42 protein-coding genes, 3 pseudogenes and 1 riboswitch are annotated in these 43,090 nt (G+C 73.2%); of the genes and pseudogenes, 18 read left to right on the top strand and 27 right to left on the bottom strand.

Features of this window, described 5'->3' with window-relative positions:
• Window positions 1-333 precede the first annotated feature (333 nt).
• Complete coding sequence (locus C1I95_RS06115) at window positions 334-1,002, top strand: dienelactone hydrolase family protein (RefSeq protein WP_111212818.1); 669 nt, start codon at window positions 334-336, stop codon at window positions 1,000-1,002.
• Window positions 1,003-1,040: 38 nt separating this feature from the next.
• On the opposite strand, the gene C1I95_RS06120 is transcribed toward C1I95_RS06115, so the two are convergent.
• The 3 genes from C1I95_RS06120 to C1I95_RS06130 all read right to left on the bottom strand — a co-directional run bounded on the left by C1I95_RS06120 (window position 1,041) and on the right by C1I95_RS06130 (window position 2,955).
• Window positions 1,041-1,829: a hypothetical protein gene (locus C1I95_RS06120; protein ID WP_111212819.1), complete on the bottom strand. Its 789-nt coding sequence runs from the start codon at window positions 1,827-1,829 to the stop codon at window positions 1,041-1,043.
• 182 nt (window positions 1,830-2,011) lie between these two features.
• A complete protein-coding gene (locus tag C1I95_RS06125; protein WP_111212781.1) occupies window positions 2,012-2,524 on the bottom strand; it encodes a hypothetical protein in 513 nt (170 codons plus the stop codon).
• Window positions 2,525-2,619: 95 nt separating this feature from the next.
• Window positions 2,620-2,955: a helix-turn-helix transcriptional regulator gene (locus tag C1I95_RS06130; protein WP_111212782.1), complete on the bottom strand. Its 336-nt coding sequence runs from the start codon at window positions 2,953-2,955 to the stop codon at window positions 2,620-2,622.
• Between the two features lie 203 nt (window positions 2,956-3,158).
• Here C1I95_RS06130 and C1I95_RS06135 point away from each other — a divergent pair, with 203 nt between their 5' ends.
• Window positions 3,159-3,857 carry a carbonic anhydrase gene (locus tag C1I95_RS06135; RefSeq protein ID WP_111212783.1) on the top strand — a complete coding sequence of 233 codons (699 nt, stop codon included), beginning with the start codon at window positions 3,159-3,161 and terminating at the stop codon, window positions 3,855-3,857.
• Between the two features lie 113 nt (window positions 3,858-3,970).
• On the opposite strand, the gene C1I95_RS06140 is transcribed toward C1I95_RS06135, so the two are convergent.
• The 3 genes from C1I95_RS06140 to C1I95_RS06150 form a co-directional block, all read right to left on the bottom strand.
• Entirely contained in the window at window positions 3,971-4,984 is a 1,014-nt protein-coding gene (locus C1I95_RS06140; protein WP_111212784.1) for a coiled-coil domain-containing protein, read from the bottom strand.
• A 4-nt stretch (window positions 4,985-4,988) separates the two neighbouring features.
• Window positions 4,989-5,119, bottom strand: a riboswitch (cyclic di-AMP (ydaO/yuaA leader).
• A gap of 175 nt (window positions 5,120-5,294) precedes the next feature.
• A complete protein-coding gene (locus tag C1I95_RS06145) occupies window positions 5,295-6,665 on the bottom strand; it encodes a YibE/F family protein (RefSeq protein WP_111212785.1) in 1,371 nt (456 codons plus the stop codon).
• 286 nt (window positions 6,666-6,951) lie between these two features.
• Entirely contained in the window at window positions 6,952-7,248 is a 297-nt protein-coding gene (locus C1I95_RS06150; protein ID WP_111212786.1) for a metal-sensitive transcriptional regulator, read from the bottom strand.
• 114 nt (window positions 7,249-7,362) lie between these two features.
• Here C1I95_RS06150 and C1I95_RS06155 point away from each other — a divergent pair, with 114 nt between their 5' ends.
• The 5 genes from C1I95_RS06155 to C1I95_RS06175 all read left to right on the top strand — a co-directional run bounded on the left by C1I95_RS06155 (window position 7,363) and on the right by C1I95_RS06175 (window position 11,807).
• A complete protein-coding gene (locus tag C1I95_RS06155; RefSeq protein ID WP_111212787.1) occupies window positions 7,363-7,572 on the top strand; it encodes a heavy-metal-associated domain-containing protein in 210 nt (69 codons plus the stop codon).
• 31 nt (window positions 7,573-7,603) lie between these two features.
• Window positions 7,604-8,614: a DUF8832 domain-containing protein gene (locus C1I95_RS06160; RefSeq protein WP_111212788.1), complete on the top strand. Its 1,011-nt coding sequence runs from the start codon at window positions 7,604-7,606 to the stop codon at window positions 8,612-8,614.
• Between the two features lie 11 nt (window positions 8,615-8,625).
• Window positions 8,626-10,875, top strand: a complete 2,250-nt coding sequence (locus tag C1I95_RS06165; RefSeq protein WP_111212789.1) for a heavy metal translocating P-type ATPase — start codon at window positions 8,626-8,628, stop codon at window positions 10,873-10,875.
• Between the two features lie 75 nt (window positions 10,876-10,950).
• Window positions 10,951-11,124 carry a CsbD family protein gene (locus C1I95_RS06170; protein ID WP_111212790.1) on the top strand — a complete coding sequence of 58 codons (174 nt, stop codon included), beginning with the start codon at window positions 10,951-10,953 and terminating at the stop codon, window positions 11,122-11,124.
• A gap of 119 nt (window positions 11,125-11,243) precedes the next feature.
• Window positions 11,244-11,807 (top strand): sigma-70 family RNA polymerase sigma factor, encoded by a 564-nt coding sequence (locus C1I95_RS06175; protein WP_111212791.1) that lies wholly within the window; start codon window positions 11,244-11,246, stop codon window positions 11,805-11,807.
• A gap of 99 nt (window positions 11,808-11,906) precedes the next feature.
• Here C1I95_RS06175 and C1I95_RS06180 read toward each other — a convergent pair whose 3' ends face one another.
• Window positions 11,907-12,668, bottom strand: coding sequence for a zf-HC2 domain-containing protein (locus C1I95_RS06180; RefSeq protein ID WP_111212792.1), 762 nt, complete (start codon window positions 12,666-12,668; stop codon window positions 11,907-11,909).
• 181 nt (window positions 12,669-12,849) lie between these two features.
• On the opposite strand from C1I95_RS06180, the gene C1I95_RS06185 reads away from it, so the two are divergent.
• Both C1I95_RS06185 and C1I95_RS06190 read left to right on the top strand, forming a co-directional pair.
• Window positions 12,850-14,067 carry a D-arabinono-1,4-lactone oxidase gene (locus tag C1I95_RS06185; RefSeq protein ID WP_111212793.1) on the top strand — a complete coding sequence of 406 codons (1,218 nt, stop codon included), beginning with the start codon at window positions 12,850-12,852 and terminating at the stop codon, window positions 14,065-14,067.
• Window positions 14,067-14,444, top strand: coding sequence for a sensory rhodopsin transducer (locus tag C1I95_RS06190; RefSeq protein ID WP_199523623.1), 378 nt, complete (start codon window positions 14,067-14,069; stop codon window positions 14,442-14,444). Before C1I95_RS06185 ends, C1I95_RS06190 begins: the two co-directional genes overlap by 1 nt.
• Window positions 14,445-14,513: 69 nt before the next feature.
• On the opposite strand, the gene C1I95_RS06195 is transcribed toward C1I95_RS06190, so the two are convergent.
• From C1I95_RS06195 to C1I95_RS06215, 5 genes are all read right to left on the bottom strand, one after another.
• Window positions 14,514-16,121, bottom strand: a complete 1,608-nt coding sequence (locus C1I95_RS06195) for a potassium/proton antiporter (protein ID WP_111212795.1) — start codon at window positions 16,119-16,121, stop codon at window positions 14,514-14,516.
• Between the two features lie 60 nt (window positions 16,122-16,181).
• Window positions 16,182-18,641, bottom strand: a complete 2,460-nt coding sequence (locus C1I95_RS06200; RefSeq protein WP_199523624.1) for a glycoside hydrolase family 65 protein — start codon at window positions 18,639-18,641, stop codon at window positions 16,182-16,184.
• A gap of 165 nt (window positions 18,642-18,806) precedes the next feature.
• Complete coding sequence (mgtE, locus tag C1I95_RS06205; RefSeq protein ID WP_111212796.1) at window positions 18,807-20,135, bottom strand: magnesium transporter; 1,329 nt, start codon at window positions 20,133-20,135, stop codon at window positions 18,807-18,809.
• A gap of 141 nt (window positions 20,136-20,276) precedes the next feature.
• On the bottom strand, window positions 20,277-20,651 hold the full coding sequence (crcB, locus tag C1I95_RS06210) for a fluoride efflux transporter CrcB (RefSeq protein WP_111212797.1): 375 nt from the start codon (window positions 20,649-20,651) through the stop codon (window positions 20,277-20,279).
• Window positions 20,648-21,145, bottom strand: coding sequence for a fluoride efflux transporter FluC (locus tag C1I95_RS06215; RefSeq protein ID WP_111212798.1), 498 nt, complete (start codon window positions 21,143-21,145; stop codon window positions 20,648-20,650). The genes crcB and C1I95_RS06215 overlap by 4 nt, the downstream gene beginning before the upstream one ends.
• A gap of 77 nt (window positions 21,146-21,222) precedes the next feature.
• Here C1I95_RS06215 and C1I95_RS06220 point away from each other — a divergent pair, with 77 nt between their 5' ends.
• The 3 genes from C1I95_RS06220 to C1I95_RS06230 all read left to right on the top strand — a co-directional run bounded on the left by C1I95_RS06220 (window position 21,223) and on the right by C1I95_RS06230 (window position 24,639).
• On the top strand, window positions 21,223-21,558 hold the full coding sequence (locus C1I95_RS06220) for a YnfA family protein (protein WP_111212821.1): 336 nt from the start codon (window positions 21,223-21,225) through the stop codon (window positions 21,556-21,558).
• Between the two features lie 37 nt (window positions 21,559-21,595).
• Window positions 21,596-22,606: a glycosyltransferase gene (locus tag C1I95_RS06225; protein WP_111212799.1), complete on the top strand. Its 1,011-nt coding sequence runs from the start codon at window positions 21,596-21,598 to the stop codon at window positions 22,604-22,606.
• Between the two features lie 104 nt (window positions 22,607-22,710).
• Window positions 22,711-24,639, top strand: a complete 1,929-nt coding sequence (locus tag C1I95_RS06230; RefSeq protein WP_111212800.1) for an ABC transporter ATP-binding protein — start codon at window positions 22,711-22,713, stop codon at window positions 24,637-24,639.
• Here the strand turns inward: C1I95_RS06230 and C1I95_RS06235 are convergent, their stop codons facing one another.
• From C1I95_RS06235 to C1I95_RS06250, 4 genes and pseudogenes are all read right to left on the bottom strand, one after another.
• On the bottom strand, window positions 24,640-26,106 hold the full coding sequence (locus C1I95_RS06235) for an aldehyde dehydrogenase family protein (RefSeq protein ID WP_111212801.1): 1,467 nt from the start codon (window positions 26,104-26,106) through the stop codon (window positions 24,640-24,642). It lies immediately after the preceding gene.
• A gap of 220 nt (window positions 26,107-26,326) precedes the next feature.
• Window positions 26,327-26,797 (bottom strand): aspartate 1-decarboxylase, encoded by a 471-nt coding sequence (gene panD / locus C1I95_RS06240; protein ID WP_111212802.1) that lies wholly within the window; start codon window positions 26,795-26,797, stop codon window positions 26,327-26,329.
• 32 nt (window positions 26,798-26,829) lie between these two features.
• Entirely contained in the window at window positions 26,830-27,690 is an 861-nt protein-coding gene (panC, locus tag C1I95_RS06245) for a pantoate--beta-alanine ligase (RefSeq protein WP_111212803.1), read from the bottom strand.
• A 92-nt stretch (window positions 27,691-27,782) separates the two neighbouring features.
• Window positions 27,783-28,730, bottom strand: a pseudogene (locus C1I95_RS06250) (Rossmann-like and DUF2520 domain-containing protein); the annotation flags it as partial.
• A gap of 139 nt (window positions 28,731-28,869) precedes the next feature.
• Here C1I95_RS06250 and C1I95_RS06255 point away from each other — a divergent pair.
• Together C1I95_RS06255 and C1I95_RS06260 are read left to right on the top strand one after the other, a co-directional pair.
• Window positions 28,870-29,910: pseudogene (locus C1I95_RS06255) on the top strand (SAM-dependent methyltransferase); the annotation flags it as partial.
• A 94-nt stretch (window positions 29,911-30,004) separates the two neighbouring features.
• Entirely contained in the window at window positions 30,005-31,186 is a 1,182-nt protein-coding gene (locus C1I95_RS06260; protein WP_199523626.1) for an NADH-quinone oxidoreductase subunit D, read from the top strand.
• Window positions 31,187-31,204: 18 nt separating this feature from the next.
• Here C1I95_RS06260 and C1I95_RS06265 read toward each other — a convergent pair whose 3' ends face one another.
• The 4 genes from C1I95_RS06265 to C1I95_RS06280 all read right to left on the bottom strand — a co-directional run bounded on the left by C1I95_RS06265 (window position 31,205) and on the right by C1I95_RS06280 (window position 35,843).
• Window positions 31,205-32,989 carry a hypothetical protein gene (locus C1I95_RS06265; RefSeq protein WP_111212806.1) on the bottom strand — a complete coding sequence of 595 codons (1,785 nt, stop codon included), beginning with the start codon at window positions 32,987-32,989 and terminating at the stop codon, window positions 31,205-31,207.
• A 166-nt stretch (window positions 32,990-33,155) separates the two neighbouring features.
• Window positions 33,156-34,157 (bottom strand): glycine betaine ABC transporter substrate-binding protein, encoded by a 1,002-nt coding sequence (locus C1I95_RS06270; RefSeq protein ID WP_111212807.1) that lies wholly within the window; start codon window positions 34,155-34,157, stop codon window positions 33,156-33,158.
• 227 nt (window positions 34,158-34,384) lie between these two features.
• Window positions 34,385-35,107, bottom strand: a complete 723-nt coding sequence (locus C1I95_RS06275) for an ABC transporter permease (RefSeq protein WP_111212823.1) — start codon at window positions 35,105-35,107, stop codon at window positions 34,385-34,387.
• Window positions 35,108-35,156: 49 nt separating this feature from the next.
• Window positions 35,157-35,843, bottom strand: a complete 687-nt coding sequence (locus C1I95_RS06280) for an ABC transporter permease (protein WP_111212808.1) — start codon at window positions 35,841-35,843, stop codon at window positions 35,157-35,159.
• 2 nt (window positions 35,844-35,845) lie between these two features.
• Between C1I95_RS06280 and C1I95_RS06285 the strand changes: the two genes are divergently transcribed.
• Entirely contained in the window at window positions 35,846-36,844 is a 999-nt protein-coding gene (locus tag C1I95_RS06285) for an ABC transporter ATP-binding protein (protein WP_111212809.1), read from the top strand.
• On the opposite strand, the gene C1I95_RS06290 is transcribed toward C1I95_RS06285, so the two are convergent.
• The 7 genes from C1I95_RS06290 to folP all read right to left on the bottom strand — a co-directional run bounded on the left by C1I95_RS06290 (window position 36,841) and on the right by folP (window position 41,586).
• Window positions 36,841-37,332: a hypothetical protein gene (locus C1I95_RS06290; RefSeq protein WP_111212810.1), complete on the bottom strand. Its 492-nt coding sequence runs from the start codon at window positions 37,330-37,332 to the stop codon at window positions 36,841-36,843. The genes C1I95_RS06285 and C1I95_RS06290 overlap by 4 nt on opposite strands.
• A 76-nt stretch (window positions 37,333-37,408) precedes the next feature.
• Complete coding sequence (locus tag C1I95_RS06295) at window positions 37,409-37,714, bottom strand: hypothetical protein (RefSeq protein WP_111212811.1); 306 nt, start codon at window positions 37,712-37,714, stop codon at window positions 37,409-37,411.
• A 66-nt stretch (window positions 37,715-37,780) separates the two neighbouring features.
• Complete coding sequence (locus tag C1I95_RS06300) at window positions 37,781-39,007, bottom strand: ABC transporter permease (RefSeq protein ID WP_111212812.1); 1,227 nt, start codon at window positions 39,005-39,007, stop codon at window positions 37,781-37,783.
• Window positions 39,008-39,217: 210 nt separating this feature from the next.
• The gene (locus tag C1I95_RS06305) at window positions 39,218-39,703 is read right to left on the bottom strand and encodes a DUF3180 domain-containing protein (RefSeq protein WP_111212824.1); all 486 of its coding nucleotides are present in this window, start codon (window positions 39,701-39,703) and stop codon (window positions 39,218-39,220) included.
• A gap of 52 nt (window positions 39,704-39,755) precedes the next feature.
• Entirely contained in the window at window positions 39,756-40,283 is a 528-nt protein-coding gene (gene folK / locus C1I95_RS06310; RefSeq protein ID WP_111212813.1) for a 2-amino-4-hydroxy-6-hydroxymethyldihydropteridine diphosphokinase, read from the bottom strand.
• The gene (gene folB, locus C1I95_RS06315; RefSeq protein WP_111212814.1) at window positions 40,280-40,645 is read right to left on the bottom strand and encodes a dihydroneopterin aldolase; all 366 of its coding nucleotides are present in this window, start codon (window positions 40,643-40,645) and stop codon (window positions 40,280-40,282) included. The genes folK and folB overlap by 4 nt, the downstream gene beginning before the upstream one ends.
• Complete coding sequence (folP, locus tag C1I95_RS06320; RefSeq protein WP_111212815.1) at window positions 40,642-41,586, bottom strand: dihydropteroate synthase; 945 nt, start codon at window positions 41,584-41,586, stop codon at window positions 40,642-40,644. Before folP ends, folB begins: the two co-directional genes overlap by 4 nt.
• Window positions 41,587-41,928: 342 nt before the next feature.
• Between folP and C1I95_RS06325 the strand changes: the two genes are divergently transcribed.
• The 3 genes and pseudogenes from C1I95_RS06325 to C1I95_RS06335 form a co-directional block, all read left to right on the top strand.
• Entirely contained in the window at window positions 41,929-42,246 is a 318-nt protein-coding gene (locus tag C1I95_RS06325; RefSeq protein WP_111212816.1) for a hypothetical protein, read from the top strand.
• Window positions 42,247-42,259: 13 nt separating this feature from the next.
• Complete coding sequence (locus C1I95_RS06330; RefSeq protein WP_111212817.1) at window positions 42,260-42,622, top strand: hypothetical protein; 363 nt, start codon at window positions 42,260-42,262, stop codon at window positions 42,620-42,622.
• 61 nt (window positions 42,623-42,683) lie between these two features.
• Window positions 42,684-43,090 (top strand): annotated as a pseudogene (locus C1I95_RS06335) (ATP-binding protein); the annotation flags it as partial.

The following is a 43,090-nucleotide window of genomic DNA, read 5'->3' on the forward strand; positions in this document are numbered from 1 at the left end:
GGGAGGGGCGGCCGGTGGCGTCGTGGGGAGTTCTCGCTCGCGGATCGCCGGCCGAACGCGCCTGGGCCGCCTCGTCCGCCCAGTCCCGGCCGCGCTTCATGTCCTGTTCCCGCCGTTCGCGCTCGGCGGCTTCCTGACGGTGCTCACGGTCGTGATGCGGCATGACGGTCCTCGCGATCTGGTCGCCGGCGCCGGTGACGCCGGTCCGTCTGCGGTCACCGGCTCGGCTACCCGACGCCCCCGCCGACAAACGCGCGGTGGGTGCGGGGCTGCGGCGTGGAGGCGGCCAGTCGGGGTACCCCGGCGGGTGAGGACGTACCCCGGGAGGGCGAGATGGACGTTCGCAGCAGTGCGGTGACGATCCCGGCGGGAAACGCCGACCTGCCGGCTGACCTGCTGGTGCCGGCCGAACCGGTCGGGGTGGTGCTGTTCGCGCACGGCAGCGGCAGTTCCCGGCACAGTCCCCGCAACGTGGCCGTCGCGCACGCGCTCAACGAGGGCGGTCTCGGCACCGTGCTGGTCGACCTGCTCACGCCCGACGAGGACGAGGTGGACTCGGTCACCGCGGAGCTGCGCTTCGACATCGGGCTGCTGGCCGGCCGGCTGGCCGGAATCGTGGACTGGCTGGCCGCCGAGCGGCCCGTCGGCGGGGCACCGATCGGTCTGTTCGGTGCCAGTACGGGTGCCGCCGCCGCCCTGGTCGCCGCGGCGCAACGACCGGACCTGGTGCACGCGGTGGTGTCCCGGGGTGGCCGCCCCGACCTCGCCGGTGCCGCCCTCGGGCAGGTACGCGCCCCCACCCTGCTGCTGGTCGGTGACCTCGACGAGGAGGTCATCGCCCTCAACCAGCAGGCGTTGGGTCAGCTGACCGCCCCGGCCGAGTTGCGGCTGATTCCCGGCGCGACCCATCTCTTCGAGGAGCCCGGCACCCTGGAGCAGGTCGCCGAGGCGGCGGCCGGCTGGTTCCACGACCACCTGCACCCCCAGCCCGCCCGGGCCTGAGTCGCCGACGGACCGGCCCGAGATGCCACAGGTCGTTATCAGAACGCGGCGACCGGCGCCCGGCCGACGACCGCGGTGGGAATCTCCCGGGTCTGCTCGGCGCCACCGAGCACGGTCAGCGGCAGCACCGAATCGGCCTCCTCGGCCGCCGGCAGGAGCGCGGAGACCGCCTCCTCCCGCAGGCTGCGCGCCGCCGCCGCGGCGAGTTCCGCGGTCCGCCAGGCCGCCTGCTCCCGCTCCCGTGCCGCCCGCTGAAGGTCGAAGAGGTGGTCGCGTACCGCCCGGCGCAGCATCAACTCCTGCTCGACCGGGTGCAGCCGGGGATCCCAGCCCCGGTGCGCGAAGACATCGCTGAGTTGCTCGACCGACAGATCCCGCCGCCAGTACGCGTCCAGCGCCGCCCGATGCAGCCAGCGCTCGCGGTCGGCGTACTCGGCCGGGGTGTGCGGGGTCTGCGGCAGCGGCATGCCGGTGGCGCCCGACAGCCGGCGGACATCCGCCTCCGCCGCCTCGTACGCCTGCCAGGACTGCTCGGCCTCGTCCTGTGTGGCGAGCCATTCGTCGCGTCGGCGGCGGGCCGTCGCCTCGGCCCGGCCGGCGGCCACCGTCACCTCCTCGGCCCAGCGGTCCTGGTCCCGCTGTTCCTCGGTGTGCTCCGACCGGCTGGGCAGCGCGGCCTCGCGGATCCGGGCGCCCGCGTCGAAGCGGAGGTGTCGGGGGCGTAGCAGCAGGCCGGTGACGGCGAGCGTGACCACGCCCAGCAGGCTCAGCCAGATCGCGGCGGCCCGGGGTACGTCGAGCAGGACGGGGGAGAGTGCGGTTCGCATCATCAACACCTCGCGGTCGGAAGAGGGTCGTCGACTGTGGTGGACGGGAATCGGCAGGGGCGGAAGGGCTCGCCAGGTAAACGCGCGGCCGGACGGCTGAGCGATGGGTCAACCGCGAACGCGGCGAGCGGCCGTTCCGGGCCGGGTGCGGTGACCCCGGTGGGCTCTCGGCCCGCCCTCGGTCAGGCGCTGGGCGGGCCGCGCCGGGTCGGTTCGCCGTGGCCGGCGGTGGGACGCGGGGCGGCGACGTGGTGCGCCAGGATGGCGGCGGACGGGCCGGGCCCGGCGTCAAGGTGCTGGGCCGGCGGCCCAGCCTGAGCGAGCGCCGGCACCGGCCAGGCCGGTAGCTCGTCGGCCGCTCGAACGGCCTCGGCGGCCGGGTGCGCCACGACCGTCGCGGCGACCGGTCGGGTAGCGGCGACCTGCCAGGCCGGAAGCTCGGCGGCGAGGGGCCGGGTGGCGAGGTTGTCGGCGATCGGCCGGGCCGGAAGCTCGGCGGCGAAGGGCCGGGCGGCGGGTTCGGCGGCGACCGGCCGGGTGCCGAGATCGGCGGCGGGTCGGTCCGGCGGACCGGAGGCGGCGGCACCGCCGAGGCCGACGGCGAGCACCAGTGTCGCCAGCGCCAGGCGGGTCAGCTCCCGCAGTGCGCGCAGCGTCGCCGGCCACATCGGACGGGCGAAGGCGACGGAGGGCACGGCTCCAACCTATCGCCGTCAGCGGATGATCGCACCGCGACGACGGTACGCGGATCGTGAAGCGCGCCACCCTGTCCGCTGTGGACCGACGTTCGCTAGGGCTTTGCGGGGCCGCCCACCGGCTCCTTGGTGAACAGGGCCAGCAGGTCACCGACCTGACGGTCGGCCTCTGCCGGATGGCGGAACCGGCCGGCCGGGTTGAGGGTGTACTCGTTGCGCCGGCCGACCCGGGTGCGGTGCAGATAGCCACCCGCCTCCAGGTCGGCGACGATGGCCTGGGCGGCCCGTTCGGTCACGCCCACCTCGCTGGCCACATCGCGCAGCCGGGCGGTGGGGTTGCGGGCGATGGCGAGCAGCACATGCGCGTGGTTGGTAAGGAACGTCCAGTTCCGGGTGCTTTCCCGCTCGCCTGTGGTCGCCATGCTCGCCATCGTATGACCTGCCCTTCGGGTTCTCCGGGCCGCGCGGTGGCATTTGCGCGCCCGCCCGCTCGTACGCAAGCGTCGAGGGATACATGAAATGCATATCACGTATAGCTTGACGTATCTTGCGCTGCGTGTGACGGTGATGGCAGCCCGCGACCGGTGCCGGCCGGGATGACCAGGCATTCCACCGACAAACGAGGGGCAGCCCGATGAGTCGACCCGGACCGCTCGGCGCGCAGCCAGGGCCGGAACGCGAGTACCTCACGGCGGATCTTCCCGGTGCCCCGCAGCGGGCGCTGGCCGAGTTGATCGCCGGTAACCGGAGGTTCGTCACCGGGGCGCTCCGGCACCCGCACCAGGACGCCGGCCGCCGGGCCGCCGTCGCGGCGGAACAGCACCCGTTCGCGGTGATCGTGGGCTGCTCCGACTCCCGACTGGCCGCCGAGATCATCTTCGATCGTGGGCTGGGTGACCTCTTCGTGGTCCGCACCGCCGGGCACACCGTCGGGCCCGAGGTGCTGGGCAGCGTGGAGTACGCGGTGGCGGTGCTGCGTACGCCGCTGGTGGTGGTGCTCGGGCACGACTCGTGCGGCGCCGTGCAGGCGGCCCGCGACGCGGTGGCCACCGGCACCGTCCCGCCGGGTCACCTGAGTGCCGTGGTGGACGCCGTGGTGCCCAGCCTCCGTCGAGCGCAGGACGCGGGGGTCGACGAACTGGACCGGATCGTGGACATCCACATCGCGCAGACCGTCGAGGCGATGCTGGCCTCCTCCGAGGCGCTCGCCGCCGAGGTGGCGGCCGGGCGGTGCGCGGTGGTGGGCATGTCGTACCGGCTGGCCGCCGGTGAGGTGCGGGCGGTGGCCGCGGAACCGGCCGAGCTGGCCGGCGCGGTGGCACCCGCCGCCTGACGAACACCACCGCTGCGGTCACCGCGCCGGCCGCACCGCCGGCGCACCTCGATGACGGCGAGGGCCGTCCCGCCGGGTGGCGGAACGGCCCTCGGTGCGTCGCGCGGTGGCGCTCAGAGCATCGACACGTGTACGTGGTCCGTGTGGTTCGACGGGCCGCTGTAGGAACTCCAGCCCGTTGCCGGGAACCAGATCTGCCGGTTCCAGATCACGTAGTAGACGCCCAGCCGGTCGGCGTTGCGGACCAGGAACGCGGCCAGGTTGTTGCCGTAGATCCGCATGTCGTTGTTGTACCAGGGGCGGAACCCGCTGTTCTGCAACGACCAGTCACAGGCCCGGCCCTTGGGGTGCTCCCACTTGTCGCCCGGTCGGTAACAGCCGACGAACCGGTTGAAGCCGGCCCGCTTGACCTCCTTGTACATGTGCAAGGTGCGCGCCGTGATGCAGCCTGACGTGGTCGGGTCGTTCTGGTTGCACGACTCGGACTTCCAGCCGCCGTCCGCCGCCCGGTTCGGCCCGACCCGGGCGACCGGGGAGGTGGCCGACACCAGGCCGCCGGTGAGGCCGGTGCCGCCGACCAGCCGGAGCGACTTCTCCGCGTCGCTCTTCTTGCGGGCCATGTCGTTGGTCAGCTTCTGCTGCTCGCGTACCTCGGCGTCGAGCGCCAGCTTTGCCTGCTGGGCGCGGTGCTTGATCGCGTTGACCTCGCCGAGCTTCTTGTCGTTGAACAGGTTCAGCTCGTCCAGCGCGGAGGCGCGGTCGATGAACGAGTCGGGGGCGTTGCTCTGTAGCAGCAGGGCGATCGCGCCGACCCGGCCGCTCCGGTACGACTGCGTCGCGATCTCGGCGACCTGGGGGGAGAGCGCGTCCAGGTCGGCCTGGGCGCGGCCGACCTCGACGGCGAGTTCGAGTTGCCGCTTCTTGGACTTCTCCAGCTTGTTCTTGGCCTTGGAGTAGTCCCGGTTGGTCGCCTCGATCAACTCGTTGAGCATCGGCGGGTCGTCGTCGTGCCCCGCGGGCTTGGGGGGCGTCGGCGCGGCCGTCGCCGGCAGGGGGCCGGCGAACACGGCGAACGCGGCGAACACGGCCACCACGGGTGTCAGCCAGCGGCGTAGGGGTGCCGTCACTGTCTTCCCTTCCATCGACCGCCGACCGGGTTAGCTGACGGGTTCGGGACGGAAGTGGCCCCTACCGCTGTCGCGGATTCACCCCACGTACCTGGGTCCCCGGCTCGCCTGACGGCGATTGGGCGGTGGCACCGCAGGCGCCGCTGCGCGCCTTCGGCGGTGACCGGCAGTGAGGTTACCCGACAGCCGATGTGGCCCTCTACGCCTCGAACCCGTCTAGATACGTCATTTCGTAATCGCGGTGGGTGACCAGCGACACGCATGCCGGCCGCGTCGGCCGCATCGGCCGCGCCGGTCACGCTGAGGAGTGTCACCATGTCGTGTCCGTGCTCCTGTCCGGTTCGGGCCACCCCGACGGGGCGGCGGGGGACGTGTTACGGGTGCGCGGTGTGCTCAGTGCGCGAAGCGCCTCGGCCCGGTCCGTCGCCGGCCGGGAAACCGTGGCGGCGGTCTGCCCGTCGCCGTCGGGCGTGCGGCGCTCGTCACCGTCGGGCGACGGGCGTCGACCGGCGGTGGTCACCACCACGGCCAGGGCGGTGGTCAGCGGTACGGCGGCGATCAGCCCGAGCGTGGCCACCACGCTCCGGACGATCTCCTGGGCGAGGAACTCGCTGGTCACGATCTGCCCCAGCGCCCGAGAGTCGGCGGTGAGCAGGAGCAGCAATGGCAGCGACGCACCGGCGTACGCCAGGACGATGGTGTTGACCACCGAGGCGATGTGCGCCCGGCCGACCCGGGTCGCCGAGCGGTACAGCTCCCGGCGGGAGAAGTTCGGGTTGGCATGGCCCAGTTCGGTGACGGCGGCGGCCTGGGTGACCGTGACGTCGTCGAGCACCCCCAGCGAGCCGATGATGATGCCGGCCAGCAGCAGGCCGTGCAGGTCGACGTCGGCCCGGAACATGGACAGCGTGGTGGCGTCCTCGCTGCCGAAGCCGGTCAGATGGGTGGCCGACGTCGCGGCCAGGCCGAGCAGCCCGGTGAGCACCAGGGCGCCGAGCGTGCCGAGCACCGCCACCGACGTCTGCGCGGAAACGCCGTGCGTCAGATACAGCACCACGAACATGATCAACGCCGAGCCGACGATAGCCACCACCAGTGGCGGCTGGCCCGCGCTGATGCCGGGCAGCACGAAGGTGAGCAGGATGGCGAAGCTGGCCGCCAGGCCGGCCAGGGCGGCCAGTCCGCGCAGCCGCCCGAAGGCGACGATGGCGGCGGCGAACAGCACCGCGAGCCACACCAGCGACATGCCGCGCTGGTGCTCGGCGATGTTGTAGCTGCTGATCGACGGATCCTCGGGGTCGATCAGCGAGACCAGGATGATGTCGTCACCGGTGCTGACCCGGGGTGCTCCGGGCCCGGCCGGTATCGGCGTCTGCACCTCCTGGCCCGCGTCCGGGCCGTCCTGCACCCGTACGGTGACCGTGCCGCACGGCCCCTGTGCCGTCGTCGGGGTGCCCTCGGGCACCACCGGGTTGGGCGGGCAGGCTTCGGTCACCACCCGGGTGACCGTGCCGTGGTAGCGGGGCGTGTCGTCGGCGGCCTCGGGGCGCGGCGCGTCCCGGGGCCAGAGCACGATGGCGGCGACCAGGGTGACGAGGATGAGGGGGACCACCGTCACGATGAGGATCCGCCGCACCCCGGGCGGGGTGGGCGGAGCGGAACGGGTGTGGTCGGCGCCCATTCAATGTCTCCCAACGATTCCAGGGCGAAGTACGTGCCAGCGCGCGAGTCGGTTCAGCGCCGCCGTACGACGGTCGCGATCGACAGCGCGGTTCGACTGAACGTGGCGGGGTGGCTGCGTACCGTGAGCCCTGGGTTGACTCTCGACGGCCGCCGGAGAGCGGCGGGGTCATACGCCCGACGGCGGGTGCGGGCCGGGAGGCACGGATTTCGGCTGGCCATCGTTTGCGAATCGTAGCCAGCCCGACATCAAAACGCAGTTCGCGAGCGCGTGTCGGCGGTTCGCGTCAGCCGCGCTTCATCAGGCGGCCGACGGCGGCCATCATCTCGCTGGCCATCTCGTCGGCGCGGCCCTCTGCGGCACCTTCGTGCATGCAGTGCCGGGCGTGCCCGTCGAGCAGCCCGAGGGCGACCTTGTCCAGCGCGGCCTGGATGGCGGAGATCTGGGTGAGCACGTCGATGCAGTAGCGATCGTCGTCGACCATCTTCTCGATGCCGCGCACCTGACCCTCGACGCGGCGCAGCCGGGCGAGCAGCTGGTCCTTGCTGGCGGTGTAGCCGCGGATCGGCGCAGGTGTGGTCATGCCACGAGAATAACCTACCCCTGGGGGGTATGGTACGGTCGCCAGAGGGATACCCCCGGTGGGTATTCCGGAGCGTGCTCGGCCCCCCGGGGCGGGCGTGGAGAGGAGAGTTCCATGGTCACCACGACCTACCAGGTGCAGGGCATGACCTGCGGGCACTGCGTCAGTGCGGTCAGCGCCGAGGTCGGTGCGATCCCGGGCGTCAACGAGGTCCAGGTCGACCTGGCCGCCGGCCGGGTCACCGTCAACAGCGACCAGCCGCTGGACGACGCCGCGGTGCGCGCGGCCGTCGACGAAGCCGGATACGAGCTGGCCGGCGCCTGACGGCGACGGGCGGGGAAGCCGAGGTGCCACGATGAACACAGTGACGAAGCTGAGCGGCTTCGCGCTCGGTCTCGCGGTGGTGTTCGGGACGGCGTACGGGGTCGGTCAGGTGACCGGTCCCGTCGCCCCGGTCGTCGCCACCGGCCACGACGGCGACAGCCACGGCGACAACGGCTCCGCCGCGCCCGAGCACGACGACGCGTCAGGACACGACGACGGGGCGGCCGGGCACGGCAACGCCTCAGGGCCGGACGCCGGGGCGGCCGGGCACCTGCCCGGTGGGCTGCTCGTCGCCGACCGCGGCTACACCCTGCTGCCGGTCCGGGCGCCGGAGGGCGAGTTCGCCTTCCGGATCATCGGACCCGACGGCGATCCGGTGACCCGGTACGACGTGGCCCACGACAAGAAGATGCACCTGATCGTGGCTCGGCGCGACCTTTCCGGGTTCCGGCACGTGCACCCGGAGTTGGCCGCCGACGGCACCTGGCGGGTCGCCTCGCCGCTGGGCGGTCCCGGCGTGTGGCGGGCGTTCGCCGACTTCACCCCGACCGGCGCCGAGCCACTGACGCTCGGCGTCGACGTGACCGTCCCCGGCGAGCTGACCGAGCGGCCGCTGCCCGCCCCGGCGAGCAGCACCACGGTCGACGGCTACACGGTCACCCTCGACGGCACGCCGCAGCCCGGTGGTACCGCGACGCTGGCGCTGACCGTCAGCCGCGACGGGGTACCGGTCACCGACCTGGAGCCGTACCTGGGTGCGTACGGACACCTGGTCGCGCTGCGGCAGGGCGACCTCGCGTACCTGCACGTGCACCCGGAGGGCGTACCGGGCGACGGGCGGACCGCGCCCGGCCCCCAGGTGACCTTCGCGGCCGAGTTCCCCTCGGCTGGCGCGTACCGGCTCTACCTCGACTTCCAACACGGCGGGGTGGTGCGCACCGCCGAGTTCACGGTGCACGTCGGCGACCCGGGGAGCGTGCCGGTGCCACCTGGGACCGCACCCGACGACGGGCACGGCGTACCCGGACACGAGCACAACTGACGGGATCAGCAATGACCACGAGCAGACCCCTGCCGACGGCAGCCAATGTGATCGAGCTGGCCATCGGTGGCATGACCTGCGCCTCCTGCGCCGCCCGGATCGAGAAGAAGCTGAACCGGATGGACGGGGTGCAGGCCACCGTCAACTACGCCACCGAGAAGGCGACCGTCTCGTACGGCGACCCGGTCACTCCGGACGACCTGATCGCCACGGTGGAGAAGACCGGCTACCACGCCACCCTGCCACCGCCGCCCACCATGGCGGCACCGGCAGCCGCCGAGCCGGTGGACGAGCTGCGCGCCCTGCGTACCCGGTTGTGGGTCTCGGTGGTGCTGAGCGTGCCGGTGATCGCGCTGGCCATGGTGCCGGCGTGGCAGTTCACCTACTGGCAGTGGCTGTCGCTGGCCCTGGCCGCCCCGGTCGTGGTCTACGGCGGGCTGCCGTTCCACCGGGCCGCGCTGGTCAACCTGCGGCACGGCGCCGCGACCATGGACACCCTGGTCTCGGTGGGCACGCTGGCCGCCTTCGGCTGGTCGCTGTGGGCCCTGTTCCTCGGCAGCGCCGGTACGCCGGGAATGACCCACCCGTTCAGCTTCGACATCGGTCGTAGCGACGGCGCGGGCAACATCTACCTGGAGGCGGCGGCCGGGGTGACCACGTTCATCCTCGCCGGCCGGTACTTCGAGGCGCGATCGAAGCGGACCGCCGGAGCGGCGCTGCGGGCCCTGCTGGAGCTGGGCGCCAAGGACGTCTCGGTGCTGCGCGGCGGGGTGGAGACCCGGATCCCGGTCGACCAGCTCGCCGTGGGGGACCGGTTCGTGGTGCGGCCCGGCGAGAAGATCGCCACCGACGGGACGGTGCACGAGGGCTCCTCGGCGGTCGACGCCAGCATGGTGACCGGCGAGTCGGTGCCGGTCGAGGTCGGCGTGGGCGACAGCGTGGTCGGCGGCTGCGTCAACGCCGGCGGCCGGCTGGTGGTCACCGCCACCCGGGTCGGTGCCGACACCCAGCTGGCCCAGATGGCCCGGCTGGTCGAGCAGGCGCAGACCGGCAAGGCTGCCGCGCAGCGGCTCGCCGACCGCATCTCGGGGGTCTTCGTACCGATCGTGATCGCACTGGCCGCCGGCACGCTGGGCTGGTGGCTGGGCAGCGGGGCCGGACCGGCCGCCGCGTTCACCGCGGCGGTGGCGGTCCTGATCATCGCCTGCCCGTGCGCGCTCGGCCTGGCCACGCCGACCGCGCTGCTGGTCGGCACCGGGCGGGGTGCCCAGCTCGGCGTACTGATCAAGGGGCCGGAGGCGCTGGAGTCCACCCGGCGGGTGGACACCGTCGTGCTGGACAAGACCGGCACGGTGACCACCGGCCGGATGACCCTGCTCGACGTGACACCCGCTGCCGGCGAGCAACGCGCCGAGGTGCTCCGGCTGGCCGCCGCCCTGGAGTCCGGCTCCGAGCACCCGGTGGCCCGGGCGGTGGTGACCGGTGCCGCCGAGGTGGGCGACCTGCCGCCGGTCACCGGCTTCGCCAACGTCGAGGGGCTGGGCGTGACCGGCACGGTGGACGGTCGTCAGGTGCTGTTGGGCCGGCCCCGGCTGCTGCGCGAGCGGGATCTGGTCGTACCGGACGACCTCGCGCGGGCGGCGACCGACGCGGAGGCCGCCGGACGGACGGCCGTGCTGGTCGGTTGGGACGGTCGGGCCCGGGGGATGCTCGCCGTGGCCGACCAGGTCAAGCCGACCAGCCGCGAGGCGGTACGGCGGCTGCGGGCGCTCGGCCTGACCCCGGTGCTGCTCACCGGCGACAACACCACCGTCGCCCGGTCGGTGGCCGCCGAGGTCGGCATCGACGAGGTGATCGCGGAGGTGCTGCCCGCGGAGAAGGTCGACGTGGTCGCCCGGTTGCAGGCCGAGGGCCGAGCGGTGGCGATGGTCGGCGACGGGGTCAACGACGCCGCCGCGCTCGCCCAGGCCGACCTCGGCCTGGCCATGGGCACCGGCACGGACGTGGCGATCGAGGCGTCCGACCTGACCCTGGTGCGGGACGACCTGCTGGCCGCGGTGGACGCCATCCGGCTCGCCCGCAGCACGCTGGGCACCATCAAGGGCAACCTGTTCTGGGCCTTCGCCTACAACGTGGCGGCCCTGCCGCTGGCCGCCGCCGGACTGCTCAACCCGATGATCGCCGGTGCGGCGATGGCCTTCTCCTCGGTCTTCGTGGTGGCCAACAGCCTCCGGTTGCGCAGCTTCCGCCCGCTTGCCTGAGCTGGGATGGTTCGCCGCCGGCCAGTTGGGTACTGATCGACGTACGAAGCTGAGCCGAAACCCCGGGAGGCTGACATGGGCGTCGAGGACAAGCTCAACAACACCGCCGAGAACACCAGCGGAAAGGTGAAGGAGGGCGTCGGCCGGGCCACCGACAACGAACGGTTGGAGGCCGAGGGACGCGCCGACCAGACGCGTGCCAACGTCAAGCAGGCCGGCGAGAAGATCAAGGACGCGTTCCGGAGCTGATCAGAGTACGCGCGGATCGCCGGGCCGGCCGACGTCGACCCGGCGATCGCTTCGTGTGGTGCCGGCCGGCGGTTCCCGGCATCCGGGAACCAATCCGTGGGCCCGTCCGACCAACAGCTGTGACCGACGACATAACCGGGTACGCGTTCGCCGCGGGCCGGGGCGACCACGCCGCCGCCGCGGCGTTCGTCCGGGCGACACAGCACGACGTACGGCGGTTCCTGGCGCACCTGCCCGGGGTGCGGGAGGTCGACGACCTGGTCCAGGAGACGTATCTGCGGGCCTGGCGTGCCCTGCCGTCGTTCGCCGGCCGGTCCACGGCGCGGACCTGGCTGCTTGCCATCGCCCGCCGGGTCGCGGTCGACCAGGTGCGGGCCGCCACGTCCCGCCCCCGCACGGCGAACCTCGCCGACTGGCAGGCGGCTGCGGAGGCGACGCCGGCCGGGGTGCGTGCCGGGGTGGACGAGCAGGTGGTGCTCCACGGGCTGCTCGACGGCCTCGCCCCCGACCGTCGGGAGGCGTTCGTGTCCACCCAACTGCTCGGCCTGTCGTACGCCGAGGCCGCACAGGTCTGCGACGTCCCGGTCGGCACCATCCGGTCCCGGGTGGCCCGGGCCCGCGAGGACCTGGTCGCGGCGATGCAGTCCGTGACGTCCAACCGCCGTCGCGGCGGCACCGCCTGACGCCCAGCCGCACCGTCAGCCCGCGCCCGTCAGGCGGCGTCCGTCAGGCGGCGTCCGTCAGGCGGCGTCCGTCAGGCGGTGCCCGTCAGCCTGCGCCCGTCAGGCGGCGCGGCGGTGGTCCCGGCCGTGTCGGGCCTGAGCGGAGTGGGGCGGCAGCAGGCGCAGCGGGGCCGGCTTGTCGACCTCGTCTAGGCGCAGCCGCCAACGGGACCGCTCCGGCCGCTGCCGGTCGCTCGGGTCACCGGGTTGCCGCATGCTCCGGGCCAGCAGCACGGTGATCAGATAACCGACCACCAGGAACCCGTGGCTGACCAGGCGTTCCACGGCGACCTGGGAGGCGACGAGGTCGTTGACCGAGAGCAGCACGAGGGTCACCACGAAGGCGCTGAGCATCGGCAGCAGCCCTGAGGGCGCGGTCCGGCGCAGCGCGACGAAGAGGAACCCGGCGCCGACCGCGACGTTCCAGGCGGCCGACTCGTGCCACAGGTGCTGGCCGGAGGCGTGCAGGTGCTGGGCCACCTCGGCGCGCCCGATCTGCGCCAGCCCGAGCACCAGCTGCACCGCGCCGAGCAGGCCCAGCGCGGCGCGCAGCCCGGTGACCGCGGCGGCACGTCCGGTGAACAGCGTGCGCCAGCGCCGGGGGCGCGGTGGCGGTGCGGCGGCGAGGATCGCATCGGTCAGATCCGGCAGCGCGGTCACCACCTGGGTACGCGCACGCCGGGTCACCATCGCCGCCGTGTCCAGCCAGCTACGACAGCCGGCGCAGGTTTCCAGGTGCACCGCGACCGTGCCCTGCTCCTCCGGGGTCGCCTCACCGTCCAACTGCGCCGACAGAATCTCCCGCCACTGCTCGCACCCCATGTACAGATAGTCGCTCCGTGGTCCGGCGTGGTTCCCGCGAGGTAGCTGCCGGCGGGTACCCAGGTCAGCAGCCGCCCCGGGCTGCCCAGGCGTGCAGGCCCGGAGTACGTGGTTGCCGTTTACGACTACCCCGCTCGGCCTGGGGTAAGCGCCCGGTTCGTCATGGGAAGGGAGGCTGCGGGTGACCCGTCCGTTCGTGAACTGGTCCGGCAGCGTCTCCTTCACGCCCGGCGACTACGCCGAGCCCGCCGGCGAGGACGAGGTGCGCGACCTGGTGCTGCGGGCCCGCGAGTCGGGCAGCACCCTGCGGCCGGTGGGCTCGGGCCACTCGTCGAGCCCACTGGTACGTACCGACGGGACCCTGGTCAGCCTGGACCGGATGGCCGGGGTGATCGGCCAGGACGGGGAGCGGGCCACCGCCTGGGGCGGCAGCCGGCTGAAGGCGCTCGGCGAGGGCCTCTACGACGCCGGGCTGGCGATGGAGAATCTCGGCGACGTGGACTACCAGTCGATCGCGGGTGCCACCGCCACCGGCACGCACGGCACCGGCATCGGCTTCGGCAACCTGTCCACCCAGGTGACCGGGGTGCGGCTGGTCGCCGGCACCGGCGAGGTGCTGGACATCTCGGCGACCGACAACGCCGAGCTGCTGCCCGCCGCTCGGCTCTCCCTCGGCGCGCTGGGCGTGGTCACCCAGCTCACCCTCGACGTGCAGCCCCGCTTCGAGCTGCGCCGCCGCGCCTGGTGCGCACCGGTCGAGTGGACCCTGGATCATCTGGCCGAGTTGCAGCACACCAACCGCAACATGGACTTCTACTGGTACCCGCGCAGCGACCTGACCCAGGTCCGCACCATGAACAGGGTGGACGACCGGCCGGAGGACCGGATGTGGGCGGCCCGCCGGGTGCTGGCGGCCGGCCCGTGGCGTGAGCCCAAAGAAGTCGAGGTCGGGCCGACCCACCGGACCATCCCGCAGCACCGGGAGCTGCGCTTCGAGGAGATCGAGTACATGCTCCCGTCGGAGGCGTTTCCGGCCTGCTTCGCCGAGGTCCGGCGGCGAATCCTGAGCCGGCACCGCCGCGTAGTGGGTTGGCGGGTGCTGGTGCGGACCATCGCCGCGGACGACATCTGGCTCAGCAACGCGTACGGCCGGCCCACCGCCACCATTGCCTGCCTGCAGAACACCTCGCTGCCGTACGAGGACTACTTCCGCGACATGGAAGCCGTCTTCCGGCAGTACGGCGGCCGGCCGCACTGGGGCAAGAAGCACTGGCTGACCGCCCGCGAGCTACGCCCCCTCTACCCCCGGTGGGACGACTTCCAGACGGCCCGTCGCCGCCTCGATCCGGGCGGGGTGTTCCTCACTCCCGACCTGGCCCGGCTGTTGGAGGAGGCGTGATGGCGCAGCTCGGGGCGCGGGTGTGGGTGGTGCCCGGTGGGCACATCCCGTTCGGCGGCAGCGGGCCGGAACCGGAGTTCACCGGCTTCGAGCAGCTGTGCGTGCTCAACACCGGCGATTCCGAGGCGGAGCTGGCACTGTTCTTCTACTACGCGGACACCGAACCGGTCGGGCCGTACCCCCTTGTCGTCGGTGCCCGCCGGATCCGGCACGTACGGGTCAACGACCTGATCGACCCGGAGGCGGTACGCCTCGACCGCCCGTACGGTTGCGTGCTGCGCTCCCCGGTCCCGGTGGTGGTGCAGTTCCTGCGGCAGGACACCCGCATCCCGGGCACGGTGGCACTGACCGGCACGATGGCCCACCCCGCCGACTAGGTTGCCCGCCCGGCACGTCGGGTACCCCCGGCCATGCGGATCTCGCGAATCCCTGGCGATGGCCGGCGGTCAGCGGGTGGTGCCGATCAGGACGGAGGCCGCTCGTCCGTCCGCCGCCGGTGAGGTGGGCGCCGCAGGCACGGTCACGGTGGCGGGCAAGAGCTTGACCTCGGCCGCGCCGTCCGGGTCCCCGGTCTCGCCGTGCCAGTGGGCGAGCCGGCCTGCCCGGGCGACGGCACGCAGGCGGCGTTCCGTCCGGTCCCGGACGTGTGAGGTGGTGACCACCAGCAGTTGGTCGCCCTGCCGCAGCCGGGTGTCCGGATCCGGCACGAAGGCGGTGCCGTTGCGTACCACCAGAGTGATCGCGGCCGGTGGTGGCAGTCGCAGCTCGCGGAGGTACACGCCGTGCATCCGCGAGCCGGGTTCGACGCTCAGGTGCAGCAGGTCCGCGTCGATGGCGTCCAGCGGCGCGGCCTCGACCTGGAGGTCCGGGCCGAGCCCGGCCGTGCTGAGCCGGAGCCGCTGCGCCAGCCACGGCAGCACCGGAGCCTGGAGCAGGGTGAACACGACGACCAGCACGAAGACGATGTTGAACAGCTGCTCGCTGCCACCGACCCCGGCGACCACCGGAATGGTCGCCAGCACGATCGGTACCGCACCGCGCAGCCCGGCCCAGGACAGCAGCACCTGCTCCCGCACCGGGATGTTGAACGGCAGCAGGGTGAGCAGCACCGACAGCGGCCGGGCGAGCAGCAGCAGCACCGAGCCGACGGCCAGGGCGGGCAGGATCGCGCTGGGCAGCTCGCCGGGTTCGGCCAGCAGGCCGAGCATGACGAACAGGCCGATCTGGGCGATCCAGCCGAACCCTTCGGCCACCGACACGGTGGCCCGCCGGTGGGCCAGCCGGCCGTTGCCCAGGATCAGCGCGGCGAGATAGGCGGCGAGGAAGCCACTGGCGTGGGCGAGCCCGGCGACGGCGAAGGCGAGGATGCCACAGGCGAAGGTGGCGATCGGGTACAGGCCGGAGGCGGGCAGGGTGAGCCGACGCAGGAACCACACCCCGGCGGTGCCGACCGCGAGGCCGACCGCGCCACCGACGCCGAGCTCGTAGATCAGCTGCGCGAGCAGCTCCAGCGGGCTGGTCGCGGTCAGGCCGGCGGCGCTGAACGCGAGCACCAGGATGACCGTGGGTGCGTCGTTGAGCCCCGACTCGGCCTCCACCAACCCGGCCAGCCGCCTGGGCAGCGGCAGCGTCCGCAGCACCGAGAAGACCGCCGCCGCGTCGGTGGACGACACCACGGCACCCAGCAGCAGTGCCAGCTGCCAGGAGACGTCGAGCAGCAGCCGCGCACCGAGGGCGGTGACCCCGACGCTGATCAGCACCCCGACGGTGGCGAGCGCCGTCGCCGGGGCCAGCACCGGCCGGATGTCGGCGAACCGGGTGGTCAGGCCGCCCTCGACCAGGATCACCGCGAGCGCCGCCGTACCGAGCGTCTGGGCCAGCGCGGCATCGTCGAAGCGCAGCCCGAGCCCGCTCTCGCCGAGCAGCAGCCCGACCCCGAGGTACGCCAGCAGCATCGGCACCCCGGCCCGGGAGGCGACTCGTGCCGCGGTGACGCTGACCAGCACCGTCGCGGCCACGGCGAGCATCAGCAGGTCGACCTGCTCCAGGGTCACCGTGGTACCCGTTCCGCGCAACGTCGGGCCATGCTTCCCGCCCCCTCCCGCGAGCTGCGGCTACTCCCCGGCTTCGGGGTGACTGCCCTCTGTGAACGGTAGGCCCAGACCGACGGTGACGGTGGTGCCGGCCGCCAGCTCGACCGGTCGGTCCCGGATCAGCACCGTGACAGGTGGATCCGCTCCCGGCGGCGTGGCGAGCCGGACGTGGTGGTGGTCGATCCGCAGCTCGATCAGCCGGTTGCGGTACCGGATCACGCAGTCCAGGTGGTCGAGGCTGTCGGGCAGCAACGGGTTGAGCCGCAGCACGTCGCCGCGTACCTCCAGCCCGGTGTAGCAGCGCTGGAGAATGTCCAGTGTGCCCGCGGTGGCGCCGAGGTGGATGCCCTCCCGGGTGCTGCTGTGTGCCGGATCGGCCAGGTCGGTGCCGAGCGCGGCGAGCAGCATCTCCCAGGACCGGCGGCGGTCCGTGCGGGCCAGCACCCAGGCGTGAGCGATCCGGCTGAGCGTCGAACCGTGGGTGGTACGGCACAGGTAGTAGTCGACGATGTCGGGGATCCGGGCCGGGTCGAAGGGGTAGCCGAGCTGGCGCACCAGCGCGGTCAGCTCCTCCGCGCTGAACAGGTACAGCAGCATCAGCACGTCGGCCTGCTTGGAGATCCGGTACCGGTTCGGGTCGTCGCCCTCGGCCTGTAGCAGCGAGCCCAGCAGGCGCAGGTCGCCGTACCGCCGTCGGTACCGGTCCCAGTCCAGCTCCGCGAGTTCCCCGTACCCCTCGAACTGGGCGGGGATGCCGTCCGCGACGAACGCCAGCCGCAGCCGCCGGGCGATGTGCGCCCACCGGCGGCGTTCCTCGTCATCGACGATGATCGTCCGCCACCCCACCGCCCCGGGGTGCCGGCTGACGATCGCGTACGCCTCGGCCGCCCGGCCGAGCGCCCAGGCGACCATGAGGTTGACGTACGCGCAGTTGTCCAGCCCCTGGCCCGGCCGCCCCGGATAGCCGTCGTGGTACTCGTCGGGCCCGGTCACCCCACGGATGTCGTACCGGTCGTCGGCCGGGTCGTAGGTGGCCGCCGCCGCCCAGAACCGGGCCGTCCCGACCAGCAGCTCAAGGCCGGACGCGGCCAGGAACGACAGGTCACCGGTGGTCTCCCAGTACCGCCAGGCGGAGTAGGCGATGGCGAGGTTGGCGTGCGGCTGCCGGCCCGTGTAGTCCACCACCCACTCGCCGTTGACCGGGTTGATGGAACGCGACGGGCTCTCGTCCCGCCCGCTGGTGCCGCTCTGCCAGGGGAACAGCGCACCGGAACCGCCCTCGCTGGCCGCCTGTCGTCGCGCGGCGGTCAGCCGGCGGTGCCGGTACTCCAGCAGGGCCCGGGTCAGCTCGGGAAACCGCAGGTTGAGGTACGGGTAGACGAACAACTCGTCCCAGAAGATGTGCCCGTGGTAGCCCTCCCCGTGCAGCCCGCGCGCCGGCACCCCCGCGTCGAGGTCGCCCGCGTACGGCGAGAGGGTCTGCAACAGGTGGAAGGTGTGCACACGTACGGGCAACTGCCAGGCGTGCCGCTCACCCACGTCCAACCGGAACCGGTTCCAGAGGTCCCGCCACGCGGCGGTGTGCTCGGCGAGCAGTTGCGTGAACGATCCGGCCCGGTGCACCTCCTCCACGGCCGCGACGAGTGGCTCGTCCACGGCGCGGTCCCGGGACGAGAACACCGCGGCCGTCTTCGCCACCACCACCGGTTCCCCGGCGTGCAGGTCGAGCGCCAGCACCTGGCCGATGTCCTCGGCCTCGCCCACCTGCCGGCGGCTGGCCGGGCCGCCGCCGGTGACGGTCGTCCGGGCGGTCACCGCCACCAGCTGGTGTGCACCGGTCGTCGCCGCCGTCAACCAGACGACGTCGGTACCGTCCATACCGCAGGTGACCCCGGTCAGGTGCCGGCCGCAGGTGCCCGGCTCGGTGACCGTGTTCGCGTTCCGTACGCTGCCGTCGACACCGGAGCGGATCTCGACGCGGCCGGACCAGTTCTCCGCGATGAGGGTGGTCTCCAGCGCGGCGACGTGGGGTGCCGCCATGGACACCAGACGTCGTTGCCGGATCCGGGTGCGCCGCTGGTCCGGGTCGAGCACCAGCAGCTCGCGCAGGTACAGTCCGCGCCGCAGGTCCAGCGCCCGGTGTTCGTGCAGGCGTCGGCAGCGCCCGGGGGCGTACCACTCACCGGCGGCGGGGCGGAAGGTCAGCGGCAGCCAGTTCGGCAGGTTGACGATGCTCTCCTCGCCGCCGTCCGGGCCGGGCCGCCGGTTGTGGAACCCGGCCAGGTAGGTGCCGGGGTAGTGGACGCCGTCGGCGGACGCCTCGGGGGCGGCGCCCCGGGCCGCGAGGTACCCGTTGCCCAGGGTCAGCATGGTCTCCCGGGTGCCTTCGCCCGCCGGGTCGTCATCGGTGTACGACAGCACCCACGACGCCGGCAGCCCGCCGGTGCACAATTCGCAGCCGGGGTCCGGCTCACCCCGCACCGGGCCTCCTCACCGGGCTCAGCGCAGTTTCAGCGGCCGAGGCCCGGTCGGCGGCGGCTGCGGCGTGGCCAGGGTCATCGCGGGTCTCCTCGGCTGGCGCGGCGTAGGCACGAGTGCGGGCCGCGGTCTACCCACCAGAACGAGCGGCAAACCCGGAGGATCGGATCACAGCGACAGGACGGCGTGCGCGACGGCGAAATAGATCATCAGCCCGGTGGCGTCGACCAGGGTGGTCACCATCGGCGCCGAGACCACGGCGGGGTCGATGCGCAGCCGCTTTGCCAGCAACGGCATGGTGGCGCCGACGGTGGCGGCCCAGGCGCAGATCATCACCAGGGACAGCCCGACGACGAGGGCGATCTCACCGCCGACCACGACCGCGCCGACGACCAGACCGACCACCGCCAGCAGCGTCCCGAGCAGCAGGCCGACCCGGGACTCCCGCCAGATGACCGCCGGCAGGTCCGAGCCGCGCAGCTCGCCCAGCGCGATGGCGCGTACGGCGGAGGTGGTGGCCTGCGCCCCGGCGTTGCCGCCGGTGCCCACGAGCAGGGGGATGAACAGGGCCAGCGCGGTCACCTGCGACAGGGTGGCCTCGAAGACCTGGAGGACGTTCACGGTGAGCACCGAGGCGACGATGAGCAGCAGCAGCCAGGGAGCGCGGGAACGGGCCAGCCGCCACACGCTTACCGCCATGTAGTGACCCGGCCACGGCGCCGTGCCCGCCTGGCGGGCCACGTCCTCGGTGTCCGCGGCCTCGATGATCTCCACGGCGTCGTCGATGGTGAGCAGGCCGACGAGGCGGTCCTCGCTGTCGACCACGGGCAGCGCGAGGGTGTTGGTCTCCCGCATCAGGCGGGCGGCGTCCTCGGCCGGGTCGGTGGCCCGCACCCGGGGCACGCCGGCGTCGACCAGTTCGGCCACCGGCGCGTCGGCGGGACTCAGCACCAGCTCCCGCAGCTCCACCACACCGACCAGGCAGCGGCCCGGGTCGACCACCGGCAGCACGTACACCGTCTCGGCGTCGGCGCCCTTGCGGCGTACCACGTCGAGGGCCTCGGCGGCGGTGACCTGCCGGGGCAACGCGACCGTCTCCGGGGTCATGATCTGGCCGACCGATCCCGGCGGGTAACCCAGCAGCTCGGCGGTCATCTGCCGTTCGTGCGGCGACAGCCCGGCCAGGACGCGCTTGGCGACCTTGGCCGGGGTCTCGGTCAACATCCGCGCCCGGTCGTCCGGGTCCATCCCCTCGACCAGGTCGTGGAATGCCTGGTCGCGCAGCCCCAGCAGGATGCGCTGCTGGTCGACCGGCGCCAGTTCCTCGAACACGGTGAGCGCGCGGTCCTTGTCGAGCAGCCGGAACGGCACTCCGGCGGCCACCCGGTCGAGCCGGGCGAGCGCGTCGGCGATCTCGTGGGGCGGACGGGTGTCCAGCCACCGGCGGATCAGGTCGAGGTCGTTGCGGTCGACGAGCTGCTGCAACGTCGCGGTCATCCGATCACCTCCGGGGCGGCGCCGTCCTGACGGGGACCCCGGTCCGGGTGGTCGGCAGCGCCGGGCAGCGGGTACGGACACCCACTGGCCTGCGGGATGATCCGCAATCTACCCGGGCGGGCGCGCCGGACTCCGCCCGCGTCAGTTCCAGATGGCTTGCGCCACCATGACGCCGGCGAACGCGGCACCCAGCCCGGCGGCGACGCTGGCCGCCACGTTGAGCAGGGCGCCGAGCCGGAAACCCTGCTCGAACAGCCGGACCGTCTCGTAGCCGAAGGTCGAGTAGGTGGTCAACGCCCCGCACAGGCCGGTGCCGAGCAGCGTGACCAGCGAACCCGGCACCGCACCGGCGGTGGCACCGCCGACCAGGACGCCGAGCAGGAGACAGCCAGCGACGTTGACCACGAAGGTGCCCCACGGGAAGGCGGAGTCGTGGCGGGCCTGCACCGCCCGGTCCACCAGATAGCGCAACGGCGCGCCGACCGCAGCGCCGAGCGCGACGAGGAGGACGCTCATGTCAGCTCGCTCCCGCGCCGGCCCGGGTGCGGCTCGCGCCCGGTGGCCAGGCGGGTCAGGGCCATCCCGACCCAGACTGCGGCCAGGGCGGTGAGCAGGGTGCCGGCGAGGTAGAGCAACCCGGTCCGGACGGCACCGACGGCGACCGCCTGCTGCACCTGCACGGCGTACGTGGAGAAGGTGGTGTAGCCGCCGAGCAGGCCGGTGCCGAGGAACGGTCGGACCAGCCGGTGTGCCCGCCACACCTCGGTGACCAGCACCATCAGCACGCCGATCAGCAGGCAACCGGAGACGTTGACGGTGAAGATGGCCCACGGGAACCCCCGGGGCGGGTACGGCCAGGCCACGGTCAGCCCGTGCCGGGCCAGCCCGCCGACGACCCCACCGGCGGCCACCGCGGCGAGCAGGCTGGCGGTGCCCTGCCGCAGTTCGGTGCGCTGACCCGGAACTTGGAGATCGACATCCGGGTCGATGGGCGGTCGGTCAGGCTGCACGGGTCACCTCCTACCGGTGGTCGAGGATAGCGCCGCCGCCTGGCCGATCCTCGGTAACCGGCAGTAGGGTGCGGCGGGTGACCGTGCTGCGTTCCGTGCTGCTGTTCGTCCTGGCCGCGATAGCCGAGATCGGCGGGGCCTGGCTGGTGTGGCAGGGCTGGCGCGAGCATCGGGGGCTGTGGTTCATCGCCGCGGGGGTGCTCGCCCTGGGCGCGTACGGCTTCGTCGCCACCTTCCAGCCCGACCCGAACTTCGGCCGCGTCCTGGCCGCGTACGGCGGGGTGTTCGTCGCCGGTTCGTTGGCCTGGGGCATGGTGGTCGACGGCTTCCGCCCGGACCGGTGGGACCTCACCGGCGCGGCGCTCTGTCTGCTCGGCGTGGCCGTCATCATGTATGCCCCGCGCGGCGCCTGACCGACGCACCACCTGAGCCGGGCGTACGGTGGCGGCCATGCGCGTGCTCTTCGCCAGCCTGGCGTCGGTCGGTCACACCTACCCGATGATCCCGCTGGCGGTCGCCGTCCGCGAGGCCGGGCACGAGGTGCACTTCGCCGCCGGGGAGGCGGTGCACGCCCCGCTGGCCGCGAACGGGCTGCGTCCGTTCCGTCCCGCCGACGCGTTCTACGAGATGTACGCCGAGGATCTGGCACCGGAGCTGGCCCGGTTGGCACCCGACCTGGTGGTGTCGGGCTGGGGGGTGCCGGGAGCCGCGATCGCCGCCGCCCGGGCCGGCATCCCCGGCATCTGGCACGGCTTCGGCCGGATGATCCCGGACGGCATCGGCCTGGAGCTGCCGACCACGGTCGCCGAGGCGGCCGGGCGGCCACACCTCGACATCTGCCCGCCCTCCCTGCAGGACAAGGGCTTCGTCGCCGCCGCGGAGCGGATCGAGTTGCGTCCCGTCCCCTACTCCGAGTCGGCGCCGCTGCCCGGCTGGGACAGCCACCGCCGGCCGCTGCCGCTTATCTACCTGACGCTCGGCACCGCGTTCGGCACCCGGGAGCTGCTTGCCACCGTCATCGACGGACTGGCCAGGCTGGCCGCCCGCGTCGTGGTCGCCGCCGGTCGGGTGCCGGTGGAGCAGTTCGGCGAGCTGCCGGGCACCGTCACCGTGCGGCGCTGGGTCGCGCAGGCGGAGTTGCTGCCGCAGGTCGACGTGGTGGTGCACCACGGGGGCAGCGGCACCACGCTCGGTGCGCTCGCCGCCGGCGTACCGCAGCTGATCCTGCCGCAGGGGGCCGACCAGTTCGCCAACGCCGAGGCGGTCAGTGCCGTGGGCGCGGGGTTGCGCCTAACGCCCGGCGAGGTGAGCGCCGAGGCCGTCGCGGCGTACGTCGGGCGGCTGCTGCCGCACCGGTCCGGCTACCGTGACGCCGCGCGTGCGCTCGCCGTAGAGATCGCCCGGATGCCGTCGCCGGAGCAGGTCGCCCGCCGGCTGCCGGAGTACGCCCGCGGGCACTGACGCCCCTCGGTGCCGGCTGGGCGGTTCGGCGCGCCGAAAGGGCTGGACCACCGTTGCGTCGACAGTGACCATAAGTAGCTGTCCGGCTGCGAGGAGGTACTTCCATGGCCGCTGTTCCGACCCGACGCCGTACCGGACCGCAGCGCACCGGGCCGGCGACGCCCGCCGAGTCGGTGCTGCCGGAACTGCGGGCGATGTGGTGGGAGACGGGGGTACGGGCGCGGGCGGAAGCGGGACTGTTCGCCGTCTTCGCCGAGCTGCCCCGGTTGGTCTGGGCGGCCCTGCGGATCAGTTGGGGAGCCGACCGGCTGCGTACCTCGGTGGTGGCGGTGGCGACGGTCGGTGCCGGGGTGATGGCCGCGTTCGGGCTGCTCGCCACGCAGCGGGTGCTGGTGGAGTTGTTCGCCGGTGGGCCGACCGGGGACAAGGTGGCCGCCGCGTTGCCGGCGCTCGCGGTGCTGGCCGGCGCGACCGCGGTGCGGGCCGGGATGGGCATCGCCACCGGGTACGCGCTGAACGGGCTGACGCCGAGGGTGAGCCGGGAGGTCGAGCGGGGCCTGTTCGAGGTGACCACGGCGGTGCGGTTGGAGGCGTTCGACGCGGACGCGTTCGCCGACGACATGGAACGCGCCTCCCGGGGCACGGACTCGGCCATCGACCTGGTGCAGGCGTCGATGAACCTGCTCGCCGGGCTGGTGGGGGTGATCGCGGTGGCGGTCGCCGTGGTGGTGATCCACCCGTTGTTGCTGCTGGCGTTGCTGTTCGCGACGGTGCCGAACGCGTGGGCGTCGCTGCGGGCGGGGCATCTGCGCTACCAGACCTACATCGCCGGCTCGGTACGGCGGCGCCGGATGTGGCTGCTGCACCGGCTGATGGCCGAGCGGGACTCGGCACCGGAGCTGCGCTCGTACGGGCTGCGCCGCTTCCTGCTCGACCAGTACGACCGCGTGATGGGGGTGGAGACCGACATCCAGCTCGCCCTGGCCCGCCGGGTCACCACGACCACCACGGTCGGGTCGGTGATCGGGGGCGTCGCCACCGCCGTGGTCTACGTCCTGCTCGGCCTGCTGCTGATCGAGGGACACATCCCGCTCGCCGCCGCGGCGACCTGCGTGATCGCGGTGCAGGCGGCGCAGCGCTCGCTGTCCGTCGTCACCTTCCAGGTCGACCGCGTCTACACCGAGGGTCAGCACTTCCGCGACTACACCGGGTTCATGACCCGTGCCGCCGCCTACCTGCCCGGGCCGGCCAATCCCGCGACCCCCGACCGGCTGCGGGTACTGACGGTCGACGACGTGAGCCTGCGCTATCCCGAACGGGACGACCCGGCGGTGGACCGCGTCACGCTGACCATCGAGGCGGGACAGACGGTCGCCTTCGTCGGCGAGAACGGCTCGGGCAAGACCAGCCTCGCCGCGATGATCGCCACCCTGCGTACGCCCACCGAGGGTGCCATCCGCTGGAACGGCCGGCCGCTGCCCGACTGGGACCGCGACGGGCTGCGGAACCGCATCGCCGTGGTAACCCAGGAGTACCACAAGTGGCCGTTCACCGCGGCCACGAACATCGCCATCGGCGACATCGACACCGAGGCCCGGCAGGACCGGATCGAGGCCGCCGCTGCCCGCGCCGTCGCCGATGACATGATCCGCGAGCTGCCCCACGGGTACGAGACGCTGCTCGACCGCACGTTCGCCAACGGGCAGGACCTCTCCGGCGGGCAGTGGCAGCGCATCACCGCCGCCCGTGGGTTCCTCCGCGACGCGGAACTGCTGGTCATGGACGAGCCGTCCTCCGCGCTCGACCCGCGCGCCGAGGACGCGCTGTTCCAAGCCATCCGCGACCGGCAGGGCCGCCGCACCACGATCCTGATCACCCACCGGCTGGCCAACGTCCGGCACGCCGACCGGATCGTCGTGCTGGACGGCGGCGAGGTGGTCGAGGTCGGGCGGCACGACGAGCTGCTGGCCCGGCAGGGCCGGTACGCGCGGATGTGGGCCGAGCAGGAGGCGGCCCGGTCCTGGCGGCTCTGATCAGGTGGCGATCCAGACGTTCTTCGGTCGCAGGAACTCCCGTACGCCGGCCTCGCCGCCGATCCGTCCCCAGCCGCTCTGCCGTACCCCGCCGAAGGGGGCCGACGGCAGGACGCCGGGCACCCCGTTGACCCAGACGCTGCCGGCGGCGACCGCCCGGCTCACCCGGTGCGCGGTGCGCAGGTCGGTGGTGTGCAGGTACGCCCCGAGGCCGTAGCGGGTGCCGTTGGCCAGCCGGACGGCCTCCTCCTCGGTGTCGAAGGAGGTGAAGGCCAGCACCGGCCCGAAGATCTCCTCCTGGGCGAGTTCGCTGGCCGGGTCGACCTCGGCGAAGACCGTCGGGGCGACGAAGTAGCCGTCGCCGAGGTCGCCGTCGAGCCGCTCGCCGCCGGTCACCAGCCGGCCGTGGCCCTGCTCGCGGGCCCGTTCGACCACGCCCAGGATCCGCTGGCAGGCGTTCTCGCTGACCACCGGGCCCATCATCGTGCGCTCGTCGGCGGGGTCACCGAGCCGCACCCGGGCCAGCCGTGCGGCCACGGTACGCAGCACCTCGTCGTAGACCGACGAGTGCGCCAGCACCCGGGTGCCGTTGGCGCAACCCTGCCCGCTCAACGCGATCACGCCGCTCATCGCCAGTCGCGCCGCCATCCGGACGTCGGCGTCGCCGAAGATGATGTGGGCGGACTTGCCGCCCAGTTCGAGGCCGACCGGGACGAGCCGGTCCGCGGCGGCGGCGAGGATCTTCCGGGCGGTCGCCCCGCCGCCGGTGAGGTGCACCTTGTCCACGCCCGGGTGCCGCACGAGCGCCTCGCCGCCGGCCGCCGCCCCCGGCACCACGTTGACCACGCCGGGCGGGAAACCCGCCTCCAGGGCCAGCTCGCCGAGGCGCAACGCGGTGAACGGCGCCAGCTCCGACGGCTTGAGCACGACCGTGTTGCCGGCCGCGAGCGCCGGGGCGAGCATCTGCGCGACGGAGACCAGTGGGCCGTTCCAGGGGATGATCAGGGCGACCACGCCGTACGGTTCGTCGAGGGTGTAGTCGAGGGCCCGTATCGGCCACGTCGGGACGACCTCACCGCCGATCTTGTCCGCCCAGCCGGCGTTGTAGCGCAGGTGGTCGACCGCGACGCTCGGCATCACCGAGGCGAACTGCCGTGGGCAGCCGTTCTCCAGCGTCTGTAGCCCGGCCAGGTCGGTGGCGTGCCGCTCGACCAGCTCGGCCAGGCGCAGCAGCAGGTCACGCCGTACGTTGCCGGCGGTGGCCCGCCAGCCGTCGAGGGCCGCGCCGGCGGCGCGGACCGCCGCGTCCATCTCGGCGGCGCCGGCGAGCGGCACGGCCGCGGTGGCTCGTCCGTCGGCGGCGTAGACGTGCTGGTGCACGCCGCCGGTGGTGGTGGCTGTGCGGGTGGCCCCGATGAGGGCGCCGGTGTCCGGGATCAGCTCTGTCGGGGCGGCGGTGACGGGCACGTTGGGACACCTCTTCCGGCTCGGCACGCCAGCTCCCGGCGGGCGGTCAGCGGAGTATGTTGGGTCGGATCCTAGTGTAGTTTGTTGTGTTAGGCAGCCCCATCCGGACGGTCGGGTGGCGGCTAAGCGCCCCGGATCGATGACGGAGGAGGTCGGTCGTGGCAGGACAGCTGTCGTACTTCGAGTTCGGAGTCCCGGACGTGGCGGTGGCCAGCCACTTCTACGCCGAGTTGTTCGGCTGGAAGGTGCAGGCGCAGGAACACGGTGGGTCGATCGACACCGGGGAGGCGGGGCCGGGGGTGCCGGCGGTGCCGGGAGCGGCGGTGGACGGGTCGGTGCCCAGGTCGACAACCTTGTTGTCGGCGTCGACGTGCACCACCCGTGGGCGGTACGTGCGGGCCTCGGCGTCGTCCATCTGGCCGTACGAGATCAGGATGACCAGGTCACCCGGGTGCACCAGGTGGGCGGCGGCACCGTTGATGCCGATCACGCCGCTGCCCCGCCGGCCCGGGATCACGTACGTCTCGAGCCGGGCCCCGTTGGTGATGTCCACGATCGCCACCTGCTCGCCCGGCAGCAGGTCAGCGGCGTCGAGCAGGTCCTCGTCGACGGTCACCGAGCCGACGTAGTGCAGGTCCGCCTGGGTCACCGTGGCCCGGTGGATCTTGGACTTGAGCATGGTGCGGTACATCGGGACGCCTCTCACGCGAAAAGTGTCTGAGGTCAGGAGGCCGGGTCGAGCCGGACCGGGGCGTTGTCGATCAGCCGGGTGGCACCCACCCAGGCGGCGACCAGCAGCCGGGCCGGGCCGCGGACCGGCCCGGGCTCCAGTTCGGGATCGGTGAGCACGAGGTAGTCGAGCCGAGCGTCGGCCGCGTCGGCGCCGAAGGCGGCATGCGCGGCGGTCAGCACCGCCCCGGCGTCGCGGCCGACGTCGGCGGCCTCGGCACCGGCGCGCAGCGCCCGGGACAGGCTCAGCGCCGTCTGCCGCTCGGCCGACGAGAGGTAGCGGTTGCGGCTGGACAGCGCCAGCCCGTCCGGTTCCCGGACGGTCGGCACCCCGACCACCTCCACCGGCACGTCCAGGTCCCGGCACATCCGCCGGATCAGGGTCAACTGCTGGTAGTCCTTCTCGCCGAAGAAGGCCAGATCGGGCCGGGTGAGCTGGAGCAGTTTCAGCACCACGGTGAGCACGCCGTGGAAGAACCCCGGCCGGCTGAGCCCCTCCAGGTCCTCGCCGAGCGGGCCCGGGTTGACCCGTACCGCCGGCTCACCACCCGGGTACATCGCCGCCACCGAGGGCGCGAAGACCAGGTCGGCGCCGGCCCGCCGGCACACCGCCAGGTCGGCATCGAGGGTACGCGGATAGCGGTCGAAGTCCTCGTTGGGCCCGAATTGCAGCGGGTTCACGAAGATCGTGACGATCACGTGGTCGGCCCGCTCGCGGGCGGCCCGCAGCAGCGTCTCGTGTCCCTCGTGCAGGGCGCCCATGGTCATCACCACCCCCACCGTTCCGGTGAGAGTGGCCCGGGCCCGGGCCAACTCGGCGCGGGTGTGCACCAGCACCGGACCTGCCTCGTTCATGCCGCCACCTCGCTTCGCTCGGCACCGGCCTGAGCGTTGTCCGCACTGCGCCGATGATCCGCTCGCTGCCGCTCGCTCACGCCCACCAGCTCGGTGTGGTCCCGACCGAGGACGCCGAGCAGCGGCTCGGCGTCGACCGGGCGCAGCCGACCGGCGGCCACCGCCCGGTCCGCGGTGCGCCGGGCCAGTGCCAGGTATGGGGCGACCGACTCGGGCGCGGTCGCGGCCAGCCGGGTCAGGTGCCGCTCGACGGTGCCCGCGTCGCCCCGGGACACCGGGCCGGTCAGCGCGTCGTCACCGAGGCGCAACGCGTTCTCCAGGGCGGCGTGCAGCAGCGGGCCGAGCACCTTCTCGGGCTGCCCCACGCCCGCGTCGCGCAGCCGGTCGGCCGCCTCGTTGACCAGGGTCACCAGGTGGTTGGCGCCGTGCGCCAGCGCCGCGTGGTACAGCGGCCGGTCGGCTTCCCCGATCCACTCCGGCACCCCGCCGAGGTCCGCCACCAGCCGGGCGGCCAGCGGACGCAACTCGGCCGGTGCGGTCACGCCGTACGAGATGCCGGGCAACCGGCCGAGGTCGTCGGGCGTACCGGTGAAGGTCATCGCGGGGTGCAGCGCCAGCGGACGCGCGCCGGCCGCGGTGGCCGGCGCCAGCACCGCCAGGCCGTGCGCCCCGGAGGTGTGCGCGATCACCTGGCCGGGGCGCAGCGCACCGTCGGCGGCCAGGCCGGCGACCACCCCGGCGAGCGCATCGTCCGGTACGGCGATCAGCAGCAGGTCGGTGGCCGCCCGGGCGACCGCTGCGGCCGGGCGGCGGGAGACGGTGGGTAGCAGTAGCGCCAGCCGGGCCCGGGACGCACCGGAAGACCCGGTGGCGGCGACCACACGGTGGCCGGCGGCGACCAGCGCGGCGCCCAGGGTGGCACCGACCCGCCCGGTGCCGATGATGCCGACAGTGTGCACGGAAGGGGTGGCGACCTGGGCAGACGGCACGGTCGCGGGCCGCCGGCGAGCGCCCGGGTGCGGGCGCAGCGGTGCGCTCATGTCACGATCCAGTCCTCGAGATGGGTACCGGTCGAGGCAAGTATGCGTCGCCGACATGGATCCGAAACAAGGATGTGTGAAATCGTTCACCGCTCGCGCGAGCACCCCGCAGTGGCACCCCGGAAACGAGGATGACCTGATGAATCTGCCCTGGCGGGACGCGATGGAGCAGGCTCTCTACGGGCCCGGCGGCTTCTTCGTCGCGGGCACCGGGCCGGCAGCGAACTTCCGCACCAGCGTGCACGCCTCTCCGGTCTTCGCTCGGTCCCTGCTCCGCCTCGTCACGCAGGTCGACGCGGCCCTCGACTTCCCCGACCCGTTCGAGGTGGTGGACGTGGGGGCCGGGCGCGGGGAACTCCTTCGCGCGCTCTCCGCGGGGGCCACTCTTGGGGTTTCCGGGGAGCCCACCTGGTCAGGGTCGGCCCCTGCGTCGGAGACCGCGTCGGTTCCGCTGGCCCGGCGGGTACGGTTCACCGCCGTCGAGCTCGCCCCACGCCCCGAGGACCTGCCCGAACAGATCACCTGGGCCGACAAGATCCCCACCGGCATCACCGGGCTGCTGATCGCCACCGAATGGCTCGACAACGTCCCCCTCGACCTGGCCGTCCACACCCCCGAAGGCTGGCGCTACCTGCTGGTGGAGCCGACGTCGGGCGAGGAGACGACAGGTGGCCCGGTCAGCGAAGCGGACGCCAACTGGCTGAACACCTGGTGGCCGCTGCCGGCCGTCGGTGCCCCCAGGACAGAGCGAGCGGAAATCGGGCGGACGCGAGACGAGGCGTGGGCCGATGCGGTGGGGCACGTCGACCGGGGGCTGGCGTTGGCCGTGGACTACGGGCATCTGCGCGGGGACCGGCCGGTCGACGGGTCGCTGACCGGGTACCGGGGCGGGCGGCAGGTGCCGCCGGTGCCGGACGGCTCATCTGATGTCACCGCGCACGTCGCGATGGACTCGGTCGCCTCCGCCGGTGAGCGGGTCGGCCGGTGCGCGTACCTCCTGGGGTCGCAGCGGGAGGGGCTGCGGGCGCTCGGGGCCGACGGCGGGCGACCACCGCTGAGCCTGGCCGCCCGCGACCCGGCCGGGTACGTGCGGGCGCTCGCCGAGGCGTCGGCGGCGGCCGAACTGACCGACCCGGCCGGGCTGGGTGGGCACTGGTGGCTGTGGCAGCCGGTCGGCGTGCGCGGATGGTACGAACCGCGACCCACGGGCGCCGCCCTTTCGGACAGCCGGGACCAGCGGGCGTCCAGCGCCCGGATGCCGGGTTCATGGCACGATGGCGGGCATGACCACGGGCGACCTGCGTGAGCTGACCGTCGGTACCGGCGCCGGGCTGGTGGCGGGCACCGGCGGGGAGCAGCTCGGCACGGACATGGTGCTCAACATCGGTCCGCAGCATCCCTCCACACATGGCGTGCTGCGGCTCAAGCTCGTCCTCGACGGCGAGCGGGTGATCGCCGCCGAACCGGTCGTCGGCTACATGCACCGGGGCGCGGAAAAGCTGTTCGAGGTACGCGACTACCGACAGATCATCGTGCTGGCCAACCGGCACGACTGGCTCTCGGCGTTCGCCAACGAGCTGGGCGTGGTGCTCGCCGTGGAACGGCTGATGGGCATGGAGGTGCCGGAACGGGCCACCTGGCTGCGGATGGCCCTGGCCGAGCTGAACCGGGTGCTGAACCACCTGATGTTCCTCGGCTCGTACCCGCTGGAGATCGGCGCGATCACCCCGATGTTCTACGCCTTCCGGGAGCGGGAGACGCTGCAGGCGGTGATGGAGGAGGTCTCCGGCGGGCGGATCCACTACATGTTCAACCGGGTCGGCGGGTTGAAGGAGGAGATCCCGTCGGGATGGACCGGCCGGGCCCGCGCCGCGATCGGCGAGGTACGCCGCCGGATGCCCGACCTGGACAACCTGATCCGGCGCAACGAGATCTTCCTCGCCCGTACGGTCGGCGTGGGCGTGCTCTCCGCCGCCGACGCCGCCGCGTTCGGCGCCTCCGGCCCCGTCGCCCGAGCCTCCGGTCTGGACCTGGACCTGCGCCGGGACGAGCCGTACCTGGCCTACGACCAGCTCGACGTACCGGTGGTCACCCGTACGACCGGCGACTGCCACGCCCGCTTCGAGGTGCTGCTCGACCAGGTGTACGCCTCACTCGACCTGGCCGAGCAGTGTCTGGACCGGGTCGACCGGCTCACCGGGCCGATCAACACTCGACTGCCGAAGGTGCTCAAGGCACCCGAGGGGCACACCTACGCCTGGACGGAGAACCCGCTCGGCATCAACGGGTACTACCTGGTGTCCCGGGGCGAGAAGACGCCGTGGCGGCTCAAGCTGCGCACCGCGTCGTACGCGAACGTGCAGGCGCTGGCCACTCTGCTGCCCGGCTGCCTGGTGCCGGACCTGATCGCCATCCTCGGCTCGATGTTCTTCGTGGTCGGCGACATCGACAAGTGACCCGGTGAGTCCGGGCGATCAGCGCCAGCGGTTGGTGCCGTCGTGGGCCGGGTGGCCGTAGCCGGGCTCCTCGGCGTGGTGCCGCCGGCCGTACGGCTCCTGATCGGGACGCTGCCCGCGGGCCGGCTCCGGCTGGTACCCGCGACCCGGCTCGGGCTGGTAATAACGCTGGCGGGGCGGCCGCCACTCCTCCGGCACCGGAACCCCACCGGCCGGCAGCGCGGGGCGGTCCTCCGGCTCGCCCCAGCCGTCCCGCCACGCCTCATCGCGATCGGCCTCGCGCCGCGACTCGTCACGTCGTGGCTCGCCGCGCCGCACGCTGGCCCAGCGGTCCTCCACCCGGTACTCGGTGCCGGCGTGGTCCGCGTGCACCTCGGCACGGCGCTCGCCGACCCGAAGCTCGCGTCCCCGGTCGTCGTCGCGTACGGCGGCCCACCGGTCACCGGCACGCAGCTGCGCCCAGTACTGCCCGGTGTCGTCCGGCCGGGACGACCGGCCGGGCGGGGACTGTTCGGCGGGGGCCTCCCACTGCTGTCCCCCGCCGTCCCAGCCCCGCTCGTCGCGGGACCCACCCCAGTCGCGATCGTCCCCGCGTACCGAGCGGTCGTCGCGGTGGGCGGAGCGGTCGTCGCGGTGGGCGGCACGGTCGTCGCGGTGGGCGGCACGGTCGTCGCGCTGTGTGGACCAGTCCTCGCGCTGCGCGGACCACGGGCGCTCGTCCCGGGAATCCGACCAGGACCGTTCCTCGTCCCGAGCCGGGCCGGACCAGGGGCGTTCCTCCTCCCGGGCCGGGCCGGACCAGGAGCGGCCGTCGTCCCGGCGGGAGCGCTCGTCCGCGTCGGACCACGACCGGTCGTCGCGGTCCGCGCCATGATGACTCCGCGCGGGCTCCTCCTGCTGCGACGACCACGGGGTGGCGTAACCGCCGTACCGGGTGCCGGACTCGCCCACCCCGCCGTCCACAACGGTGTGTCGGGTGGTGACGTGCACGGTCTCGGTATGCCGCACGACGCCGAGCGGACGCGGTGCCGGATCACCGGAACGGCTGCCGGGCTCGGGGCGGGCGGCCGAGCCGTAAACCCCGGCGGAGCCGGTGGCCGGGCGGTCACCGGCATAGCCTGCGGCGGGGCGTTCAACGCCGTAACCGGCGGATCCGGACGCCGGACGGTCACCGGCGTGTCCGGCCGCGGGTCGGTCACCTTCGTACCCGCCGGCCGGGCGGTCGTCGTTTCCCCCGGCCGGGCGGTCGTCGTACCCCCCGGCCGGGCGGTCGTCGTACCCGCCAGCTGGGCCGGCGCCGTGGCCGGCGGCCTGGGCCGTGCCGTACACCCCGGCCTGGCCGGCGGGCCGCTCGGCGTAGCGCGCCGGTGCCTCCGGTTCCGGCGCCGGCACCCGGGCACGCCCCGGGCCCGGCGGCTCCTCACCGCCGGCCGGGCCGCCACCGGCGTCGACCTGGCGGCGCAGGCCGGCCAGCGCCGTCTGGACCCGCTGGGCCTCGTCGAGTGCCTGGTTTCCCCGCTGGGCGGCGGCCACGATCTCGCCACGCAGCTCCCGCCGCAACTCGTCGATCTCCTCGCGCAGTTCCTCGGCGTGGGCCTGTCCGCCGCCCTCGGTACGCAGCGCGATGGAGAGCCCGATCAGCACCACGGCCACGATGGCCAGCACCGCGGCGAACCGCAGCGGGCCGTTACCGTCGGCGACCAGCAGTATCAACGCCGCCACCGGTGCCAGGGCCACACCGCCCCAGAAGAGCACGGTGAGTAGCTGCGGGTTGCGCGTGTCGGCGGGCACCGGGGCGGACATGGGTCCGCAGCCTACCGAGAGTTGCGTTACGTGGGAACGGCTCGGCGGCAGCTGAACGGCAAGCCGTCGGCGACATCCCGGAACGGGTCGGCCCAGCGGCACACGGCAGCGCCCCCGGCCAGCTCGGCCGGGGGCGCCAGAAGATGCCACGACGGTGCCTAGGTGCTCAGCCCTGCGCGTACGCCGCGTCGGTGGAGAAGACCAGGCCGACGCTGATCGTGCCGTTACGCAGACCGGTCTTGGTCAGCGGGCCGCCCCCGTCGAGCGAGGAGAACGAGCCCACCGCGAGCCCGTAGGTCTTCTCCAGGCCCGGCTTGCAGAACGGGCGCTCCTGGCACTCCGGCGGGCCGCCCAGCACCGTCGCCGCGCCCGAGCACTTCTCGGCCAGCTCGGACAGGGTCCGCACGCCGTACTTCTCGGAGAACTCCGTGGTCACCGCGAAGGCGTTCTGGTTCTGTGCCTTGGCCGGCGCGCCGAAGGTGACGCCCACCTTCTCGCCGAGACCCCGCAGCGCGGTGATGGTGGCGTCCACGTCGGGCGAGGAGACCGGCTGGGCACCGCTGTTAACTTTGCCGTTGAGGAACTCGGCCATGGTGGCCGCGTACTCCGGGACGACCTGGATCTCGCCCTTCTCCAGTGCCGGCTCGTAGAGCTCCCGGTTGCCGATCTGCTGCACGGTGACCTGGTAACCGGCCGCGGTCAGCTGAAGCTTGTAGAGCTCGGCGATAAGCTCACTCTCGGTGAAGTTGCCCGCCCCCACCGTGATCTTGCCGCCCGGACCCTTCTCGACGCCGTCGGCGAGCCCGTTCGCGGTGACGAAGTCCTGCGCCGCCGCCTGCGCGCTCTTGCGGTCGACGTCGACCGCCTTGTTGAGCTGCACCAGGGCCGGGGTGTCGAGCCCGGCCGAGACCTTGTCCAGCGCCGCGATGAGCTGCGGCGTGGCCGCCTTGCTGTGGACCGCGGGGATGATGTTGTCGGCGTTCTGCAGAGACTTGTCGTCGTCGAGCGCGATCAGCTGCTGGCCGGCGACCGGGGCGCAACCCTCGCCGGCAGCAGCCTGCTGCGGTGCCTCGGTGCCGGACGAGCCGGCCTCGCCGCACCCGGCCAACACCCCCGCCGCCGCGATGGCACCGACAACGGCAATGGACAGTCTTTTACCTGCGCGCATGAGCCCGCCTTCCGTGTCCCGGCGCGACCCGTTCGGGCCGGCCGCGTGTCCGACGGGCGATCCGCCGTCCGGCCGCCCGCAACGTCCACCCAACATCCTGCCGCCGCCCACCGACAACTTCTGGCGGCGTTCGTCACTGGAACGTCACCATGCCGATGCCTATATCCCAGTTTCCCGGTAGAGATTGTATGACACCTCGGCGCGGGGCCTCAGGCCCGGGCCCCGGATCAGGATCCGGTGATCGCGTCCGCCGCACGCCGACCGGCACCGCGCCGGCTACGGCGCAGCGGGCGCGGCGTGACCAGCCGCTCGACGTACGCGAAGAGCAGCTCCACGCTGACCGCGAGCCCGGCGACCAGCAGGCCGCCGGCGAGGATCTGACCGCCGCCCACAGCGATGCTCAGGCCGAACCCGAATCGGATGATCTCGCCCAGACCACCGCCGTTGACGAAGGTCGCCAGGGCCGCGGTGGCGACCACCTGGACCGCGGCGGTCCGGAAGCCGGCGGCCAGGTAGGGCACGGCGAGGGGCAGCTCGACCTGGCGAAGCACCTGCGCGCCGGTCATGCCCATGCCGCGCGCCGCCTCCCGGGTCTGCGGGTCGACCTGCCGCACCCCGGTGTACGCGTTCGCCAGCAGCGGCGGCACCGCGAACACCGCCAGGGCGACCACCACGGCCGGTCGGCCGAAACCGAGGAAGGTCAGCGGAAGGATGGTCAGCAGGGCCAGCGTCGGCACCGACAGGGTGAGGTTGGACACGAGCACGACCACCCCGCCCCCACGGCCGGTGTGGCCCAGCCACAGCCCGAGCGGCCAGGCCACCAGGCAGCCGAGCAGCACCGCGGCGGCCGACATGCTCACGTGCTCGCCGAGCCGGTCCAGGACGCCGCCCGGGTTCGTCCAGTTCAGCGGGTCGTTGAGCCAGACCACCAACTGCTGTACGGGATTCAACGTGGCCTCCGGCTGGTCAGGTCCCACCGTCCGGCGCTCGCCCCGGTGCTCACCCGACCCGCCCGCGCAGCCACGGGGTGAGCAGCCGGCCCACGCCGGCCAGGACCAGGTCGAGCACCAGGGCCAGCAGGACGCAGAGCAGCGTCCCGGTCATGATCTGGGCCTTGTAGAGATTGTTCTGGAAGCCGGCGAAGATGACCTGCCCGAGCCCACCACGACCGATCACCACCCCGACGGTGACCAGGGCCACCGTGGAGACCGTCGCCAGCCGCAGGCCGGTGAGGATGCCGGGCAGGGCCAGCGGCAGTTCCACCCGCAGCAGTCGGCCCCAGCGGCCGTACCCCATGCCCTCGGCCGCCTCGCGGACCTCGGCGGGCACCTGGTTGAGCCCCGCGACGGTGTTTCGGACGATCACCAGCAGCGCGTACAGCACCACCACGCTGAGCACGGTCGCGACGCCGATGCCCAGGTAGGGCGCGATGAACGCGAACAGGGCCAGGGACGGGACCGTGTAGAGCACCCCGGTGAGTGCGAGAATCGGCCCGGTGAGCGGCCGGAACCAATACGCCACCACGGCCAGCGGGACGGCGATCAGCGCGGCGATCAACACCGCCCGTACGGTCAGGGTGGTGTGGTCGCGCAGGGCGGCCAGCACCGTGTCAGAGTTGTCCCGCACGTACTGCCAGGAGAACCACGGGTTACCCGGGTCAGCCCGGTAGCTCAGGCGGAAGGACATACGTGGACGGTACCCCGGTCGCCGACGGCGGTCAGCGCGCGGCGTCGATCACCCTTGACGGCATCGGCAAGCGTTATCCGGACGGCACCGAGGCGGTCCGGGAACTCAGCCTGCACGTCGACGCGGGTGAGCTGGTCGTGCTGATCGGGCCCTCGGGCTGCGGCAAGTCGACCGTGCTCCGGATGATCAACCGCCTGATCGAGCCGACCGCCGGTCGGATCATGCTCGGCGACTCCGACGTCACCCGGGTCGACCCGGTGACGCTGCGGCGGCGGATCGGCTACGTCATCCAGAACGTCGGGCTGTTCCCCCACCAGACGGTGGCCGCCAACGTCGCCACGGTGCCCCGCCTGCTCGGCTGGGACCGGGACCGCGCCCGGCGCCGCGTCGAGGAACTGCTGGAACTGGTCGGCCTCGATCCGGCGCAGTTCGGCCGGCGTTACCCGCACGAACTCTCCGGCGGCCAGCGGCAGCGGGTCGGCGTGGCCCGGGCGCTCGCCGCCGATCCGGTGGTGCTGCTGATGGACGAGCCGTTCTCCGCCGTCGACCCGATCGTCCGGACCCGGCTCCAGGAGGAGTTCCTGCGCCTGCAGGCCGAGGTCCGCAAGACCATCGTCCTGGTCACCCACGACCTGGACGAGGCGGTCCGGCTCGGCGACCGGATCGCGGTGCTCTCCGAGGGCGGCCGGCTGGAGCAGTACGACACCCCGGCGGCCCTGCTCGGCAACCCGGCCACCCCGTTCGTCCGCGAGTTCGTCGGCGCCGACCGGGGCATCCGCCGACTGGCGGTCACCCCGGTCACCCGCGACGTGCTCGATCCGCTGCCCGCCGACGGTGGGGCGGACCTGCCGGCGGTGCCGCTGGGCGGCTCGGCGTACGACGCGCTGGCCGTCCTGCTCACCTCGACCGGAGGGCACGCCGTGGTCACCGAGCAGGGACGACCGGTCGGCATGCTCAGCCGGGAGCGCGTCCTGGCGCTGGTCGGGCCGACCGGGGGCTAGCGCCGTCCCCGCCAGCTGCCCAGCGTGGCGATTCCGATGATCCAGCCGACGAAGAGTCCGTACTCGGCGCCGTCACCGGCCGCCTGGAAGGCGCCGAGCAGCGACGGGTTGGTCCGGATCAGCGCGGTGAGCAGGGCCGCGAAGGCCCCCGCGAAGACGTACGCCGCCCAGCCGGCGAAGAACTGGCTGAGGGTGCCTCGGGCCCGGGAGAGCTGCGAACCCGGGAGGAGGTAGAGGAAGACGGCGGTCAGGACGACCACGAGGATCGCCTTCAGGTCGGCCGCGAAGATCTCCTGGATCGAGTCGGAGGAGTCGAATCGCCAGGCCGGCCAGGCGAGCAGTCTCAGGAACCACCCGCCGGCGGTGTCCGGGTCGGTGTTGGCCCTGGCCCAGTCGGCGTACCAGGGGCTGCCGAAGACCAGGACGAGGATGAGCGCGGCGAGCGTGCCGGCACCCGGTGCGGTCTTGTAACGATTGGTGAGAGCCATGGCCCCGCTAGTTCCCAGCGGATCGACGTGGGCAAACGCGAGGCGCGATTTATGGGGTTACGCCGGACTCCGCCGATCAGTGCTTCATCAGGTAGTCGATGAAGGCGGCGCGCAGCAGCGGCGCGGACTCCTCGTACCCGTGACCGGTCATCTCCCGCCACAGGGCGGCCGCCTCGTCGATCGTCGGGCCCACCGAGTTCGGCGCCCCGTCCAGCGCGGCGGCCTCGTCCGCGTTCGGCAGGTGCCGCAGCACCGACCAGAAGAATCCCACGTCCCGGCGCTCCCGGGCCACCGCGAACGCCTGCTCGCGCAGTTCCTCGGTGGAGAGGGCGTCCAACTCCTCGAACGACCGGCCGCCGGAGATCGATGATGTGTCGGTCATGCGCCGAGCCTAACCGCCGAGATCACATCCGGCGCGCCGACGGCGCGCGGGAAACACCCGGATCGGTCACCGGTCCTCGGCGTCCTCCCAGGTGCGCGGGCCGGTCTCCCAGCGCCGGGTCCCCCACGGGTCGGCCGGGCTTCCGGTCGGCTGCGCCGGCAGGACCGGGGGCCAGTCGCCGACCGGCTCCGGCCGTGCCACGGTCCACCCACCGCCGTTGGTGGCGTCCACGGGCGGCGACGGCGGCGCGGGCAGCACCGTCGCGGCCGGTGCCGGCCGGCCGTACGTCTCGACCAGCCGGGTGACCAGCAGGCCGGCGACCAGCACCGCGCCACCGACGGCCCACCGGCTGACCGTCCAGCCGCGCGCCTGCGCGTACGCGAGGAACAGGCCGATCGCGCCGGCCGTCAGGAGGGTGCCGAACACGCCGCCCCGCAGGCCGAAGGCGCTGGTGCCGGCGAGCAGTGCCGCGCCCACCGCCAGCAGCGTCCAGTCCAGCCCGGCGGACGGCGTCACCGCACCGTCGGCCGAGGCGATGAGCGCCCCCGCGAGCATTGCCAGCACGGTGGAGCAGACGTACCCGCCGGTGACCACCACGGCCGCGGCCGCGCCACGGCGGCGCGCCGGATCGGCGACCGGACGGAACCGGCCGACCAGCCGGCGGACCGGGCCCACCGCCCCGAACAACCCGCCGAACACCGCGATCGCGGCGAAGCCGACGAAGAGCTGTCCGGCGCTGGAGCGCGGATCGTAGTCCGCCTGCACGAGCACCGGCGCGGACCGCTGTTCGATATAGACGATCACGCCGGCCGCGCCGCCGAGGCTGGCCGCCCAGCCGGGCACGTGCAGCACCACCACCAGCAGGCCCAGCAGGAGCCCACCGAGCGCGGCCACCGCGGCGGCCGTGCCGACGCCGACGAGCAAGCCCCGGTCGCCCTGTTCCGCGAAGTGCAACCCGGCCGCGACCGCCACCGGCCCGATCGCCAGGTTCGCCGCCGCGGTACGCAGGCTCAGCCCGGCGGCCAGCGCCAGCAGCCCGATGCCGACCACGGCGACGATGAGGGCGCGCAGTCCGGCGCCCCGCAGCGCGGCCGGATCCTCCTGCCAGAGCAGGTAGACCAGCGCGGCGAAGCCGAGCAGCAGGAGTGTCTCCCAGACCACGTAGACGCCGAAGCGGTCCCGGCCCGGCTCACCGTTGTTGTCGGGGTCGTCCACGACGGCGTCCACCCCGACGGCGGGCACGGCCGAGGTTGGCTCCGGTTGCCCGCTCCGGCCCGGTTCGTCGTACCCCATGATTCCCGCCTCCCAGCGGCCGCCCGGACTCCATCGACGCGCGAGCGGGCCGACGGCGGCCGTTGCCCATCCGGTCGCAGGCACCGTACCTGCGCCCGGAGCCGGGGCGTAACCCCCTGCGGGCAGGGGGTCGACGTCCCGGCACCGGCTGTGGCGGGACGTGGCCGGCCGGTTACTTCCACGCCGGCCCTGGAAGCTCCGACACCAGCCTTAACGTTGGCCGGGGCGGCTCTGCCAGTCGTCGGGCTCGTGCTCGTCCTCCGGCCGCTCCGGGACCCGACAGCACCGCTCCAGCCAGAGCGCGGCGGCCACCAGGGCGATCGAGGCCAGCAGGCCGGCGAGGGCGGCCGGCCGGTCGTCGACGGCAGCCTGCGTGGTCTGCACGAACAACCAACCGGCCAGGCCGGCATACACGCCAGTGAAGATGGCCCCGACCAGGGCGGACGCCTTGGCCAGCACGACGAACCGGGCAACCATCAGGGGGTTGACCGGATCCCGGCCGGGCCGTCGCTCGATCCGCGCCCGGGTGTTGATCGCGGCGTACGTCTCCAGCACGGCGAGCCCGGCCAGGGTGACCACCGGCAGCCACGGCAGCGCCGGCAGCCGGTTGTAGTAGATGCTGCTGATCAGCAACCAGGCGGCCGCCGCGGCGGCCAGGGCGGTCACCACCAGGGTCGAGATTCGGGTGGGTGCCATCCGCGACCCGTCGGGCGGTGGGGACTGCGTCATGCCGACCGCCTGCACTCGCTCATGCCGTCGACTCTAACGCCAGATCCGGGCGGGGTCGCAGTTCCGCTACCTCGGCAGCGGCCGGCCCGGCGGTCAGCAGGTCGGTCAACCAACCGTGTCCGGGCAGTTGGCCGTAGGGCTGGATGTCGATCCACGGCCGCAGCACGAAGGCCCGCAGATGCGCCCGGGGATGCGGCAGGGTCAGCTCCGGGTCGTCGCTGAGCACCGGACGGTCGTCGTCGGTCCAGACCGCGATGACATCGACATCGAGCGTACGGGGGCCGAAGCGGCGCAGCGGGTCGCGGACCCGGCCGGCGGCGCGTTCCGCCGCCCGGGCCCGCGCCAACCAGTCGTGCGGGCCGGCCGCCGGGTCCGCGGCCAACAGCACGGCGTTCAGGTACGCCGGCTGCTCGGTGTCGCCCCACGGTGGGGTCTCGTACACCCCGGAGACCACCAGGATGCTGTCGTCGAACGTCGCCAGCGCGGTGCGCAGGTGGCCGAGCCGGTCGCCGAGGTTGCTGCCGAGGGAGAGCACGGCCCGCGTCATCGGGTACGCGTCCGGCGCATCGTCACGGCCACGTCGGTGAAGGTGTGCGGGACCGGTGCCTCCGGCTTGTGCACGGTGACCGTCGCGCCGGACACCCGGGGATCGGCCAGGCAGACCTCGATCAGCCGGTCGGCGAGGGTCTCGATCAGGTTCACCGGCTCGCCGGTGACCACCGCCACCAGCCGCTCGGCGAGCTCGCCGTAGTGCACGGTGTCGGTCACGTCGTCGGACCGGGCGGCCGGGGCAAGATCCAGCTCCAGTACGGCGTCGACGATGAACTCCTGGCCCTGGACGCGTTCGAAGTCGTACACCCCGTGCCGACCGTGCGCCCGCAGGCCGGTCAGCTCGATCCGGTCGGTCACCGCAGCGCTCCCCGGTCGGCCGGGCCACCGGCCGGGGGACCGGCAGCACCACGGGCGGTGCCAGCGGTCACCGCGGCCTCCGGCAGCGGGGCGCCGGGCGCGTGGGCCAGGCGCGGGCGACCGGTGGCCTGCCAGACGGCGAGTGCGTCGACGGTGGCCCGCACGTCGTGCACCCGCACCCCCCAGGCGCCGGCGGCGACCGCGAGCAGGCTGGTGGCGACGGTGGCCGCCTCCCGACCGGCAGTGGGGCGGGGCGTGCCGTCGGGTCCGGCCAACAGCAGGCCCAGGTACGACTTGCGGCTCGCGCCGAACAGCAGCGGACAGCCGAGGTCGAGCAGCTCGGACAGCCGGGCGCTGAGCTGCCAGTTGTGTGCCGCTGTCTTGGCGAAGCCGAGGCCCGGATCGATGACGATGCGGTCCGCCGCCACCCCGGCGGCGAGCGCCGCGGCCACCCGCTGGCCCAGTTCGGCGCGGACGTCGGCGACCACGTCGCCGTAGCTGGCCAGCTCGGTCATCCGCCGGGAGTGGCCCCGCCAGTGCATCAGCACCCACGGGCAGCCGGCGTCGCGGACGACCCGGGCCATGTCCGGGTCGGCGAGACCGCCGGAGACGTCGTTGACCACGACCGCGCCGGCCGCGAGGGCCGCCTCGGCGACCCGGGCGCGGGTGGTGTCGATGCTGACCGGTACGCCGGCGGCGGCCAGTTCGCGGATGACCGGCACCACCCGGGCGGCCTCGGTCTCCGCGTCGATCCGGTCGGCACCGGGCCGGGTCGACTCGCCCCCGACATCCACCAACCCGGCTCCGTCGGCCCGCAGCCGGACGCCGTGTGCGACAGCGGCACCGACGTCGGCGTAGCGTCCGCCGTCGGAGAACGAGTCGGGCGTGACGTTCAGGACGCCCATCACCACCGGGGCCGGCGCCCGTAGCAGATCAGTCACGACTAGACGGTACCGGTCGTTCCGACCGCCCCGAGCAGGCCGGGTCGGGGGCCTGACATGCCAATTAGAACAGGTGTACGATCGGTCGTCTGGGTCGGATCGGGCAGACTCTTCGCGGCTTGTCGCAAAGGGGGCCGGCCCGTACGCTGTGGAATTGCCCAGCATCGAGATGGCGACGCCCGGAGGGAGGGCCGAAGCGGGACAACCCGCCCAAAAATCGCCACCTTCCGTGGCGAGTGATGCACGCAGGGTCTCGGGCGCTGCGCAGAGTGAGCACCGATCCCGCCAGGCTTACCTACTGCACCACTGCGGCGTCGCCGGCCGCGACTTGGGGAGGTTTCAGTGATCGCCATCGAGCTGATGGAAACGGCGTCGACCAACGCCGCCCACCTGCTCTCCACCCTGGCGTCGTCGATCCCGCTCGCCGCCGAGGAGCCGAAGGGGATCAACACCGAGGGAGTCGTCACCTTCTTCGCCAGCAAGATCGCTCCGATCCTGCTCGCCGTGCTGGGCGTCATCTTCATCGGCCGCGCCAGCCGGGGCGAGATTTCCAAGGTGCTGACCAGCTCCGCCATCGCGATCGTGGGGTTGGCCTTCATCGCCGGAGCCGCCACCCTCTTCTTCATCGGCGACTTCCTGATCAACCTGATCTTCGAATAGGCGCGAGCACGAGATGCGGCTGCGCACCGACGACGACATCTACCGGGCCCGCCTGGTCTATCTCGGGCCGCCCGGCTACACCCTTCCGGTCCACCTGCCGTACGCCCAGTACGGGCTGTTCATCCTGCTCGTTCCCCTCTACATGTTCATCCACTGGTTGTTCACGCTGCAGGTCGAGCTATTCCCCGCGTGGGAGATCGCCCTCGCCATCGTGACCACCTCGTTCGTCTTCCGGTACGTCGACCCGGACCGGCCGGCGCGCATGGTGATCCGTACCGCGCTGACCGACTGGCGACGCACCCGGGAGCCGGCCGCCGAGCAGCGCGACCCGCGCCTGGTCGGCAGCAGGATCAGGATCCGGGAGGAACTGGCATGACCGGCTGCACGCCGTACGGGCCGTCTGAGAGGTTGTCGGGCAACTCCGGCAGGACGATCGCATGAGCCGCTCCTCCACGCCGGGATCCCCGGCCGGGCACCCGGCCGCACCGCACGGTAACCGTGCGCGTTCGTTTGACTACCCACAATCCGGTGAGCTCGACGACGCCTCCCTGGATCCGGCGCTCGCCGCCACCCCGGGTCACGGTGGCGTCGGCGTGTTCCAGGCGCCCCGTCCACCGCAGCGCCGGGCGGTGCCGACCGAGCCCGGCCCGGTCACACCGTCCACCCGCGACGGTGCCGACATCGATTCGCCCTTCCTGGACCTGTTCGGCGGGGCGTACGCCCGGCCCGGTTCCGCCCAGCGGGGCAACGCCCTCCCGGCACGCGCCGTACCGCAGCAGGCGGCCCCCGCGGGACCGACGCCGGTGACCAACCGGCCGGCACCGCCCCCGGTGCCGGCGCAACC

Source organism: Micromonospora craterilacus (assembly GCF_003236315.1).
Taxonomy (GTDB): domain Bacteria; phylum Actinomycetota; class Actinomycetes; order Mycobacteriales; family Micromonosporaceae; genus Micromonospora; species Micromonospora craterilacus.

Excerpts from the sequence above, each read along its gene's own strand:
- panC (WP_111212803.1), bottom strand. The coding sequence starts at position 27,690 with ATGAACGAGGCAGGTCCGGTGCTGGTGCACACCCGCGCCGAGTTGGCC.
- folK (WP_111212813.1), bottom strand. The coding sequence starts at position 40,283 with ATGACGCGGGCCGTGCTCTCCCTCGGCAGCAACCTCGGCGACCGGCTC.
- C1I95_RS06120 (WP_111212819.1), bottom strand. The coding sequence starts at position 1,829 with ATGCGAACCGCACTCTCCCCCGTCCTGCTCGACGTACCCCGGGCCGCC.
- C1I95_RS06295 (WP_111212811.1), bottom strand. The coding sequence starts at position 37,714 with ATGACCGACACATCATCGATCTCCGGCGGCCGGTCGTTCGAGGAGTTG.
- crcB (WP_111212797.1), bottom strand. The coding sequence starts at position 20,651 with ATGAGCGTCCTCCTCGTCGCGCTCGGCGCTGCGGTCGGCGCGCCGTTG.
- C1I95_RS06330 (WP_111212817.1), top strand. The coding sequence starts at position 42,260 with ATGCGGCTGCGCACCGACGACGACATCTACCGGGCCCGCCTGGTCTAT.
- C1I95_RS06145 (WP_111212785.1), bottom strand. The coding sequence starts at position 6,665 with ATGGGCGCCGACCACACCCGTTCCGCTCCGCCCACCCCGCCCGGGGTG.
- C1I95_RS06190 (WP_199523623.1), top strand. The coding sequence starts at position 14,067 with ATGGCGCAGCTCGGGGCGCGGGTGTGGGTGGTGCCCGGTGGGCACATC.
- C1I95_RS06305 (WP_111212824.1), bottom strand. The coding sequence starts at position 39,703 with ATGGCACCCACCCGAATCTCGACCCTGGTGGTGACCGCCCTGGCCGCC.
- C1I95_RS06270 (WP_111212807.1), bottom strand. The coding sequence starts at position 34,157 with ATGCGCGCAGGTAAAAGACTGTCCATTGCCGTTGTCGGTGCCATCGCG.
- panD (WP_111212802.1), bottom strand. The coding sequence starts at position 26,797 with ATGTACCGCACCATGCTCAAGTCCAAGATCCACCGGGCCACGGTGACC.
- C1I95_RS06150 (WP_111212786.1), bottom strand. The coding sequence starts at position 7,248 with ATGACCACACCTGCGCCGATCCGCGGCTACACCGCCAGCAAGGACCAG.
- C1I95_RS06170 (WP_111212790.1), top strand. The coding sequence starts at position 10,951 with ATGGGCGTCGAGGACAAGCTCAACAACACCGCCGAGAACACCAGCGGA.
- C1I95_RS06135 (WP_111212783.1), top strand. The coding sequence starts at position 3,159 with ATGAGTCGACCCGGACCGCTCGGCGCGCAGCCAGGGCCGGAACGCGAG.
- C1I95_RS06180 (WP_111212792.1), bottom strand. The coding sequence starts at position 12,668 with ATGGGGTGCGAGCAGTGGCGGGAGATTCTGTCGGCGCAGTTGGACGGT.
- C1I95_RS06130 (WP_111212782.1), bottom strand. The coding sequence starts at position 2,955 with ATGGCGAGCATGGCGACCACAGGCGAGCGGGAAAGCACCCGGAACTGG.
- C1I95_RS06160 (WP_111212788.1), top strand. The coding sequence starts at position 7,604 with ATGAACACAGTGACGAAGCTGAGCGGCTTCGCGCTCGGTCTCGCGGTG.
- mgtE (WP_111212796.1), bottom strand. The coding sequence starts at position 20,135 with ATGACCGCGACGTTGCAGCAGCTCGTCGACCGCAACGACCTCGACCTG.
- C1I95_RS06115 (WP_111212818.1), top strand. The coding sequence starts at position 334 with ATGGACGTTCGCAGCAGTGCGGTGACGATCCCGGCGGGAAACGCCGAC.
- C1I95_RS06165 (WP_111212789.1), top strand. The coding sequence starts at position 8,626 with ATGACCACGAGCAGACCCCTGCCGACGGCAGCCAATGTGATCGAGCTG.
- C1I95_RS06300 (WP_111212812.1), bottom strand. The coding sequence starts at position 39,007 with ATGGGGTACGACGAACCGGGCCGGAGCGGGCAACCGGAGCCAACCTCG.
- C1I95_RS06225 (WP_111212799.1), top strand. The coding sequence starts at position 21,596 with ATGCGCGTGCTCTTCGCCAGCCTGGCGTCGGTCGGTCACACCTACCCG.
- C1I95_RS06155 (WP_111212787.1), top strand. The coding sequence starts at position 7,363 with ATGGTCACCACGACCTACCAGGTGCAGGGCATGACCTGCGGGCACTGC.
- C1I95_RS06265 (WP_111212806.1), bottom strand. The coding sequence starts at position 32,989 with ATGTCCGCCCCGGTGCCCGCCGACACGCGCAACCCGCAGCTACTCACC.
- C1I95_RS06260 (WP_199523626.1), top strand. The coding sequence starts at position 30,005 with ATGGCGGGCATGACCACGGGCGACCTGCGTGAGCTGACCGTCGGTACC.
- C1I95_RS06230 (WP_111212800.1), top strand. The coding sequence starts at position 22,711 with ATGGCCGCTGTTCCGACCCGACGCCGTACCGGACCGCAGCGCACCGGG.
- C1I95_RS06290 (WP_111212810.1), bottom strand. The coding sequence starts at position 37,332 with ATGGCTCTCACCAATCGTTACAAGACCGCACCGGGTGCCGGCACGCTC.
- C1I95_RS06280 (WP_111212808.1), bottom strand. The coding sequence starts at position 35,843 with ATGTCCTTCCGCCTGAGCTACCGGGCTGACCCGGGTAACCCGTGGTTC.